Consider the following 53468-nt stretch of genomic DNA (forward strand, 5'->3'; position numbering starts at 1 on the left):
TGGGGCGCCGGGGGAGTCGGCCGCCCGCGTGCGGCCGTACGGGAGGTAGCCGATCTCGCCGGCCGCGCCCGTCGCGCCGCGGAACACCCGGCCGTCGACCATCATGCCCATGCCGACGCCGGTGCCGATCGTGATGCAGCCGAACACCGACGCGCCCCGGGCGGCGCCACTTTCCCCTTCGCCGACCGCGGTGAGGTTCGCGTCGTTCTCCACCATCAGGTCCGGGCCCAGCGCGGCCTCGAGGTCGTCGATCAGCCCGGCCCGGCCCCAGCCCGGCAGGTTCGGCGCGTGCCGGAAGCAGCGCTTGTCCGGGTCGGCGACGCCGGGGGAGCCGACCACGCGGACAACGATGTCGCCGGCCGTCAAGCCGGCCTCCGCGACGGCCGAAGCGGCGATCTTCCCGACCGCCGTCACCAGCGCCGCGCCGGAGCGCGCCGTGTTGCGCTCGTCGCGGCGCGCCACGATCGTGCGGCCGAGGTCCGACACCGCCACGCGGAGGTGCTCACGCCCGATGTCGACACCCAGCACGTAGCCCGCGGTGGGGTCCGCTTCGTACAGCACGGCCGAGCGCCCGGTGCCGGTGGACGTGTGCCCGGTCGGGCGCGCCAGCCCGGCGGCTTCGAGCGCGAGCAGGGCCTGGCTCACCGTCGGCTTCGACAACCCGGTGTCCTTCGCCACCTGCGGCCGGGTCGCCGGTCCGCTGCGGCGCAGCAGGTCGAGCACCGCCCGCTGGTTGATCTTGCGCATCCCGGCGGGGGTACCGACCGTGGGAGCTTCTACGCCGGCCACCCGTGCCTGCCTCCTGTCGACTTCGTCCTCGCTGCCACGCTAGCCGTCCGAGCCCCGGTTCCGCCGGAATACGCCGTGTTCGGGACCCGTTGACCGGAGCATGAGCACTCCGGTACGCGGGCGGGTCCGCGTGGCACAAGGCGCGAAGCGGGTACGGGTGTTCCTCGGCGGGCAGGTCGTCGCGGACACCGTGCACCCCCTCCTGGTGTGGGAAGTTCCGTACTACCCCACGTACTACTTCCCGCGCGCGGACGTCGTGAGCGGCTTGCTCACCCCCTCCGGCCGGACGTCGCACTCGCCCAGCCGGGGAGAAGGTGTTCTGTCGACGATAAAGGCTGACCGGGCCGAGGCGGTGGACGGCGCGCTGGAATACCCGGATTCGCCCATCGAGGAGCTGCGCGGCCACGTCCGCTTCGACTTCGCCGCGTTCGACTGGTTCGAAGAGGACGAACAGATCTTCACGCACCCGCGCGACCCCGGTGTCCGCGTCGACGTCCTGCCCAGCTCGCGCCACGTCCGGATCGAGGTCGACGGCGAGACCGTGGCCGACACCGTGCGGCCGCACCTGCTCTTCGAGACCGGCCTGCCGACGCGCTACTACCTGCCCCGCGTGGACGTCCGGATGGATCTGCTCGACAAGATCGACACCGTGACGCACTGCCCGTACAAGGGGGCCGCCGACCACTTCTCGGTGGCCGGGCACGAGGACCTCGCCTGGAGCTACCCGACCCCGCTGCCGGAGAGCACGCGCGTCGCGGGCCTGGTCGCGTTCCTCGACGAGAAGGTGGACGTCTACGTCGACGGGGTGCGGCAGGAACGGCCGAAGACCAAGTTCGCCTGAGGTCTCACGCGTCCGGCAGCCAGTTCCCGTGGAAGCCCGCGGGCACCCGCTGCGGCAGGTGGACGGTCGCCACCGGCGCCGCCGCGACGTTCCCGGCGTCGAGCACCACGAGGTCGCTGCGATCCTCCGCCGCGTCGTAGACGTAGGTGAGCAGCCAGCCTTCGCCGTGCTCCGCCGGGACGAACACCGCTTCGCCGGGGATGCGGCCGGGGGTGAAGACGTGCTCGGCCGCCGTGCCCGCGTGCAGGTCGTAACGGCGTAGCGCGTCGTGGCTCGTCACGTGCCCGAAGCGGGTGTCGGAGCCGGCGAGCCGGTCGTCGATGCGGGGGAACTCGCCCGGCCGGTCGTCGAGCCGGTCTTCGGTCACCGTGCCGGCGGTGAGGTCGATCGTCCAGCGCCACAGCGACGCCGGCGGGTCCTCGTGGCCCGCCCACCACTGGTGGTCGTACCGCATGACGTGCACGACGATCCGGCCGTCCGGCGCGTCGAACGCGTTGAGCGTGTGGAAGACGTAGCAGGGCTCGATCTCCAGCCAGCGGACCCCGGCCTCGGGCCGGTCGCGGCGCAGCACGCCGAGCCTCGCGCCGTAGCCGGCGTCCCAGCGGTAGGGCATGCCCCGGCCGACCGACGCCAGGTCGAACACCACGGGCAGGTCGTAGAAGACGACGTGCTCCGCGGTCATCGCGAAGTCGTGCATCATCGTCAGGCCCGGCACGTCGACGGGCTGCTTGACGACCAGCTTGCCGGCGGGGTCGGCGCGGTAGTAGCTCACGTGCGGCGCGGTGATGCTGCCGTACCCGAAGAAGTGCAGTTCCCCGGTGGTGGGGCAGATCTTCGGGTGGGCGGTCATCGAATCGGCCAGCTCGCCGTCGAAGTCGTACACGCCGACGGTGTCGAGCTCGGTGGTGATCTCGTACGGCAGCGACGATTCGACGAGCGCGAGTGTGCGGCCGGCGTGGTTGACGACGTGCGTGTTCGCGACGCTGCTGTGCAGGTTGCGAGTGCCGTCTTCGTTGTACGGCTTGAGATCCGGGTCGTCGAAGCTCTCCGTCCGCATCCAGCGGTTGCGGTACCAGGCCGCGCGGCCGCCGTCGAGGCGGACGCCGTGGACCATGCCGTCACCGGTGAACCAGTGCTTGCTGTCCGCACGCGGGTTCGGGCCGTTGCGCAGGTACCAGCCGGTCAGCTCGGGCGGGAGCGCGCCGGTCACCGGCAGGTCGAACGCGGTGAGCTCGTCGTGGACCGGGGCGTAGGCGCCGGCGAGGTGGAAGTCGGTGGTGGTCATGGTGGTCACGCGGCTTTCTGGGCGCGGGCCCGGACGGTGCGCGGGTAGCGGACGGTGAAGGCGACGGGGACGGCGAAGCCGAGGACCTTGAGCGCGATCAGCGCGGCCGTCGCGTGCGGCGCGTAGTTCAGCAGGGCGATGCCGGCGAGGCCGGTGACGGTGAAGCTCGCGGCCCACACCAGCGTGATGATCACGTTGACCCGCTTGAAGATCGGGTTGTCCCAGAACTCCGGCGGGGTCATCGTCCGCGCGATGCCGAGGGTGAACGGCCGGCGCAGGGCGAGCGAGCCCCAGGCGGTCAGCGCCAGCCAGGCGTCGGTGAGCGCGCCGGTGTAGGTCTTCAGCGGCGACGCCGGGAAGGCGAACGCGACGGCCGTGAGCAGCGCGAAGAAGGCGAGTGCGCTCCACTCGATGATCAACGTGCCCGCTTCGCGGCCTTCGCGGCGTGCCAGGGCGAGCAGGCCGGCGGCGAGGACGAGCCCGGTCAGGCCGGACCAGCGCCAGTCGGCCTGCGTCGCGACCACGGCGAAGGCGATCCACGGAAGGAAGCTCTTCAGGTAGTTCATGCCCGTCTCCCCTGACGTTCCAACTTCGACATGTCGAAACTAGAACCTGCTACTTGGACATGTCAAGAGTGGAATGTCATGATGGCGGCATGAGCCTTCGCCACGCTGTCCTCGGCCTGCTGGACGAGCACCCGATGAGCGGCTACGACCTGCTGAAACGCTTCGAGCAGGCGATGTCCAACGTCTGGGCGGCGACGCAGAGCCAGCTCTACGGCGAGCTCGGCAAGCTCGAGACGGCGGGCCTGATCCGCGTCCACGCCGAGGGCCCACGCGGGCGTAAGGAGTACGAGCTCACCGACGCCGGCCGCGAAGAGCTGCGCCACTGGCTGGTCGAGGTCGAGCCGAACCGCGTCACGCGCAACGAGTCCCTGCTGCGCGTCTACTTCCTCGGCGCGGTCGGCCCGGAGCGCGCGCGGGAGTACCTGGCGAACCTGGGGGAGACGGGCCGCCGCCGCTCCGAGCGCCTGACCGAGCTCGATGCGGCGATCGACTGGGGTGACGACGACCCTTCGCTGTACGGCCGGCTCGTCCTCGAGTGGGGCAAGCGCTTCTCGGCGATGCAGCAGGAATGGGCGGAGTGGGCGGTCAAGCAGGTCGAGTGAGCTGCGTATAACGCCCTATACCGCTGGGCCTCAGGCTGCGTGGCGGCCGTGGGCCTGGCGCCGGAAGGGGCGGGGCCGCGGCCGTTCCGCCGCCGGAGCGTCCACAGTGGACCCCGTGGTCGCCGTGCCGTCGTCGGCGGTCGCCGCCGGGAGCGGGGTGTGGCGATCGCGGTGGCCGCGGTGGACCGCGTACAGCAGCGCCAGCCCGAGCACCACCAGCAGGTGCGTCGCGAGCCGGGTGAGCGTCACCTGGCCCGCCGCGAGGTCGCCCGCCGAGAGCATCAGCAGCACCCCGACGAACCCGGTCAGCAGCGGCAGCTGGCCGCCCGCGGTCCGGGGGCGGACCACCGCGGCCAGCAGGCCGATCCCCACCGCGAGGTTCCACGCGCCGCTCTCGTGCGCGAGGTGCCCGGCGAGCGCGACGGCGTCGTGCAGCGTGTGCGCGTCGGCCGTGCCGAGCAGCTGCGCGAAGGCCAGCCCGAGCTGGGCGATCGCCACCACGGCCAGTGCGATCCGCAGCCCCCAGCCGTCGCCGGACGGCGCCGGGGTGCGCTCGAGGATCGCCGCGGTGAGGTCCGGGACCGGCGGGGCCGGGCGCAGCAGCATCGCCCGGCGCAGGCGTTCCGCGCCGGTGAACCACTCGCGGCACTCGGCGCAGCCCGTCAGGTGCCGGTCGGCCGCCCCCGGCGGACCCGGCTCGGTCTCGCCGTCGAGCCTCGCCGACAGCGCCTCACGGCATTCCTCGCACCTCATGTTCCAGTAGTCGGACGGCGGGTCCCCCCGGTTCCCGGTCACTGCTAGGTTCCGTGGCATGACCCGCGGTGAGGACGACGAACGCGTCACGGCCCTGGCGATGGCCGCCGGCCGCGGCGACCGCCGGGCTCTCGAGGAGTGGGTCCGCGCGACGCAGGCCGACGTCTGGCGCTTCCTCGCGCACCTCACCGACGCCGCCTCGGCCGACGACCTGACGCAGGAGACCTACCTCCGCGCCTTCGGCAGCCTCCGCCGGTTCGCCGGCCGGTCGTCGTCGCGGACCTGGCTGCTGTCCATCGCGCGGCGGGTGGTCGTCGACCAGATCCGGGCGGCCGGTGCGCGGCCCAAGCTCGCCGACACCGACTGGGAAGCCGCCGCCGAGCGCACCCGCGACCCCGCGGCCGGCTTCGAGGAGCTCGTCGAGCTGGGTCTGCTGCTCGACGGCCTGGAGCCGGACCGGCGCGAGGTGCTCGTGCTGACCCAGGTCCTCGGCCTGTCCTACGCCGAGGCCGCCGACGTCTGCGGCTGCCCGGTCGGCACCGTCCGCTCCCGCGTTGCCCGCGCCCGCGAAGACCTGATCCAGGCCCGGCGCGCCCGCGGCTCGGACGCCGGCTGACCCACCCGGCGCACTCGCTTGCGCCGTCCGGCACTGTGGCGGCACACACATTCGGGGCCTTCCGCTGTCATCTCGTCACAGAGATGGGCGAACTCGACTACTCCGCGTTGACGTCCTGACCATGCCTGCTTAGCGTGACCCGGGTCACGAGGTCCCCGCCTCCCCACCACGCCGCTCCGGTCCGTGCTGCCGCGCACGCGGAGCCCCCGAAGGGATTCCCGATGGCCCGTCCCACCACCGAGCCTGCCGAGCAGCAGGACGAGCCAGGGCAGGTCGGCCGCCGCCGCTTCCTGACCTACCTGGTCGCCGCGCCCACGCTGACCGTCGCCACCAAGCTGACCGCGGACGCGGTGGCCCCGGCGACCGCCGAGGCCGTCATCCCGACGCTGCCGCAGCCCGCGGAGATCCTGGACCTCGGCGACGTGCTGACGCTGTCGTGCGTGCCGACCGCCGGGATGCTCGTGCTCGAGATGACCGCCGACGGGCGGGCGCGGCTGCAGCTGCCGCGCGCCGAGGTCGGCCAGGGCATCACCACGGCGACCGCGATGCTCGTCGCCGAAGAGCTGGACCTGCCGCTCGAGCAGGTCGACGTCGTCCTCGACGATGCCCGCTCCGAGCTGCTGTTCAACCAGCTCACCGGCGGCTCCAACACGATGCGCTCGCTGTACGACCCGGTCCGCGCGACCGCGGCGACCGCGCGGGCCCGGATGGTGGCCGCGGCCGGGGCGAAGTGGGGGACCGACGCGTCCCGGCTGTCCACTCGCGACGGTGCGGTGCACGCGCCGGACGGCCGCAAGGCCGGTTACGGCACGCTCGCCGGGCCGGCGGCGCGCTCCGGCCTGAAGGTCGGCGCCATCCAGCCCAAGGCGGAGTCCGCGCACACCCTGGTCGGCACGCCGACCTCGCGCAAGGACGCCCGCGCGATGGTCACCGGCAAGCAGGTCTACACGCTCGACCTCGACGTGCCCGGTGCGAACCCGGTGATGGTGCGGCGCCCGCCGACCATCAACGGCACCGTGAAGAAGGTCAACAACGAGGCCGCCGTGCGCGCCATGCCCGGCGTCATCGACATCGCCGTCGTGAAGACCGGGGTCGCGGTGATGGCCGAAACCTTCGGGCAGGCCCTCGACGGCAAGAACGCCCTCGACGTCACCTGGGGCCCGGGCACCGTCGACGGCGAGGACAACGAGAGCATCAAGAAGAAGCTGCGCGGCGCCGCGCTGCCGTTCGTGGTGCCGCCGCTGCTGACGCAGTACGTCGACGGCGAGTTCGACTTCGCCTTCGCCAGCCACGCGCCGATGGAGTCGAACTCCGCGGTGGCCGACGTCCGCGACGGCAGCGCGACCATCTGGGCCGGGCTGAAGTCGCCGATCGTGGCGAAGCAGACCATCGCCCAGGAGCTGGGGCTGCCGGAGAACAAGGTCACCGTGCACGTCCAGCAGGGCGGCGGGTCCTTCGGACGCCGGTTGTTCTTCGACGCCGCCCTCGAAGCGGCGCACATCTCGCAGGCGATGAAGAAGCCCGTCCGGCTCATGTGGAGCCGGATCGACGACATGCGCCACGGCCGCGGGCGCGCGGCGAGCTACCACCGGATCCGCGCCACCTTCGCGCTCGGGCAGGTGCTCACCTTCGAGCACCGCGTCGCCAGTGTCGAAACCGACTGGAGCCACGGCCTCGGCGAGATCCTCACGGCGTTCGCGGCGAAGCTGCCGGTCGCCGGGAACCTGAGCTTCGCGCAGACGGTGTTCCTGCTGACGATCAAGTCGCCGTACAACTTCGGCGTCACCACGCAGCTGCTCAACGAGGTGCCGCTGAAGTTCCACACCTCGGCGTGGCGCTCGGTCTACTCGGCGAACACCCGCGGCGCCGAAGAGATCATGGTCGACGAGATCGCGAAGAAGCTCGGCAAGGACCCGCTGCAGTTCCGCCGTGAGTTCATCAAGGAGGAGCGGCAGCGCGCGGTGCTCGACAAGGTCGCCGAGCTCGGCGAGTGGGGCAAAGCGATGCCGAAGGGCTTCGCGCAGGGCATCGCGGTGCACGGCGAGTACAAGTCCTTCACCGCCTGCCTGGTCGAGCTGGACGCGCGCGACCCGAAGTACCCCCGCGTCACGAAGGCGACGATCGCGGTCGACGTCGGCAAGCCGGTGAACCCGCGCGGCATCCAGGCGCAGATGCTCGGCGGCCTGACCGACGCGATCTCGACCACGCTCACCGCGGGCCTGCACATCGACAAGGGCCTGCCGCTGGAAGGCAGCTACTCCCAGTTCCACTACGCGCGGCAGAAGAACTCGCCGACGGACGTCACCGTGCACGTGATGCCGGCGACCGGCGACACCATCGGCGGCGCGGGTGAGCTCGGCCTGCCGGCGCCGGTCGGCGCGATCGCCAACGCCTACGCCAGGGCCACCGGGATCAAGCCCCGCAGCTTCCCCATCACCTTCCCGGTCGACTTCGACCCGTTCCCGCGCTGACAGGAGTTCCCCACCATGCCGAACTACACCTTCGTGGTGAACGGGAAGACCGTCACCGTCGACGCGCCCGCCGACCTGCCGATGCTGTGGGCGCTGCGCGACAAGCTCAAGGTCCGCGGGCCGAAGTACGGCTGCGGCATCAACGTCTGCAAGGCCTGCACCAGCCACCTCGACGGCGAGGCGTTCAACCCCTGCGTCACGCCGGTTTCCGACTGCGCGGGCAAGGAGGTCACCACGATCGAGGGGCTGGCCGACGGCGAGAACCTGCACCCGGTCCAGGAAGCCTGGCTGGAGCAGGACGTCGCGCAGTGCGGGTACTGCCAGCCCGGGCAGATCATGGCCGCCGTCGCGCTGCTGAAGAAGACGAAGAACCCGACGGACGCGGAGATCGACGCGATCGAGAACGTCTGCCGGTGCGGCACGTACTTCCGGATCCGCGAGGCGATCAAGAGCGCGGCCGCCAAGATGTGACGACGCGGATGCGGAGGTTCTACAGAAGAACCTCCGCATCCGCGGTTACTGTAGAAAGTTCACCCGGTCGTGGTTGGCGCTTTCGGGTTAGATGTCGGTCTCAGGCCTCGACGAGGAGGTCGGGGACCGGAGGGCACCCATGCACTACCAGGCGCTGCTGGCCGACGGGCTGGCGCCGAAGGTCGCGGCCCTCGCCGCCGAGGTGGAACGCAAGCTGCCGGAGCTGATCGACAGCACCGTGCGGCAGATCCGCACCGAGATGCCGGTGTACCAGGACGCCCGGTTCGTCACCCACGCCGAGCTGCGGGCCTCGGTGCGCGCCAACCTCGAGCACGTCATGCGCACGCTGCGCGGGTCCGACGTCCCGGACCTGTCCCAGGCCCGCGCGACCGGCCGCGCCCGCGCGCTGCAGGGCTCGCCGCTGCCCGAGCTGCTGCGGGCCTACCGGATCGGGCTCACCGAGGTCTGGCACCGGTTCGTGGAGCTGACCGCCCGCGGCGAGCAGCAGGACCTCGCCGGGCTGGTCGCCGCGACGTCGGCGATCTGGGCCCTCATCGACGACCTCGCCGAAGCCCTCACGACGTCCTATCGCGACACGACGGCGGAAGTCCTGGTGGCGCACCAGAACCGGCGCTCGGCGCTGGTCGAGGCGCTGTTCGCCGGCGGCTCCGCGACCGAGGGCACGCTGTGGGACATCGCGCGGGTGCTCGACCTGTCGCTGGACGGCACGTTCGTCGTGGTCGCGGCGGAAACCCCGCGGCTGGGCCAGGAACCGCTGCCGCAGATCGAGGCGCGGCTGCGGGAGCTGCACCACGCGTCGGCCTGGCGGCTGACACCGGACCTGCAGGTCGGCGTGGTGTCCCTGCGCGACCCGAGCGCGTCGAAGGCGATCGTGGAGCTGGTCCGCGAGCACCCGGTGGGCCGGGTCGGGATGAGCCCGGTGTTCACCGGCCTCGGCAACACCGCCCGCGCGCTGCACCTGGCGCGGGTGGCGCTGTCCAGCCTGAGCCCCGGCACGCCGGCGATGGTGCAGTTCACCGAGTCGCCGCTGGCCGGCCTGGTGGCCAGCTCGCCGGAAGCGTCGGTGCAGCTGGCGCACCACGTCCTCCAGCCGGTGCTCGACCTGCCGGGTGACGACCGGAACGTGCTGCTGCTGACGTTGCGCGCGTGGTTCGACTGCCAGGGCTCGACGAAGCTGACGTCGGAGCGGATGTTCTGCCACCCCAACACGATCCGCCACCGTCTCAAGCGGATCACCGAGGAGCTGGGCCGGTCGCTGACGGACCCGGCGGACATCGCCGAGCTGGGCGCGGCACTGCGCGCGCTGAACCTCTTCCCCGAGGCGACACACCTCCCGGCGCCGCGCTGAGGCGTCCGGGTGCCCTCGTGTTCCTGGGGGTGACAGGACCAGGCGCGGGCCGCCGGCGCTGATTACCGTGGTTGAGGTGACCGGCGAACCGAACCTCCTGGGTGACCACCTCCGCGCCCGCCGCGAGCTGCTCACCCCCCAGCAGGCGGGCATCCCGGCCGCCGGCCTGCGGCGGGTGCCCGGCCTGCGCCGGGAAGAGGTCGCGATGCTGGCCGGCATCAGCGCCGACTACTACCTGCGGCTGGAGCAGGGACGGGACCGCAACCCGTCGAGGCAGGTCCTCGAGTCCCTGGCGCGGGTGCTGCAGCTCGACGACGACACGACGGCGTATCTGATCGGCCTCGCCGAAGCCGGGCCCGCGCGCCGGCGACGTCGCCGGCGTCGAAAGGAAACGGTCCCGCCGAGCATCGTCAAGTTCCTGGCGGCGCTGTCCCTGCCGGCGTTCGTCGAGGGCCGTTACCTCGACGTCCTGGCGGCCAACCCGCTCGCCGCGGCCCTTTCGCCACGGCTGGTGGCCGGAGCCAACCGGTTGCGAGACGTCTTCCTCGATCCGGCCGAGCGGGCCCTCTTCCCGGACTGGGACCGGGCCACGCAGGGACTGGTGGCCGGCTTCCGCCAGTCCGTCGGGACCGAGACCGACGACCCGCGGTTCATCGAGCTGGTCGGGGAGCTTTCCCTGGCCAGCCCGAGGTTTCGCGCACTGTGGGCGCGTCACGACGTCGCGAACCGGCGCGGTGCGACGGTGCGGTTCGACCACCCGCTGGTCGGCGAGCTGGTCTTGAACCGGGAGAAGCTCGTCGTCAGCGAGGCGCCGGGTCTCGTGCTCGCCGTCTACCACCCCGATCCGGGCACGGACGCCGCCGACAAGCTGGCGCTCCTCGGCTCCGCCGCGGCCACGCCCACCCGATCCGAACAGAAGGAAAACCACGCATGAGCAAGCTCGCACTGGTCACCGGCGCCACGTCCGGAATCGGCCGGGCGTTCGCCGAGCGCCTGGCCGCCGACGGCCACGACCTGGTGATCGTCGGCCGCCGGCAGGACCGCCTCGACGAGTTCGCCGCCGCCCACACCGAAGTCAAGGTGCGCGCCGTCGCCGCCGACCTCGCCACCGACGAAGGCATCAACGCCGTCGCGGAGATCTGCGCCGCCGAGCCGCTCGACCTGCTCGTGAACAACGCGGGTGTCGCGCACTACATGCCGCTGGCCGACCTGCCCGCCGACAAGGCGCGCGAACTGGTCACCGTCAAGGTGCTGGCCCCCACGCTGCTCGCGCGCGCCGCCGTCGGGGGCATGCAGGAGCGGGGCCGCGGCACCATCGTCAACGTCGCGGGCATGATCGCGTTCAGCGGGCCCGCGCCGCACTCGCAGCTGCCCCGCCGCGCCGTTTACACCGGCACCCTCGCGCACCTGGTCGCCCTGTCCCAGACGCTCGGCGCCGAGCTCGAAGGCACCGGCGTCCGGGTCCAGGTGGTGTGCCCCGGTGTGGTCGCCACGGAGTTCCACGAGCGGCAGGGCATGGACCTGAGCGCGGTACCCCGCATGAGCGCGGCCGACGTCGTCTCGGCCTCGCTGCGCGGTCTGGAGCTCGGCGAAGTGGTCTGCGCTCCCGGTGTTGAAGACGCGAGCCTGCTGGAGACGGTGTTCCGGGCCGATCTAGCCGCTTTCGGGGGCCAGAGCCCGGAACTCGCCACCCGCTACCGGACGGCCTGAGCCGCGCCGAGGTCGAGGCTCACGAGGCCAGCAGCTCGCGGGTGCGCGCCTGGTCCTCCGCCGAGCCGAACGGCATCACCAGCAGCTCGGTCGCGCCCGCGTCCTCGAGGGATTTCACCTGGCGTCGCACGGTTTCCTCGTCGCCGGCGATGACGCTGTCGGACACCTTCGCGTACCCGTCGCGGTCCAGGATCGCGCGGTACGCCGGGACCGTCGCCGCGGCGCCGTAGTTCTCCTCGACCCACGCACGGCGTTCGTCCACTTCGGACGTTACGCAGATCAGCTGCCCGGTCACCACCCGCGGGGCCGGGCGGCCGGCGGCGGCTTCGGTGATCGTCGGGACCACGAACTCGCCGAGCGCGCGCGGGCCGGCCCAGGTGGTGATCACGCCGTCGGCGAGTTCGCCGGACAGCCGCGTCGACCCCGGGCTCACCGAGCCGACCAGCACCGCGGGCCGCTCGGCGCCGGGGGTGGTCAGGCCGCCCGCCGCGGTGAGCGACTCGCCGTGGACGTCGGCCTTTTCCCCGCGCAGCAACGGGTTCAGCGCCTGGAGGTATTCGCGCAGGTGCCGGATCGGGCGGTCGTAGGAGTAGCCGAACTCGTGCTCGACGATGGACCGGTGGCTGAGCCCGACGCCGAGGTGGACCGGCACCCCGGTGGCGGCCTGGACGGTCAGCGCCTGCGCGGCCATCGTGATCGGGTGCCGCGGGTAGGTCGGCACGACGCACGTGCCCAGTTCGACGCCGGGCGCGGCGGCCCCGAGCGCCGGGAGCGCAGTGAGTGCGTCCCAGCCGCCGCGCTGCGCCAGCCAGAGTGTGCGGTAGCCGAGCTTCGCCGCTTCGCGTGCTTGGGCGGTCATCGCGTCGAAGCCGACGCCGAGTTCGTCGATCAGGATCCCGGTGCGCATGTGCTCTCCCAGTTCAGTAGGCCCGCTCGAGCCGCTTCCGGTCGAGCGCGACGGATTCGGTGAACAGCTGGATGGCGCGCGGCGCGACGGCTCGCAGCTGCGTCGTCGAGACGGCCACCGGTTCGAAGGCGTGGGCGACGGTGTCGGCGATCAACGCGGGCTCCGGCGGGGGCGTGCCGACGAGGAAGCCGTGCAGCACCGCCCGGTAGGCGACGGCGAGCTCACGCGCCGGCCGGTCGGTGCGGAGCAGGTCGTTCGCCGCCAGCAGTTCGAGGTACTCGAGGAAGGCCTCGTCGTGGCGCGGGTCGAGCTTGGCGTGCAGCTTCGGCAGCAGCTTGCCGAGGGTTTCGGCGTCGTCGGCGTGGCTGGCGCGCAGCAGGGGACGCGCCAGCACGTTGGTGTACTGGATCCGGGTCAGCGTCGCGAGCCGGGCGGCGAGCGGGTCGGCTTCCAGCGCCCGGACGAGGTCTTCGATGCTTCGCACGGACTCCCGCAGCAGGACGGCGAGGAACAGCTCCTCGCGGTTCTTCCAGTGCAGGTAGACGGTCCCCTTGCCGACGCCGGCCCGCTCGGCGACGTCCTCGACGGTCGTGCGCCGGTAGCCGGCACGCAGCAGCAGCTCGGCGGCGGCGTCGAGGATCCGCTCGGCCCGCTCGACGCGGTCTTCGGCTGGAGGCATGACGCCATCGTATGACCAAATACGAAATCTGGTCAAACGTCGGACGGAAAAACGGCGGGACGCGCCGGGCGCCCCGCCGTGAGTCCGTCGTCAGCCGTCCGAGGACCGCTTCCAGAGGTTGATGTCCGCGTCGGTGGCGTGGCCGTCGATCTCGGTCAGCTCTTCGGAGCTGAAGTCGAGGTTGCCGAGCGCGCCGACGTTGTCTTCCAGCTGTTTGACGCTGCTCGCGCCGATCAGCACCGACGTCACGCGGTGGTCGCGCAGGGCCCAGGCGAGCGCCAGCTGCGCCAGCGACTGCCCACGACGGCCGGCGATCTCGTTGAGCGCGCGGACGCGGCCCAGGCGGTTCTCGTCCAGGGTGCCCGGGTCGAGGGACTTGCCCTGCGCCGCCCGCGAGTCCTCGGGGACGCCCTTCAGGTACTTGTCGGTCAGCAGCCCCTGCGCGAGCGGGGAGAACGCGATGCAGCCCGCGCCCACCTCCTCGAGGGTGTCCAGGAGGCCGTCCTCCTCGATCCAGCGGTTCAGCATCGAGTACGACGGCTGGTGGATCAGCAACGGCGTGCCGAGCTCGCGCAGCAGCCGCGCCGCCTCGGCGGTCCGCTCCGAGTTGTAGGACGAAATCCCGACGTAAAGCGCTTTCCCGGCGCGGACGGCGGAGTCGAGCGCGCCGACCGTCTCCTCCAGCGGCGTCTCGGGGTCGAAGCGGTGCGAGTAGAAGATGTCGACGTAGTCGAGGCCCAGCCGGCCGAGCGACTGGTCCAGTGAGGACAGCAGGTACTTGCGGGAGCCCCACTCGCCGTACGGCCCGGGCCACATGTCGTAACCGGCCTTGCTGGAGATCACCAGCTCGTCGCGGTAGGGCTTGAAGTCGGTGGCCAGCAGCCGCCCGAAGTTCTCCTCGGCCGAGCCGTACGGCGGGCCGTAGTTGTTGGCCAGGTCGAAGTGCGTGATGCCGAGGTCGAAGGCGCGGCGGGTGATCTCGCGCTGGGTCTGCAGGGGCTTGTCGTGGCCGAAGTTGTGCCACAGCCCGAGCGAGATCGCGGGCAGCTTGAGCCCGGACCGCCCGGTGCGCCGGTAGGGGATCGATTCGTATCGGCCGGAAGCCGCAACGTAGGTCACGCGGCCGATGCTAGCCCGAAGGTCGGGTAGGCTCCTGGTGAGCGACCGCTTAGGAGGCACGTGGTGGGCACGGGATTCTTCACCTCCGTCGACGACGTGTCGGCGAAGCTGGCCGAGGTCGGCTACCTGGCCTCGACGGCGGTGGCGACCACGGTGTTCTTGGCCGACCGGCTCGGCAAGCCACTGCTGGTCGAAGGCCCCGCCGGCGTCGGCAAGACCGAGCTCGCCAAGGCCGTCGCCCAGGTCAGCGGCTCGCGGCTGGTGCGCCTGCAGTGCTACGAGGGCATCGACGAAGCCCGCGCGCTGTACGAGTGGAACCACGCGAAGCAGCTGCTGCGGATCACCGCCGGCCGCGACGAGACGTGGGAGGACGCCCGCACCGACATCTTCGGCGAGGAGTTCCTGCTGCGCCGTCCGCTGCTCACCGCGATCTCGTCCGACGAGCCGACCGTGCTGCTCATCGACGAGACCGACAAGGCCGACATGGAGGTCGAGGGCCTGCTGCTGGAGGTGCTCGGCGACTTCCAGGTGACCGTGCCGGAGCTGGGGACGATCACCGCCACGCGCGCGCCGTTCGCCGTGCTGACGTCGAACGCGACCCGCGAGCTGTCCGAGGCCCTGCGCCGGCGCTGCCTGTTCCTGCACATCGACTTCCCGGACGAGGAGCTCGAACGCGACATCGTCCGGCTCAAGGTCCCGGGCATCAACGCGGCCCTCGCCGATTCGGTCGTCCGGGTGATCGCCGCCCTGCGCGCGATGGACCTGCGCAAGCTGCCGTCGGTCGCCGAGACCATCGACTGGGCGCGCACACTGCTGGCCCTCGGCGCGTCGACACTGGACGAGCAGGTCGTGCGCGAGAGTCTCGGCGTCGTCCTCAAGCACCAGGACGACATCGCCAAGGCCGGGGCCGGCCTGAAGCTCGAACAGGTCCTGGACGCGTCGTGACCGGCGGTGTGCCGGAGCGGCTCGCGTCGTTCGTCAAGGCACTGCGGACCCAGGGCATCCCGGCCGGCCCCGCCGAGACCGTCGACGCCGCCGCGGCGCTGGAGGTGCTCGGTCTCGACGACCGTTCGCTGGTCCGCGAGGGCCTGGCAGCGGCGCTGGTCCGGCGCGGCGGGCAGCGCGCGGTGTTCGACGCCGCGTTCGACCTGTACTTCCCGGCCGGGATCGGCGCGCCGGAACGGGCCCGCGAAGACCAGCCGGCCACGCTGGAGGAGCTGCGTGAGGAGCTCGCCGCCGCGCTGGCGGCCGGTGACGAGCAGGCCCTCTCCCAGCTCGCCGGGCTCGCGGTGGACATGCTCGGGCAGTACGGCTCGGCGTCCGGCCCGGGCGGGGGCTTCTCGGCCCACCAGACCCTGGAGCGGCTCCAGCCGCAGACGCTGATCGCGCGGGTGCTGGCCGCGGTGCGCGGTGGTGGCGCGCGGGGCGAGTTCACCGACCGGCTCGACCGCGACGAGATCCGCCGCCGGGTTGAAGGATTCCGCGGCCGGGTCCGCACCGAGGCGCGCCGCCGGGCGGCCGAGGTCCGCGGCCGCGAGCGCGTCGCCAAGCACGCCATCGCGCCGGCGCCGGACCGCGTCGACTTCCTCATCGCCAGCCGCACGCAGCTCGCCGAGCTGCGCCGGACGATCCAGCCGCTGTCCCGCAAGCTGGCGACGCGCCTGGCCGCCCGCCGCAAGCGCACGACCCGCGGCCAGATCGACCTGCGCCGCACGCTGCGCCGGTCGCTGTCGACGGGCGGGGTGCCGCTGCGCCCGGCCTACCGCCACCGGCGGCCCGGACGCCCGGAAATCGTGCTGCTGTGCGATCTTTCCGGGTCGGTGGCCGGGTTCGCGAACTTCACCATGCTGCTGGTGCAGGCGCTGCGCGACCAGTTCAGCAAGATCCGCGTGTTCGCCTTCGTGGACAGCGCCGACGAGGTCACCCACCTGGTCACCGGCGGCGCGGCCGACCCGGAGCACCTGGGCGCGCGCATGCTGTCCGAAGCGGCGCTGGTGCGCTGGGACGGCCACAGCGACTACGGCGGCTCCCTGCGGCAGTTCACGGCGAACTGGCTCGAAGCGGTCGGCCCGCGCACGTCGGTGCTGATCCTCGGTGACGCCCGCACCAACGGCGGCGACCCGAACCTCGACGCGGTCCGCGCGATCAAGGCCCGCGCCCGGCACGTCTACTGGCTCAACCCGGAACGCCGGTCGCTGTGGTCCACGGGGGACTCGGCGGCGCTGGAGTACGCCGACGTGGTGGAGATGCACGAGTGCCGCACGGTGCAGCAGCTCTCCACGCTGGTCACCCGCCTGCTGCCGGTGTGAGCCAAGCGTTGATGTCGTGCAGCATCCGTTTCTTGGTCGCTTCGGGAGCGAAGGACGCGGTGACGCTCGCCCGTGCGAAGTCCGCCATCGTGGTGTCGTCGTAGCCGAAAGCCTCCTGGACGCGGGCGTATTCGGCGGCCAGCTCGGCGCCGGTGACCGACGGGACGTCGGTGTTGAGCGTGACCGTCAGCCCGGCGTCGAGCAGCCGGGGGAGCGGGTGTTCGGGCAGTGCCGGCACCAGTCCGAGCGTCACGTTCGAGGACGGGCAGACCTCCAGCGCCAGGCCCCGGTCGCGGACCTCGGCGACCAGCTCGGGGTCCTCGAGGACCCGGATGCCGTGCCCGAGCCGTTCGGTGCGGCCGATTTCCAGGGCCTCGCGGATGCTGTCCGGGCCGGCGTCTTCACCGGTGTGGTGCAGGAGGCGGAGCCCGCCGGCGCGGGCCTTCTCGAAGACCGTCGTGAACGGCCGCAGTGAGTGGTTTTCCTCGCCCGCCATGCCGATCGCGAAGACTTCGTCGTACTTCAACGCGAGTTCGAGGGTGCGCTCCGCGCGGTCGACCGAACGGCGGCGGGAGTGGTCCAGCAGCAGCCGCCACTCGAGCCCGGCGGTGCTCGCGTTGAGTCCTTTGAGGACGGATTCGAGCGGCATCTCCGGGTCGCCCAGGCGTTCACCGTGGGATGCAGCGGTGAACGTGACTTCGGCGTAGCGCGTGCCCTGGGCGGCTTCGTCCTCGCAGTACTCGCGGGCGATCCGCTCGAAGTCCTCGGGACGCTGGAGGCAGGCCCGGACGAGCGTGTTGTAGTCGGCGAAGGCGCGGAAGCCGTCGAACACCGGGGGCTCACCCGGGACGTCGACGCCGTTGGCTTCGCCGAGTTCACGGAGCGTGCCCGGCCGGATCGTGCTCTCCAGGTGGACGTGCAGGTGGGCCTTCGGCAGGGCGGCCAGGTCGCGCATGAGCGCGAGCCTAGGGGTGCCCGGTGCTGGTCCGCGCGGCATTTTTGCGGCCGGTGACAGTCCGTCACGCTCTGCTCGAAGGTTTGGCGGTCGTCACACGGGGAACCTTCGGGTGGTTCGTCCGCGTTGTCAGGATGACCGAAACCCGATGAGGGAGGACCACCGTGGCATTCCTGCGCAAGCTCACCGTGCTGGCCGGGGCCGCCGGCGCCGCCCGCGCCTACGCCAAGAAGAACCCCGAAAAGGTGAACCAGTACGTCGGCAAGGCGGCCAAGTTCGCCGACGACAAGACCAAGGGCAAGTACCACCAGCAGATCGCGGGTGCGGTCCGCAAGGTCAACTCCGTGACCGGGCCGAACGGGCAGCCGGGGCCGACGGGCCAGCCGGGACCGGCCGCCGGCCGCTAGGTCACTCGGCCGTCAGGGTCTCGAGGACACCCTCGCCGTACTTGGCGAGCTTGTTCTCGCCGACCCCGCTGACCGTGCCCAGGTCGGCCAACGACGACGGCCGCTGGGTGGCGATCTGGCGCAAGGTCGCGTCGTGGAAGACGACGTAGGCAGGCACGCCCTGCTCCTTCGCGACCCCGGCCCGCCAGGCACGCAGGCGTTCGAACAGCGGGGCCGCCTCCGCGGGCATGTCCACTGCCGCGGCGGCGGCCCGCTTCGGGCCGCGCACCTTCGCCGCGGCCGCACGCTCGGGCTCGCGGCGCAGCATCACCTGGCGATCACCGCCGAGCACCTCGGCGCTCGCCTCGGTGAGCACCAGCGAGCCGTAGTCACCCTCGACCGCGAGCCAGCCCTGGGCCAGCAGCTGCCGCACCACCGCGCGCCACTCCGGCTCGCGCAGCTCGGTGCCGATGCCGAACGTCTTGAGCGTGTCGTGCTGGAACTGCGTGACCTTCGGGGTGGACTTGCCGAGCAGGATGTCGATCACCTGCCCGGCGCCGAACTTCTGCCGCCGCTCGTTGCGCAGCCGGACGATGGTCGAGAGCAGCTTCTGCGCCGGGATCGTGCCGTCCCACTTCTCCGGCGGGCTCAGGCAGGTGTCGCAGTTGCCGCACGGCTCGGCCTGCTGCCCGAAGTAGTTGAGGATCTGCACACGCCGGCATTCCACCGTCTCGCACAGCGCCAGCATCGCGTTCAGGTGCGCGCCGAGGCGCCGCCGGTGGGCGTCGTCACCCTCCGACGTGTCGATCATCTTCCGCTGCTGCACCACGTCTTGCAGCCCGTAGGCGAGCCACGCGGTCGAAGGCAGCCCGTCACGGCCGGCGCGGCCGGTCTCCTGGTAGTACCCCTCGACCGACTTCGGCAGGTCGAGGTGCGCGACGAACCGGACGTCCGGTTTGTCGATGCCCATGCCGAACGCGATCGTGGCGACCACGATCAGCCCGTCCTCGCGCAGGAACCGCGACTGGTGCTTCGCTCGGGTGCGCGCGTCCAGCCCAGCGTGGTAGGGCACCGCCGGGATTCCGTTCTGCACCAGGAACTCCGCGGTCTTCTCGACCGAGTTCCGGGACAGGCAGTAGACGATCCCCGCGTCCCCCTTGTGCTCGGTCTGCAGCAGTTCCAGCAGCTGCCGCTGCGGCGAGTTCTTGCCGACGATCCGGTACTGGATGTTCGGCCGGTCGAAGCTCGCGACGAAGTGACGCGCCTCGTCCAGGTTCAGCCGCGCCGAGATCTCCTTGTGCGTGGCCTCGGTCGCCGTCGCGGTCAGCGCGATCCGCGGCACGTCCGGCCAGCGCTCGTGCAGCGCGGAGAGCTGGAGGTAGTCGGGCCGGAAGTCGTGGCCCCACTGGGCGACGCAGTGCGCCTCGTCGATCGCGAACAGGGCGATCTTCCCGCGGTCGAGCAGCCGCACGGTGGACTCGACCGAAAGCCGTTCCGGCGCCAGGTAGAGCAGGTCGAGTTCGCCGTTCAGGAACGCCGACTCGACCTCTTGCCGGGCCGCGTAGTCCTGCGTGGAGTTGAGGAAACCGGCGCGGACTCCGGCGTTGCGCAGCGCGTCGACCTGGTCCTGCATCAGCGCGATCAGCGGGGACACCACCACGCCGACACCCGGCCGCACCAGCGCGGGAATCTGGTAGCACAACGACTTCCCGCCACCGGTGGGCATCAGCACGAGCGCGTCGCCGCCCGCGACGACGTGCTCCACGATCGCCGCTTGCTCGCCGCGGAAGCTGTCGTAGCCGAACACGCGCCGGAGGATCTCCAGCGCGTCGGACACCGTGGTGGTTTCGAGGTCGGTCTCGGGTGCTGCCACGCGGCCGAGTCTAGAGCCGGGGTCCGACAACTTCCGGACGCCCTCTCCGGCGTGCCGGGGTCCGGCGGGTGACACACTGGTCGTGATGGACGAGTACTTCCCGGTGACCGACCTCGCCGCGCATTTCGCCGGCGAATGGCGGCTCGACCGCGAAATCCTCACCACCGACGGCGATCCGGCGGGGGAGGTGTCCGGCGTCGCCACCTTCACCGAGGAGGACGGTGTCCTCGTCTACCGCGAAGCCGGCGAAATGCGGCTCGGCACCTACCGCGGCCCGGTGACGCGCACGCTGCACTACCGGCCCACCGCGCCCGGCCGGGCCGACGTGCACTTCGACCACGGCGGGTTCTTCCACGACCTCGACCTGCGTGCCGGGCACTGGGACACCGACCACCCCTGCCGCGACGACCTGTACCGCGGCAGCTACCGCGTGCTCGACGCGCGGCACTGGCGGCAGGAGTGGGCGGTCCGCGGCCCGGCCAAGGACCACGTGATCGTCACCCGGTTCACGCGGACGGGCTGAGCAGGTCGCCCAGGTCGATCCGGCGCAGGAACTCGCTCCGGATCCGGTCGCCGACCTCGGCGACCAGCCAACCGCCGTCGTCCGACGGGTCGATGTGCACCCGGAACGGCCGCTCGCCCTTGGGCAGGCCGACCACGCGCGTCAGCTCCTCGGCCACCTTCGCGACGTCCGCGCCGGGCGGGGTGATCTCGGCCAGCTTCTCCGCGACGTGGTCCATCAGCCCCGCATACCGCTCCTCGTAGGCGGTCACGACGGCCTCGTCGGCCGGGTGCCCGGAGTTCGGGAAGTGGTTGGTGCCCGAGGTGAACGCGCCGGGCACGACGATCGTGGTGTCGATGCCGAACCGGGCCAGCTCGGCGGCGTAGCTGACCGCGAGGCTGTCCATGGCGGCCTTCGCGGCGAAGTACGGCGCGAGGTACGGCGGGGTGCCGCCGCGGACGCTGCTGCTCGACACCCACACCAGCAGGCCGTCGCGCTGGGCGCGCAGGTGCGGCAGGGCGGCGCGGTTGACCCGCTGGGCGCCGATCACGTTCGTGTCGTAGAGCTGGGCCAGCTGGTCGGGGGTGAACGCCTCGGCCGGGCCGAGCACCATGTGCCCGGCGTTGTGCACCACGGTGTCCAGCCGCCCGTGCTCGGCGACGATCGAAGCGATCGCGGCGTCCGCGGAGTCCTGGCTGGAGACGTCCAGCTCGACCGAGCGCAGGTCCACGCCGTGTTCACGGGCGTACGCGGCGGCGGCCTCGACCTGCGGGGCGTTGCGGCCGGTGGTGGCGCGCATGCCCGCGTAGACGGTGTGCCCGGCGCGGGCCAGCGCCCGGGCGGAGAGGGCGCCGATCCCGCTGGAGGCGCCGGTGACGACGATGATCATGGCTCTTCTCCTTGTGTTCGAAGGGGGCTCAGACGATGCCGCCGTTGGCGCGCAGCACCTGGCCGTTGACCCAGCGGGCCGGACCGGCGAGGAACGCGACGACCTCGGCGATGTCCTCGGGCTTGCCGAGCCGCTCGAGCGGCGGCTGCTTCGCCATCCGGGCGACGGTCTCCTCGTCCTTGCCGTCGAGGAACAGCGCGGTCGCGGTCGGCCCGGGGGCGACGGTGTTCACGGTGATGTCGCGGCCACGCAGCTCGCGCGCCAGGATCATGGTGATCGCCTCGACCGCGCCCTTGGTGGCGTTGTAGATGCCGTAGCCGGGCAGGTTCAGGCCCAGCACCGACGTCGAGGTGGTGATCACGGCGCCGCCGTCACGCACGCGCTTCGCGGCCTGCTGGGCCACCGCGAAGGTGCCGCGGATGTTGGTGCGGTGCACCCGGTCGAGGACGTCGAAGTCGGTGTCCGCGATCGGCGTGGGTGCGTTCATCACGCCGGCCAGGTGGGCGACGACGTCCACCCCGCCGAAGGTGGCCTCGGTGGTGTCGAACAGCTCCGCGACCGCGGCCGGGTCGCCCACGTCGGCGCGGACGGCGATCGCCCGGCCGCCGCGCCCGGTGATGGCCTCGACGGTGGCCTCGGCTTCCTTCTTGTTGCCGGCGTAGTTGACGACGACGGCCATGCCGTCGGCGGCCAGGCGCTCGGCGACCTGGCGGCCGATGCCGCGGGAGCCGCCGGTGACGATCGCGACGCGGGTCTCTGTGGTGCTCATCGGTTCCTTCTCTCCGGTCGGGCGGCGGTGGTATCGCCGCTTCCGTCGTTCTGTTATCGACGATAGCACTCGGCTGGTAACAGCGCTAGTCTTTCCTTGTTATCGTCGTTACACCCGATCGGGGTCCGGGGCATCCGGCGGTACCGACGCCGCCGGTCGGCCGAATCGCGAGGTCGAGGGTGGGTGGCGGGGTTTCGGAACCGGGCGGCCGGGAACACCTGAGTCATCGGGGGGCTCGACATCCTTGAAGGAGTTTGTGCGATGCCCACATGGCTGATCGTTGTGATCGTCGTCGTGGCCGTCGCGGTGCTGGGCGCCGTGATCTGGCTGGTGACACAGGAAATGCAGCGAAAACGGCTGCGGCAGCGGTTCGGTCCGGAGTACGACCGGGCCGTCGAAGAAAGCGACAACCCGCGTGCCGCGCAACGGGAACTCGCCGAGCGGGAGCGTCGCCACAAGGAGCTCGACATCCGTCCGCTCTCGGCGCAGGCGCGTGAGCGCTACACCCAGAAGTGGGCGCTGGTGCAGGAAAAGTTCGTCGACCACCCGGCCACCGCGGTCGAGGAGGCCGACCAGGTCCTCGTTGCGCTGATGGCCGAACGCGGTTACCCGACCGAGGGTTACGAGCAGCAGGTGCAGGACCTTTCGGTGCAGCACGCCAAGACCCTGACGGACTACCGGACCGCGCACGCCACGCAGCAGAAGCGTGACGGAGCGTCCACTGAGGACCTCCGGGACGCGATGGTCCGCTACCGCACCGTGTTCGAGGACCTGCTGACCGACGGCAGCGACGAGCGGCGGCACGACGACGACCGGCACGACGACGACCGGCACGCCGATGACCGGCACGCCGACGACCACGAGCGGCGGAACGGCCACGACCACAGTGGCCGCGACCGTGCCGACCGGCACGACGCCGACCGCGGTGACACCGAAAAGCCCGAGCGACAGGCATCCGCGCAGCCGCGGACCGAATGGAACGGAGGACGCTGACATGACCGACCACCTGACGAGGCACAGCGCCGACCACGACGAGGACTTCACCGGCCGCGACGACGTCCGTGAACCGGGCGATCTCCGCGACGGTGACACCGATCTCCGCGACGGCGACACCGAAGTCCCCGGCCAGGAGCAGGCCGACTTCCGCGAGCCCGGCACCGACGAGAACCGCGGCAGCGACCAGAACCTGAGCACCGCCGACCTGGCGTCGGCGTCGGCCCAGCCGGAGACCACGACCGCGACCACAACCACGGACGCGCGTCCGGACAACGGTCGCCACGGGGCCGGCGACGAAGCGCCGCCGCTGATCGACGAGGAGAAGGTCACCGGTTTCCGCGACCGCTGGCAGAACGTCCAGACCGGCTTCGTCGACGACCCGCAGCAGGCGGTCCGCGAGGCCGACGAGCTGGTCGCGGCCGTGATCAGCGCGCTGGCCACCACGTTCGCCGAGCACAAGAGCGAGCTGGAAGGCCAGTGGCAGCACGGCGAACCGGCCACCGAGGACCTGCGCGTCGCGCTGCGGCGGTACCGCTCGTTCTTCGACCAGCTGCTGCCGCGCTAGCGGGAACCGTTTGCCGGCGGGCATGATCGGGTAGCACGCCGGTGAACGGGTCCAGCAACGGGAGGCAGCCGATGAACGTGGCCGAACTGCTCGTCGACGGGTTCAGCCGGGTCCGGGAGAACGTGCACGCGGCGGTGGAGGGGCTCACCGCCGAGCAGCTCCGGACCCGGCTGGACGACGAGGCCAACTCGATCGCCTGGCTGGTGTGGCACCTGACCCGGGTCCAGGACGACCACGTCGCCGACGTGGCCGGGACCGAGCAGGTGTGGACCGGTCAGGACTGGCTTTCGCGGTTCGGCCTGCCGTTCCCGGCGGGCGACACCGGCTACGGCCACCGCCCGGCCGACGTCGAAGCGGTCCGGGTGGACAAGCCCGGCCTGCTCACCGGCTACTACGACGCCGTGCACGACCAGACCGTGCAGTTCCTCGAAGGTCTCGACGGCACGAAGCTGGACCGCGTGGTCGACGAGGCTTGGGACCCGCCGGTGACCCTGGGCGTCCGGCTGGTCAGCGTCCTCGACGACGACATCCAGCACGCCGGGCAGGCGATGTTCGTCCGCGGCCTGCTGGAACGCCGGTAACTTTCAATCTTCGTAACCGTCACCGCGGTGGTCGGCGAGCCGCTGCGGGCCCGGGCCGTCGGCGCCGAGCCGGTCGCCCGGGTTGGCGAGCCGGCACTTCGCCAGTGACATGCAGCCGCAGCCGATGCAGTCGCCGAGCTGGTCGCGCAGTTGCTCCATCTGCCGGATCCGCGCGTTGAGGTCGTCCTGCCAGCACCGCGAGATCCGCGCCCAGTCGGCGCGGGTCGGAGTGCGATCGTCCGGCAGCAGGGCCAGCACCTCCCGGATCGTCGACAGCGGCATGCCGACCCGCTGGGACATCCGGATGAACGTCACCCGCCGCAGCGCGTCGCGACAGTAGCGGCGCTGGTTGCCGGCGGTGCGCCGGCTGCGGATGAGCCCTTCGTCTTCGTAGAACCGCAAGGCCGAAGCGGGCACTCCGCTGCGGCGGGCGAGTTCGCCGACCGTCAGGTCCGGCAGCGTCCGGGCTGTGGCGTTCACCATGGTCCCAGCCAACCACAGCCCCGCGCTTGACTTCAAGCGAGCTTGAGGTCTCATCCTGACCCGGACGGCAACAATGCCGCTGTGTCAAGGAGGAAGCGTGTCCGAAGCTCCCGTACGGGTCGCGGTGATCGTGGGAAGTGTCCGGGAAGGACGGTTCGGCCCGGTGGTGGCGGACTGGCTGGCCGGCGTCGCGGGTGACCACGGCGGGTTCGAGGTCGACGTCGTCGACCTCGCCGAGCCCGACCTGCCGCTGGTGATGCCCGCCTTCGGCGCCACCCCGTCCGCGGCCGTCGTCGCCGAAGTCGCGAAGGTGACGCCGCGGCTCGAAGCCGCCGACGCCTTCGTCGTGGTCACGCCGGAGTACAACCACAGTTACCCGGCCTCGCTCAAGAACGCCATCGACTGGCACCGCGCCGAATGGACGGCCAAACCGGTCGCCTTCGTCTCCTACGGCGGGATTTCGGGCGGCCTGCGGGCGGTCGAGCACCTGAGGGCGGTGTTCGCCGAGCTCCACGCGGCCACCATCCGCGAGACGGTGAGCTTCCACGGCGCCCACACGCGCTTCGGAGCCGACGGTGTGCCGAAGGACGACGGCGCCGCCGTCGCGGCGAAGGCGATGCTCGACCAGCTGGGCTGGTGGGCCCGGGCACTCGCCGAGGCCCGGGCGGTCCGGCCCTACCCCGGCTGAGGATTTTCCTTGACTTCAGGTCGGCATGAAGTCGCAGGATGGCAGGTATGACGGCCGAACACCCGCTGCTGGCCCGGCTCGACCGGGCCGACGCGCTGCCCGGCGCCACCGAGCTGCGCGAGGTGACGTACGAGCTGTTGCGCTGCCGGCCCGGTGACCGGGTGCTGGACGTCGGCTGCGGCGGCGGCCGGGCGGTCGCGGAGCTCGGCGCCCGCGGGATCCACGCGGTCGGCGCCGACCGCGACCCGCGGATGCTGGCGGCGGCCCGCACCCGCGCCTTCGAGTTCGTCGAGGCCGACGTGCTCCGGCTGCCGTTCGCCGACGGCGAGTTCCGCGGCTACCGGGCCGACAAGGTGCTGCACGAGCTCACCGACCCGGCGGCGGCGATCGTGGAAGCCCGGCGGGTGCTGGCGCCGGGCGGCCGGGTGGTGCTGTGCGGCCAGGACTGGGACACGCTGGTCCTCGACTCGGACCGCCCGTCGCTGACCCGGGTGATCGTCCACGCCCGCGCGGACACGATCGCCGGCCCCCGCGCGGCAAGGCAGTACCGGGCGCTGCTGGTCGACGCCGGGTTCGCCGAGATCGCGGTCGAAGTCAGGACGATGGTCGACACCGACGGGAGCCTGCTGCCGCTGCTCGACGGGCTCGCGGCGGCCGCCCGCTCGTCCGGGGTCGTGGCGGCGGCCCAGGTCGAGGGATGGCTGGCCGAGCAGTCGGCGCGGGTCGCGGCGGGACGGTTCTTCCTGGCCATCCCGATCTTCGTCGCCTCGGCCACGGCGCCGGAGCGTCCATAGTGGACGAACTGGGCTCCCCTCAGAACGCCTGGCACGCCCGCGACGGCAGCTGGCCGTCCGGCCCGCTGAGCGTGACGGTGCCGTCCACGGCGTAGCTGCCTTCGGCGGCCAGCGCCGCGAACGCGGTGCAGACCAGCTGGTTGATCGCGATCGACGTGAGCCGGTTGATCGGGAACGGCAAGGTGATCACCACCGGCGGGCCGGGAGCCAGGGCGACCGGCCCGCTCTGGGGCGGCAGCCTCGTCACGTAACCCTCGGCCGCCTCGGTGTCGGACGGCCCGTTCAGCAGGATCGACAACGCCGTGCTGACCCCGGCCGTGCCGCTCGCCGGCCGGGTCACCGGGGCCACCCGGCCGTCGATGACGAAGTAGAGGGTCAGGTCCGTGCCGCGGCCGCCGGGCTCGGGGTTCGGCAGGGTGGGCGCCGGCCCGGCCGGGACCGCCCCGGTCGGCTTGATCCCGCACGCGCCGGCCAGCAGCAGCACCGCCAGGACGACGAAGAGCTTCTTCACGGCGCCTCCCGGGGCAGGCGCAGCTCGAACCGGGCGCCGGCGCCGGTGTTGGCCGCGACGATGTCACCACCGTGCAGCCGCGCGTTCTCCCGCGCGATGGACAGCCCGAGCCCGCTGCCCTCGGACCGCGCGCGTGCCGTGTCGGCCTTGGCGAAACGGTCGAAGACCCGGGGCAGCACCGCGTCGGGGATGCCCGGCCCGTGGTCGGTGACGGTGAGCACGACGTCCCAGTGCTCATTCCGCAGCACCACCTCGACCGGCGGCGCACCGTGGCGCATCGCGTTGCCGACGAGGTTCGCCACGACGATGTCCAGCCGCCGCCGGTCGAGCCGGGCGGTGATCCCGGGCGGCAGCTCGGCGACCAGGTCGCCGCCGGGTTCCCAGCCCCGCGCGGCGAGGCTGTCGGTGACCGCCGCGGCGACGTCCAGCTCCTCCCGGCGCAGCTCGGCGCGCCCGGCGTCGAACCGGGAGATTTCGATCAGGTCCTGCACCAGCCGGGTCAGCCGCCGCGTCTCGGCCGACACCAGCCGCGCCGCGACCGCGGTGTCCGGCGGCAGCTGCTCGGCGTCCTCGTCGAGCACGTCGGTGACCGCGTTCATCGCCGCCAGCGGGGTGCGCAGCTCGTGCGAAACGTCGGCGACGAACCGCCGCGCGTCGGCCTCCATCGCGCGCAGCGTGCCGACGGTGCGTTCCAGCTCGGCAGCGGTGTGGTTGAACGTCGTGACCAGCTGCGCCAGCTCGTCGGACCCCTTCACCCGCAGCCGCACGTCCAGCCGTCCCCGGCCGAGCTGGTTCGCCGCGGTGTTCAGCGCGCGGACCGGCCGCAGCACCTGCCGCGCCGCCAGCAGGGCCACCACCACCGCGAACGGGAGGACGAGTGCGGAGTACAGCCACGCCTGGCGGGCGAGGTCGTCGATCGCGGCCTGCTGCTGGCTCAGCGACACCGCCGCGTAGACCTCGAGACCGCTGGGCGTGGTGCCCGTCCCGGTCTGCACCGGGATCCCGACGAGGAACCACGGGTACCCCTGCGCGTCGACCCGCTGGAACTCGATGGTCGTGCCGCGGGCCACGGCCCGGCGCAGCTCGGCGGGCACGCTCTCCGGCGTCATGCCCGACGACGAGTGCAGATCGCGGTACACGACGAGCGCGTCGCTGGACTTGAGCGCCGCCGCGAACGCGTCGAGGGTGGCCTGCGAGGGCGGCAGCGACACGGTCGGCAGGTACGCGACGATCTGGTCGCGCAGCTTCAGCATCGTCTGGTCCTGAATGCCCTCGAGGATGGCGTTGCGGGCGTTGACGTAGCTCGCGCCGGCCCCGGTCGTGGCGCCGAGGATCATGATCACCGCGAAGGCGGCGACCAGGCGCGGTCTCAGCCCGGCGAGCCAGGAGCGGAGCCGCTTCACGACCGGCCGAACCGGTAGCCGAACCCCCGGACGGTCTGCACGTGGTCCGGCTTCGCGGGCACGTCCTCGATCTTCGCGCGCAGCCGCTGCACGCAGGCGTCGACCAGCCGGGAGTCCCCGAGGTAGTCGTGGTCCCACACGGCGGCGAGGATCTGCTGGCGGCTGTACACCTGCCCGGGTGTCCGCGAGAGTTCCAGCAGCAGCTTGAGCTCGGTCGGGGTCAGCGACACCGGGACGCCGCGCTTGGTGACCTCGAGCCCCGCCCGGTCGATCACCAGGTCGCCGTGCCGTTCCTCGGGCTGCGCCGGCTCACTCGGCCGCTCGGCGATCGCGCGGCGCAGCACGGCCCGGATCCGCGCGTCCAGCACCCGCGGTTCGACCGGCTTGGCCACGTAGTCGTCCGCCCCTGCTTCGAGCCCGGCCACGACGTCGAAGTCGTCGCTGCGCGCGGTGAGCATGATGATCGGGACCGGCCCCGACGCCCGCATCCGGCGGCAGGTCTCGAAGCCGTCCATGCCGGGCAGCATCAGGTCGAGCACGACGATGTCGGGCCGGTGGTGCACGAGCACCTCGATGCCGAGCTCACCCGATTCCGCGGTGTGCACCACGTGCCCCTGCCGGCGCAGGGCCAGCTGCAGTCCTTCCCGCACCGCCGCGTCGTCTTCTACCACCAGTACCTCGGCCACGGCGCCATTATTCGGAAAAGCGCACGTCATGGCGACCCGGGCGGATCTTGTAGCAAAACCATGACATCGCTCTGACGGGATCTCGAAATGCCGCGCCCAGACTCGGGGACATGGCAGTGATCCTTTTCGAGACGCGACCCGTGACCCCTCCGCCCGCTCGCCACGCGCTCGTGACCCGGGCCGTGTCCCGAACCGCGGTGCTCGCCGCGAGCGCGGCCGGGTTCGCCCTCGCCTTCGTTGCGGCCTACCTGCTCTTCGTGCGTACGGAAGCCGGGCGCGGCGTCGAGAACGGGGTCGTCCGCAGTGCCCAGGCCGCGGGCGCCACCGTGAGCTGGGCGGTCCCGCTGCAGGAGGCCGACCTGGTGGTCGTGCTCGGCGCCGTCGCGGTGCTGCTGGTGGTGATCTCCCTGGTCCGGCGGCGGTTCGCCCTCGGCGTCACGGCGTTGCTCCTGCTGGCCGCGCCGCTGGTGGTGGCGCAGCTGCTCAAGCTGTACGTCCTGGACCGCCCGAGCACCGGCGACCGCTTCGGCGTCGCGGACCACAACAGTTTCCCGAGCGGGCACGTCAGCGCGGCGATGGCCGTGCTGGTGGCGCTCGCGATCGTCCTGCCCCGCCGCTTCCGCCTGCCGGCCCTGGTCGCGGGCGGGGTCGTCGTCGCCTGGGTCGCGGCCGCGGCCGTGGCACTGGGCTGGCACCGGTTGAGCGACACCGTCGGCGGCTGCCTCCTGGTCGCCGCGGTCACCTGCGCCGGGGCGGCGGTGGTGTCCGCCCGCCGCCCCGACGGTGACCGGGTGCCGCCGATCCCGATGCTGTGCGGCCTGCTCGCCCCGCCGGCGCTGGTGCTCGCCGGGTTCGCGGTCCTCGGCACGGCAACGTCCGGGGCCGCCCAGTTCGTCGCCGCGATGGTGCTCGCCGCGCTGTCGGCACTGACGGTCGTGCTGCTGCTCGCCGGGCCGCTGCGCCGGGTCACGTTCGACCCGGCCGAGGGACGCGTCCGGCGGCTCCGGCGGCACTGACCGGTGGACTTTCGGGGATCTCGCGCACCCGGAGGGTCGGCTCGCGCACCTGGACGGTCGGCTCGCGTGCCTGGACGGTCGGTTCGCGTGCCTAGAGGGTCGGTTCGCGTGCCTGGAGGGTCGGTTCGCGTGATCGGGCGGGCTTTACCCGTGATTGGGCGGGTATCTCGCGTGATTGAAGGGGCATCACGCGTGATCGGCGGGGCGACACGGTGGTCCGGGCCTGGTGAGCGGGCCAGTTTCGGGGGATTGGCCCGCGACAGCCGCGGGAGTGCCGCCTACCGTCGGGGAGATGCACCCGAGGCTGGCCGAAGACCTGAACTCCCTGCCCGATCTTCTCGACGCGGCAAGGAAACTCGCCGGCGAAGCACTCGCCGGGCTGCCTGACCGGGCGGCCGCCGTCTCGCCGGTCGCCGTGGCACGGGCGCCTCTGCCGCTCCGGGGTGTCGGAGGCCGGGGAGCGCTGGAGGAGTTCTCGCAGCACTGGGAGCCCGGTTTTGCGGCCAGCGCGGGTCCCCGCTACCTCGGGTTCGTGACCGGCGGCGCAACACCGGCGTCGTTGGCCGGGGACTGGCTGACCGCGGCCTACGACCAGAACCCCGCCAGCGGGATGGACTCCTCGGCCCAGGAGCTGGAACGCGAGACCGTCGGCTGGCTGGCCGAGCTGTTCGGGCTGGGCGCGGAGTTCTCCGGCGCGTTTGTCACCGGCGCCACGATGTCCACGGTGACCGGCCTGGCCCTCGCGCGCGAATGGCTCGGCGAGCGGGCCGGGGTGTCGATCTCGGAAGCCGGCCTCGCCGCGCTCGGCCCGGTCACCGTCCTGTCCGGTTCACCGCATTCGAGCATCCTGAAGGCGTTGTCGTTCCTCGGAATGGGCCGGACGGCGCTGCGGAAGATTCCGGTGCTCCCGGACCGAGAAGCCGTCGACGTCGCGAAGCTCGCCGAGGCGCTCGAGTCCCTCGACGGCCCGGCGATCGTCGTCGCGAACGCGGGCACGGTGAACACCGTCGACTTCGACGACCTGCGCGCGATCGCCGAGCTCAAGCAGCACCACGACTTCTGGCTGCACGTCGACGGCGCGTTCGGCGCGTTCGCGGCGCTGACCCCGGAGCACGCGGAGCTGGTCGCGGGCCTCGACCAAGCCGACTCGGTCGTCGTCGACCTGCACAAGTGGCTCAACGTGCCCTACGACTCGGCCGTCCAGTTCACCCGGCGCCGCGACCTGCAGCTGCGGGTGTTCAGCAACAACGCGGCCTACCTCGGCGAAATCGGTGAGACGCCGGACTTCCTGCACCTCACCCCGGAGAACTCGCGGCGGCTGCGCGCCCTCCCGGCCTGGTTCTCGCTCGTGGCCTACAGCCGGGACGGGCACCGCGAGATCGTCGAACGCTGCGTCTCGCTGGCCCGGGACCTCGGCGCGCGGATCGACGCCTCACCACACTGGCGGCTCCTCGCGCCGGTGCGGCTCAACGTCGTCTGCTTCAGCCCGGCCGCCGAGGTCGGCCAGGACGGGATCGACGCCCTCGTCCGCGCCATCACCGAGGACGGGACCACGTTCCTGACCCCGACCGTCTACGACGGCCGGCCCGCGCTGCGTGCCGCCTTCAGCAACTGGCGGACGACCCCGGCCGACGTCGAGCGGGTGTTCGCCGCGCTGGAGCGGGTGCGCGCCGGCTAGCTGCGGTCCGACTTCGGCATCAAGTACTTCCACGGTGACGCGCCGGCGCCCAGTTCGCACGGCACGTGCACCAGCGCCGGCCGCCCCGCGGCGAACGCCTTGTCCAGCGCGCCCCGCAGGTCGTCCGGGGTGCGCGCGGTCAGGCCGAGCGCGCCGAACGTCTCGGCCAGCCGGGCGAAGTCCGGGTTCCGCAGCCGCCCGCCCAGCGCCCGGCCCTCGAACAGCCGCTCCTGGTCGAGGTGGACGTTGCCGTAGTAACCGTTGTCGAACACGACCGCCACCACGTTCAGTCCGTATTGGACGGCTGTCGCCAGCTCCTGCGCGGCGAACATGAAGCCGCCGTCACCGGCCACCGAAACCACCGGCCGGCCGGGATGGGCCGCCTGCACACCGAGCGCGGTCGGGTAACCGAAGCCGAGCGTGCCCTGGTGGCCGCAGGTGATGAAGGTGCGAGGGGAGTAGACCTCGAACCCGAAGTAGGACGCGAAGCCGACCTGGCAGATCTCCTCGACGAAGAAGCCGTCGCGCGGCAGCACGTCCCGGATCGCCCGCAGGTACTCCAGTTCCGGCCCGACGTCGGCGAAGCGCTCGGCCACGGTGGCCTTCAGCGTGGTGAACTCCGCCGTCCGATCCGTCCTTTGTGGACCGACGGCTCCGGTGAGCGCGGCCGTGGCGTCGGCGGCGTCGGCGACGATCGCGACGTCCGCTTCGAGCCGGGTCGCCTGCCGCGGGTCGATGTCGAGCAGGATCGTCTTCAGGCCCGCGGGCTTGTCCGGCCAGCGGAACCAGGACAGCTCCATCCGCGACCCGATGCCGACGACGACGTCGGTCTCCGCCCACCGCTCGAAGCCGGAGACGCAGGTGAAGCCGAGCGGGTGGTCGTCACCCACGATGCCGCGCCCGCCGCGGAACGGCACCACCGGCGCCTGCAGCCGCTCGGCCAGCGCCCGGACCTCGGCGGACGCGTGCCGGGCGCCGCCGCCCACCATGATCATCGGGTGCTTCGCGCCGTCCAGCAGCTCCGCGGCTTTCTCCACCGCGACCGGGTCGACGACCGGCCGGGGCAGCGGCAGCGGGCCCACCGCGTCGGCCGGGCCGCGCAGCCCCAGCACGTCCCACGGCACCGCCAGCGAAACCGGCCGCGGCCGCCCGCCCGCCGCCTCCCGGAAGGCGGTCGCCAGCGCGTCCGGGATTCCGGCCGGGTGCTCGACCAGCGCCGACCACTTGGTGAGCGTCCGCAGGGTGGCCAGCTGGTCGGGCATCTCGTGCAGGTGCCCGAGCCCGCGGCCGAGGTACGCGCGCGGGATTTCGCTCGTCAGGCACAGGACGGGCGCGCTCGCCCCGTGCGCCGAGAGGAGCGCGGCCGACGAATTGAGGACACCGGGGCCGGGCACCACGCTGTAAACGCCGGTGCGGCCGGTCGCCTGGGCGTACCCGAAGGCCATGTACGCCACGGTCTGCTCGTGCCGGGCGCCGATCACCCGGATCTCGCCGCCGGCGCGGGCGAGGCTGTCGAACAGGTCGTAGGTCTGCACACCCGGCAGGCCGAAGACGGTGTCCACGCCGTGTGCCCGCAGCCCGTCGACGATCAGATCGGCCGCGGTGGGAGCGGGCTGGGACAGCGGCATCGGCACGGCCTCCTGGGCGTCGTCCGTCGGCGAGACAATATATGGTTTCCTACATGATCAGCGCGTCCTCCGGAAGACCGGCCGTGACCAAGTCCCAGCTGGCCTACGACACGATCAAGGCGAGGATCCTCGACGGCCGCTACGGGCCGGGGTACCGGCTGGTGCTCGACCAGATCGGCCGCGAGCTCGACGTCAGCGCGGTGCCGGTCCGCGAGGCCCTGCGCCGGCTCGAGGCCGAAGAGCTGATCCAGTTCGAGCGGAACGTCGGCGCCCGGGTGATCGCCATCGACCCCACCGCCTACCGGCACGCGATGGAAACCGTGGCGATCGTCGAGGGCGCGGCGACCGGCCTGGCCGCGCCGCTGCTCACGCTGGACGCGCTGGCCCGGGCCCGCTCGTTGAACGAGCGGATGCGCCGAAGCCTCGCCGAGTTCGACCCGCTCGCGTTCACCGCGCTGAACGCCGAGTTCCACGAGGTGCTGTTCAGCGCCTGCCCGAACCCGAACCTGGTCGACCTGGTGCAGCGCTGCTGGACCCGGCTGGCCGCGGTCCGCGACAGCACGTTTTCGTCGGTGCCGGGCCGGGCGCCGGCTTCGGTCGAGGAGCACGAGCGGTTGCTCGCGCTGATCGAGGGCGGAGGTGATCCGGCGGAGGTCGAGCGGTTTGCGCGAGGGCATCGGCTGGCGACGCTGGAGGCCTACCTCGCGCGGGAGCGGTGACGGTCGCGGTGCCGGGAAGGTGCCGGCGAGGTGGCAGGTAGGGCCAAGGGCCGAGTCACCCGGCCGGCGCGAGTTGGGCGGCTTGACCCGGTCGCGAAGTGCCGGGGGCGCGAGTTGTGCCGCTGGTGTGAACACTGGGGCTGGTCGGGGTGAGGGCCGAGTCACCCGGCCGGCGCGAGCGGGGCGGCTTGACTCGGTCGCGCAGTGCCGGGGCGCGAGTTGTGCCGCTGGTGTGTGCACACTGGGGCTGGTCGGGGTGAGGGTCGCCGCGCCGGTGCCGGTGGGACCTGACCTGGTCGCGAAATGCCGGGGCGGGATGACGAGTCTTGCTGCCGATGTGGTTGAGGCTGGGCGCCGCGCCGGTGCGGGTGAGGGTTGCCCGGGTGGCCGGGAGGTGCCAGGGTCGGGAATGCCGATCTTCTCCGCGCCGGACGGGACCGGGCTCGCTTATCGCCTCGCCGGCTCCGGTGCCGAACCTCCGGTTGTGTGCCTGCCCGGGGGGCCGATGCGGGCCGGGGCGTATCTCGGGGATCTGGGTGGGCTGGGCGCTCGTCGCCGGCTTGCCGTGCTGGACCTGCGGGGGACCGGTGACTCCGAGGTGCCAGCCGATCCGGCCAGCTATCGGTGTGATCGCCAGGTCGAGGATGTCGAAGCGTTGCGCAAACACCTCGGTCTTGAGCGGCTCGACCTGCTGGGGCACTCGGCCGGGGCGAGCCTGGCCGTCCGGTATGCGGCTCGATATCCCGACCGGCTGCGCAGGCTTGCGCTGATCACCCCGAGCCCGCGGACGGTCGGCTTGGAGCTGCCGGTCGCCGAGCGGCGGCGGATCATGGCGCGGCGTGCCGGCGCGCCCTGGTTCGACGGCGCGGCCGCCGCCTACGAGTCGATCGCCGCGCGGACCGCGACCAGCGCCGACTGGGCTGCCGTGGCGCCGATGTACTACGGCCGCTGGGATGCCGCGGCCCACCAGCATCAAGCCGCCGAGCCCGGCCAGCGCAACGGCACGGCCGCGCGGATCTACAACTCCGCCGGCGCCTTCGAGCCCGAGGTCACCCGGGCTGCGCTCGGCGCCGTTGCCGCTCCGGTGCTGGTGCTGGCCGGCGAACTGGACTTCATCCTCAGCCCGGCGGTGGCGGAGGACTTCGCCCAGCTCTTCCCGGACGGCCGTGCGGTCGCCATGTCCGGCGTTGCGCACTATCCCTGGCTGGACGACGCGACCGGGTTCGTCTCAGCCGTGGCGGGGTTCCTGGCCTGAACCCGGGTTGTGGCGCGGCTTGATGCGGACCGCGGGCAACGCCGGCGCCGGCAGCCGTTGCGGGGTGCCCGTGTAACCGGTGACCGCGCCGAACTGGTCGGACTCCGCCTGCCAGGCTTCGCGGAAGGCCGCGATCTCCTCGTGGGTCCGGCCGACGAAGTTCCACCACATCAGGATCTCTTCGTCGAACGGGGTCCCGCCCAGCAGCAGGAACCGCGCCGGCTCGGAACCGCGGTTGCTCAGCGTCAGGGAACGCAAGCCGGTGCCGACGTAGCCGAGCTCGGCCGCGCGGACGCGGGTGCCGGCGACGACCACATCGCCGGTGTCGACCAGGACGCCGTGCTCGAAACGGGGATCGATGCCCAGGGACATGTGGGCGTCCGGGCCGAGCACGAGCTCCGCGCCCAGCAGCGGGGTGAACGTCGGGATCGGTGACGTCCGCCCGGCCAGCGAGCCGAGGAACACGCGGATCTCGGCGCCGTCGATCCGGTTGACCGACGGCACGTAGTGGTCGAAGGCGCGTGCCGTGTGCCGGTGCCGCTCCGGCAGGGCCACCCAGAGCTGGACGCCGTGGAGGGTCTTCGCCGCCGCGGTCGAGACTTCCGAGTGGCAGATGCCGTTGCCGCCGGTCATCAGGTTCAGCTCGCCGGGCCGGACCGTCGCGTGCGTGCCCAGGCTGTCGCGGTGCTCGATCTCGCCGGCGAACAGCCAGCTCACCGTCTGCAGACCGGTGTGCGGGTGCGGGGCGACGTCCATCGCGCCCGGCGCGGTGACCTCGTGCGGGCCGTAGTGGTCGGCGAAGCACCAGGCGCCGATCAGCGACCGGGCCCGCTGGGGGAGGGTCCGGCGGACCCGCATCGCGCGCGGGCCGCCCAGCGGGACGTCGCGCGGGGTGAGGATCTCGACGTCCGGACGGTCCGGGTCGGCGGCCGCGGGCCGGTCGCCACAGGCGAGCGCGGCGGGGTCGGCCTCGGTGTTGCTCATGTCCGCCACGGTAGTCGCGGTCCGCGGCGGGCCGCGTTCGACGGTCCGGGCCGGGGGTCGGCGCCCCAGCCCGAGGTCGGTTCGCCATGGTGCGCAAGCGGAGTGGTGGCCGCGCAACCAGCCCGTGGCCGGGCGGTGCGTGCGGCGGTGTGGCCGGGCGCCGTTGCTTTCTGGAGTTGTCAAAGGTCGGGCCGCCGGGTCAGGCGGCCTGCTGCTGCTCCGCGTTGACGATCGCCTCGCCGGCCGCCGTCAGCTTCGCCGGGACCCGCTCGCCCGGCCGCCCCGGGTGGGCCGCGCGGACCAGGCCCTGGTGGGCGAGAGCGTGCGCGGCGAACTGGTCGCCGCACGAGAGGCCGTCGATGAAGAGGTCGGGTTCGCTGCTGCAGGAGACGCAGCCGCGACCGGCGCCGACCGCTCGCAGCATCGACAGCATCCGGTGGTTCACGATGGTCCGCACGGCCGCTGGTCCGGTCTGCTCGTTCCTGGTCATTTCGGTCCCTCCCGCTCGTGGCTCGGCATCGTCCTGCTCATGCGTCGAACCGGCTGACGGGATTTCGACAGTTCATCCGGAAACGGTCCGGCCACGGCGTCCCTCCGATGGTCGCCGCCGGCAGTCCAGGCCGGGTCGACTCTCCGTCGACGGTCATTCGGACGCCGGACGCGAACGGATGGGGCTCAGAACGGAGGAGCGCCCGCGACCACCGGTTCCGGCGTCCACGAAGAGCTGCCCTCACCGACGCTCGCGCGGCTCACCTTGGTCACCTTCGCGGTCGCGTAGCGCAGCGACGGGCCGATCTCGTCGACCTCCAGCTCCGTCACGGTGCGCTTCTCGCCCTCCTTCGTGTCGTACGACCGCTGTCTCAGCCGGCCGTGCACGACGACGCGCGCGCCGCGGCCGAGCGACTCCGCTACGTTTTCCGCGTACTGCCGCCACAGGCTGCAGCGCAGGAACATCGGCTCGCCGTCGCGCCAGGCGCCGGACTCCCGGTCGAACGTCCTCGGCGTGGACGCGACCGTGAAGTTCGCGACCGCGGCGCCGGCCGGGGTGAACCGCAGTTCGGGGTCGGTCGTCAGGTTGCCGACCACGGTGACCGTCGTTTCGCCTGCCATCGGGCTCCTCCTTCTCCTCCGGGTGCGGGGTGCACCGCTCTTGCCGATGAGGAGAGCACGGGGGTCCGACAATTCCGGGCCGGGCGACAAGATGCCGAAGCGCGGCCGGGCTGGTTTCCTGCCGCCATGCCGACGGCGTTTCAGAAGGAGCTCGTCACCCTCGCCCACCGCCTGGCGGACCTGTGCGCGCTCGTTGCGATCGTGCTCGAAGAGGCCACGCGCTCGGCGCTCGAAAGTGACCACACGCTGGGCGGACGGGTGCGGGAAGACGCTGCCGCGGTCGCCGCGCTCGGCGCCGCGTGCGAGGACCAGGCGTGTGCGCTGCTGGCCCTGCACGCGCCTCGGGAGGGGGAGGTGAAGGCGGTGGTCGCGGCCATCCACACCGCTGCGGATCTCACTCGGATGGGTGGTCTTGCGCGGGAGGTCGCGGAGCCGCGGGGGCCCGTTCCGGCGGCGGCCCGGCCGGCGCTCGCCGGGCTGGGTTCGCATGCGGTGGATGTGGCCCGGGCTTTGCAGGAGCACCTTGCCGGTGGGGACGGCGCGGGGTTCGACGAAGCGGTCGCGCTCGTTGCCGTGGCGGAGGGGGAGTTGCGCGAGTGGGCCGGCGGCGGTGACGGGCCGCGTGGGGCGCGGGCGGCGGTGGACGTCGCGCTGGTCGCTGCGGTCTACGGCCGGTTCGCCGCGACGGCGGTCCGGGTTGCTCGGCGGACGGCTGTGTTCGCGCCGGTGGGTGCCTGACGCGCGGCGGGCCGTGATCGGGCCGGTGGGCGCATCTGTGGTCGGGCGGTTCGCCGCGACGGCGGTCCGGGTTGCTCGGCGGACGGCTGTGTTTGCGCCGGTGGGTGCCTGACGCGGCGGGCCGTGATCGGGCCGGTGGGCGCTTGTGGAGGTCGATCGGGTGCCACAACGACGGTCCGGACCGCCGTGTTCGCTCCGTGAGTTAAATCAGCGGCGGCCGGGAGAACCGGCCGCCGCGTTCACGACGGTGAACGGTCAGTGACCCTGTTGCGGGAACTGGCCCTGCTGGCCCTGGCCCTGCTGCGGGTACGGCTGCGGGAAGCCCTGGGGCTGCGAAGGGTGCTGCTGCTGCGGGAACCCCTGTGACTGCGAAGGGTGCTGGGCCTGCTGGAACCCTTGCGGCTGCTGAAATCCCTGCGACGGATGCTGCGGCTGGTCGAAGCCCTGCGGCTGCTGCGGGTACCCGGGCGCGGCCTGCTGCTGCGCCGCCTGGCCCTGCTCCTCCTGCGCCTGCAGGCGGACCGCGTCTTCCTTCGGGATCCGGTTTTCGATGCCGCAGAACGTGCACTGCGCGGTGTACTTGACGCCGATCGGGAAGAGCGGGATGAAGAACAGCGTGAACTTCGTGACCGCCTTGCGCACCGCGTGCGAAGCGGGGTTGCCGCACCGGCCGCACAGGAAGGTCGTCATCGCCAGCACGTAGATCCGCGTACGCCAGCCCCAGATCAGCATTGGTCTTCTCTCTTTCGATCCTGCGTTCGCCGCGCAGCGTCGCACACCGCCGCCGCGTTCCGTGGCGCTTTTGTAGAACCGGTCAGGACAAGTACCGGGCAAAGGGGACATACGGGCCGAACGGTGAGCGCCGCCGGCCGGGACTAGATTGTGATCATGCCAAGCGATCGCGCCTTGAAGACGATGAACGCCGTCCACCGCGGCCTGATCAAGCTCACCGGCGGCCGGGTCGGCTGGCAGGCCGCCATGCCGGTGCTGGAGCTCACCACGATCGGCCGCAAGAGCGGGCAGCCGCGGACGGTGCTGCTGACCTCGCCGCACCAGGAAGGTGACGCGCTGGTCGTCGTGGCCTCGCGGGGCGGCGACGACACGCACCCCGCGTGGTTCCTGAACCTGCGGGACAACCCGGAGGTCGACGTGTCGCTCAAGGGCGCGCCGAAGCGTCCGATGCGCGCGCGGATCGCCGACGCCGGCGAGCGGGCGCGGCTGTGGCCGAAGATCGCCGCCGAGTTCAAGAACTACGCGCAGTACCAGACCAAGACCGAGCGCGAGATCCCGCTCGTGTTCCTCGAGCCGCGCTAGGCCGCGTCAGCTCCGGGCGGTCAGGTACGCCGGATCGGGCCCGGGGATCGGCCGGTCCGGCACACCCGCCAGCAGCTCGCTCATCGCGTGGAAGTACGGCGGCGCGGCGACCGTGCCGCCGAACGCGCCGTGGCCGCAGTTCCCCAGGTGCACCGGCGTGCCCGGGCAGATCTCCCGCGGGTGCGAGCCGTCCGCGAAGACCATGGACGACACCGCGTAGTCGTCGACGCCGCCGACAAACGCGACGGACTCGCTCTGCTGGGTCGTGCCGGTCTTGCCGATGTCGGGGCGGGTCCAGCCGGCCGCGTGGGCGGCCTGGGCCGACGTGCCGTCCGTCGTGTCCTTGCTCAGCCCCGCCTCGAGCGTGTTCGCGACGCCGGTCGGGATGACCTGCTCGCACGCCTGCTGCGGCACCGGCACGGCGTTCCCGTTGCGATCCGTGACCGACAGGATCGGGTTCGGTGGGCACCAGACGCCGCCGCTCATCAGCGTCGCCGAGACGTTCGCCATCTCCAGCGGGCTGACCGGGCTGTTGCCCAGGGTGAACGACAGCAGGTTCTGGAAGTACTTCGACTGCGGCTCGTTGTACTGCGGATTGCCCGAAGCGGGGTTGGGCGCCGCACCCGCGTCGTTGGTCGCGAGGGTGTTCCGCAGTCCCAGCTTCTGCGCCATGTCGAGCACGGCGGGCATCCCGACCTGGTTCTCGAGGCCGACGAACGCGACGTTCGGTGACGTCGCCAGCCCGTCGGCGAGCGAGATCGGGTCCGCGTAGTGGCCGTCGTTGTGGACGGTGTAACACGCGGTGTGGCTGTCGGCGTTCGGCGGGGTGAAGCACTGGCTGTCCGGGTTGGGCAGCGGTGTCTCCAAGCCCGCCTTGCCGCTGACGAGCGCCGCGGCCGAGGTGAAGATCTTGAACGACGAGCCCGCGCCGAACTCGTTGCTCGCGTCGGCGACGATGTCCGTGGACGTCTCACCACGAGCGGGGTCGGTGCCGAAGTTGCGGTTGGCGACCATGGCGAGCACCTGGTGGCCGCTCGAACCCGGCTGCACGACGGCGAAGGTGTTGGCCACGCCGTCCTGGGTGGTCGGTACGTTCGCATCGACGGCGTCCTTGGTCACCTGGGAGACACGCGGGTCGAGGGTGGTCTTGATCGTGTACCCACCGGTGGCCAGCTGGTCTGCAGTGAGACCGGCGTGCACCAGGTAGTTCTCCGCGTAGGCGCAGAAGAACCCGGCGTCCGGCGCCGCGCCCATGCAGGTGCCGGACGGCGTGACGGGGCCGTCCGGCAGCAGCCCGAGCGGCGCCGCCTTCGCCGTCGGGGCGTAGGACGCCGGGAGGGAGCCGTTGGAGACCATGGCGTCGATGACGAGGTTCCGCCGCTGCAGCGCCCGGTCGGCGTGCGTGTACGGGTTGTAGACGCTGGGATTGTTCACCATTCCGGCGAGCAACGCCGCCTGCGGCACGGTCAGTTTGTCCGCCGTCGTCCCGAAATAGGCTTTCGCCGCGGCGCCGACCCCGTACACGGTTCCGCTGAATTCGACCACGTTGAGGTAATTCGCCAGAATGTCGTCCTTGCTCGTGGTGTTGTTGAGCTGGACGGCCATTTTCGCTTCACGCAGCTTGCGCGCCAGCGAGTCTTCGCGGTCTTCCTCCTGCGCGATCGAGTTGGTCCGGTCGACGACGTTCACGAGGTAGTTCTTGACGTACTGCTGGGTGATCGTCGACGCGCCCTGCAGCGCGCCGCCGGCGGTGTCGTTCACCGCTGCGCGGAGCATGCCCTGCACGTCGACGCCGCCTTCGGTGTAGAACCGGCGGTCCTCGATCCCGATGATGGCGGCCTTCATCGTCGTCGCGATCCCGGCCGCGGCGACCGGGAGCCGGTACTGCGCCCACAGCGTCGCGATCGGCGTGCCGTCCCGGTCGGTCACCGTGGTCGTCAGCGGCGGATCGGCGGCGGCCAGCTGGGCGGAAATGGCGTCCACCGAATCACTGACCTGATTCGACAACAGGCCCGCCCCGATGGCGGCGGGCGCCACCGTTCCGGCCACCAGAATTCCGGCGAGCAGGCACAATCCGACAAAGGGGACCACGCCCCGGCCACGATTCACGGAATCGACATTAGGCATTCCGCGATGAAGCTTCCGTTCGGTGAGACATGTGCCTCATCGGGCCAACCTGCCGAGCAGTGCCGAAGCGACCGCGATCGCGGCGACGGTCGCGGCGGCCAGCACGGCGAAGTCGAGCCCGAGGTGCGAGGGTGTGCCGATCAGCAGCCCGCGCAGCGCGTCGACCTGGTAGCTCAGCGGGTTGACGTGGCTGAGCACCTTCAGCCACGGCGGCATCAGGTCCACCGGGTACAGCGCGTTCGAGCCGAAGAACAGCGGCATCGTGATCGCCTGCCCGATGCCCATCAGCCGTTCCCGCGACAGCACGATCCCGGCGATCACGATGGACAGGCAGCAGAAGAACGCCGACCCGAGCACCAGGATCACGGCCATCGCCAGCAGCTTCAGCGGGTTCGCGGTCAGCCCGACCCCGAGGAGCGCGGCCAGGATCAGCACCATCAGCGCCTGGACGAGCGCGCGGACCCCGGCGGCGAACGCCTTGCCCGCAACGAGCGCCGCACGGGGTGTGGGTGTCACGAGGAGCTTGGCGAGCACTCCCGCGTCGCGTTCCCAGATGATCTGGATGCCGTAGAAGATCGCGATGAACAGGGCCGACTGCGCGAGGATGCCCGGCGCCAGGTAGTCGAGGTACGGCGTCGAGCCGGTCGGGATCGCCTTGATCCGGGTGAACGTCTCCCCGAAGATGAGCAGCCACAGCGCGGGCTGGATCGCCCGGGTGACCAGCTCGGTCTGGTCGCGGCGCAGCTTCTGCAGCTCCACCAGGCACATCGCGCCGACGCGGGCGAAAAGCACGCGCAGCCGGCCCAGCGGGCCGGGGTCAGCCGAGACGGCGGGCGGTGCGGCGAGTGGCACGGACACTGCGGATCCCTCCTTCGTCGCTTTCGAGCCGGTTCCCGGTGACCTCGCGGAACACGTCGTCCAAAGTGGACTCCGGACCGAGGCCGGCCTCCAGCTCGGCCGGGGTGCCCAGCGCGCGGATCCGGCCGGCGTGCATCAGGGCGACGCGGTCGCAGTACTGCTCGGCCTCGTCCATGTAGTGCGTCGTGACGAGCACGGTCATGCCGGTCGCGGCCCGGATCTCCGCGATGCGCTCCCACACCGACGAACGCGCGACCGGGTCGAGCCCGATCGTCGGCTCGTCGAGGATGAGCAGCCGCGGCGAGCTGACCAGGGCCTGGGCGAGCTCGAGCCGGCGGATCATGCCCCCGGAGTACGTCTTCGCGGTGCGGTCGGCGTCGCCTTCCAGCCCGACCAGCTCCAGCGCATTGCGCACTTGTTCGGCGCGCCGGGCGCGCGGCACGTCGAAGAGCCGCGCGAACAACGAGACGTTCTCGCGGCCGGTCAGCGCGCCGTCGGCCGACAGCTGCTGCGGGACGTAGCCGATCAGCCGCCGCACGGCCATCCGGCGGCGCGCGACGTCGACACCGAAGACCGTGATCCGGCCCGCCGCGGTGGGCAGCAACGTGGTGATCATGCGCAGCGTGGTGGTCTTGCCCGCGCCGTTCGGGCCGAGCAGGCCGAACACCTCGCCGGCCGGGATCTCCAGGTCGACGCCGTCGACCGCGCGGGTGGTGCCGAAGGAATGGCTCAGTTCGGTGCACCGCACCGCGGGTTCGGTCATGGCTGCTCCTTCAGGATGCCCATGAGTTTCTCCAGGGCCGGCAAGGCCCGTTCGATCGCCTCGGTGTCCTCTTCGGACAGTCCGGTGAGTGCTTCGGCGACGAGCTCGATCCGGGCGCCGCGCCAGGCCGCCATCCGGCCGGTGGCCGCGGCGGTGAGCTCCAGCCGGGTCGCGCGCCGGTCGTCCGGGTCGGGTTCGCGGTGCAGCAGCCCGGCTTCGACGAGCTGGTTCACCAGGGTGCTGACCGAGTTGGTCGCCAGGTGCAGCTCGCGGGCGGCCGCCGCGACGCCGACGCCGGGGTGATCGGCGACCACGCGCAGGACCTCGACCTGCGCGCCGGGCAGGGGGAAGCCGGGCACGTCGGCGCGCACCCGGCGGCGCACCACGCGGCGGATGCCCTGGACGGTGCCCAGCAGCCGTTCGGCGAGTTCGGTCATGGCGCCAAGGTAGCTCTGACTCAGAACTATTAGCAAGGCTAAATGTCTGGTTGGCGAAGAAGGGACGCCAAGGTCGGGATCAGTCCCGCAGGTGCGCGGCTTCGGTGAGGGCCAGGTCGAGCAGGCCGGGGAAGCGGGCGTCGAACTCCTCGCGCCGCAGCGCGTTCAGCCGTTGGGTGCCGCTGTCCCACTGCTTCAGCAGGCCGGCCGCGCGGAGGATCTTGAAGTGCCGCGACGCCGCGGGTTTGCTGACCGGCGGCATGATCGCGCCGCACGACTGGCCGGGTTCGCCGGCGAGCGCGGCGATCATGGCCAGCCGGTAGGGGTCGCGCAGCGCCTCCAGCGCCTCGGGGAACGAGACGTCTTCGAGGGCCGGGTGGTCCAAGGGGGTCGACGTGCGGCTGGCCATGCTCCGAGTATCCCTGGTTGCCGGGGAGTGAGCCGTTGTGCCATGGTCGATGTTAGCCAATTGGTTAACATGAAGGAGCTGCCCGGTGCGTGTCTACCGTCCCGAAGCCGGTCGCCTGGTCCAGCGGGAAGAGCCGCCGCCCGAGCCGCAGCGCGGGGAGGTGCTCGTCCGGGTCCGGGCGACGTCGCTGAACTACCGCGACCTGCTCATCCTCAACGGTGACCACTTCGTCAACGGGCCCGGGAGCTTGATCCCGGTGTCCGACGCCGCCGGTGAGATCGCGGCGGTGGGCGACGGTGTCACGCGGTTCGAGGTGGGCGACCGCGTGATCAACAGCTTCCATTCGAACTGGATCGCCGGTCGCCTGCCGGACCACCTGGTCGGGTACGGCAACGGCCAGGACGGCTGGCTCGCCGAATATCGCGCGGTCCCGGAGCACGCGCTGGTCCGGCTGCCGGACTCGGTGGGCTTCGAACAGGGCGCGACGCTGCCGTGCGCGGCCGTTACCGCGTGGACGTCGCTCAACGGCGGCACGCCGCTCAGGCCGGGCGACGTGGTGCTCACGCTCGGCACGGGCGGTGTCTCGCTGTTCGCCCTGCAGCTGGCGAAAGCGCAGGGGGCACGTGTCGTCGCGACGACGTCGAGTGCGGCGAAGGCGGCCAGGCTGACCGAACTCGGCGCGGACGTCGTCATCGACTACGTCGCGACGCCGGACTGGGGCAAGGCGGTGCTCGAGGCCACCGGCGGCCGCGGCGCGGACCGGATCGTCGAGGTCGGCGGGCCCGGCACCTTCGCGCAGTCGCTCGTCGCCGCCGGGACGCACCACGCCGAGATCGCGGTGGTCGGCTTCGTCGGCGCCGGCGGTGCGCCGATCGACTTCATGGACCTGTTCCGCAGCGGCGCGACCGTGCGCAAGATCTGGGTCGGCAGCCGTGAGGACACCGAGGACCTCCTCCGGTGGCTCGCGGTGCGGCCGATCGAGCCGGTTGTTGACCGCGTTCACCCGTTCGAGGAGGCCGTGGAAGCCTTCCGGCACTTCGAGAGCCGGAAGAACTTCGGGAAGGTCGTGATTTCGGCCGGGTGAGGTGAAAGGGATACCGCTGATCGGCCGAACCTGCGCCGGACGGACCGTTCGGCGGCGCGCCGGTGCCGTTCGCCGCGTGATCGTCCGATTCCGCTCCGGAAGCGGGGACGGCGGGGGCATGCTGTCCTTTCCGACCCCGCGTCCCCGCGCCTGACGTCCACTGTGGACATTGCCAGTGCGCCCGGTCCGGCGGTCTTTTCGACCGGAGATAGGACACAACGCCCGTGACCCTGCTGGACAGCAAGCTCGTCCGCTGCTGGACGTCCCGTCCGGACCTGCAGTCCCTCTACAGCCTCGCCGCGGCCGCCCCGCGGATGCGCGCCGCGCTCGGCCTCACGCCCACCGGCGGCGGCACGGTCGGCTTCAAGGTGGACGGCGACGCGCTGGCCCGCACCGAGGCGGAGCTGATCGCCGCGACGTCGGCGCGGCTTCCGGTGCACCCGCTGGTGACCCTGGACCTCGACGGCCGCTCGACGGTCCGGTGCTGGCGCCGCAACCACGACCTGCGCGTGCTGACCGGTGACCTGGTGGACGTCGCGAACCGGCTGGCCCGGGCGGGGTACGGCGGCTGCCTGCGGTCCGCGACCGTGGAGTTCGCCGAGCCGACCGGGCGCCGCGACCGGAAGCTCGCGCTGGTGTACCTGTTCGACCGCGGCACGTTCCACCCCGCGCCGGCGGCCGGCGGCCGGCCCCTGGACGGCACGCTGGAGGTGCGCGCCCGCGCCGCGCTGCACGGCGCGCTCCCGTTGGAACCGGCCGCGAACCGCCGGTTCGTGGTCTGAAATTTCCGCGTTTGGCGTGGTCGGAGGCTTCTGCGAGGATGCTGCTCTCTTCGACCGAAGGAGTCTGCAGTGGCTTCCGTCTTGAATCCGTACCTGAGCTTCCGCGACGACGCGCGCCAGGCCATGGAGTTCTACCAGAGCGTCTTCGGCGGCACCCTCAAGGTGAACACGTTCGGGGAGTTCGGTTCACCCGATGGAGCGGACGCGAAAAAGATCATGCACGCCCAGCTGGAGGCGGAAAACGGCTTCACGCTGATGGCGTCCGACACCCCGGCCGGGATGGAGCACAACCCGGGCACGAACATTTCGGTGAGCCTCAGCGGCGACGACGCCGAAGACCTCCGCGGCTACTGGGAAAAGCTGAGTGCGGGCGGCACCGTTTCGGTTCCGTTCGAAAAGCAGATGTGGGGCGACGAATTCGGTGCCTGCGTCGACAAGTTCGGCATCCCGTGGATGGTCAACGTCGTCCAGCCGGCGTAACGAGCCGTTGCAGCGAGCGCCCTCGTCGGTGACGATGAGGTGCCGGCGTGGCGTGGCGCCGGGCCGAAGGAGGCCCGATGGCGGGTTCCCCCTGGACCTGTGCGCAGTGCGGCGCGGTCAACGACCCCGCCGCCCGGCGGTGCGGCACCTGCGCGAGCCTGGCCCCGGGCCGGGCTCGCGTGCGGGCGCTGTGGGTGCTGCTCACCCTGATGCTGGTCGCCGGGGTCGCGGTGGCCGGGGTCCTGCTGTTCGCCGGGCGCTCGAAGCCGGCGCCGGCCGCGTCCGGGCCGTTCCCGGAGTACACGACCCCCGCGCTGCCGACGACCAAGACCGTCGTCACGACCGCGAACGCCCTGACGCCGCCGGCCACGCCGTCGACGTCGACCTCGGCCGCCCCGGCCGAGAAGCCCTGCCCCGGTGACGCCGCCCGATACCTGCCAGGCGGCGCTGGGACGGCGTTGCTGGTGGCGCAGACGGCGAAGTCCCTCATCACGGTCTGCAAGACGCCCGACGGCCGCGTCTTCTACGACGGCCAGGCCCGCGGGCAGGCGGCCTCGGACGACACCCACATCCTCCTGCCGGCCGAAGCCGCGGGTGACGGCTTCGTCGCGGTGAACGGCGACTACCGCTACACGATCTCCGGGGGCCGGCTGGTCGTCTCGGCCGGCTCCGAGGTGCTCTCGGACGACGCGCTGACCCCGGTCGGCTGAGCGCCGAACAGCTCTTCCACCGGCTCCGCGTCGAACCCGAGGTCCTGCCGCATCCGGGCGCGCATGACGCGGTAACCGCGCTGGCCCGCGTCCCAGGCGGCACGGGTCTTCGTGGTGTCGCCGTCGGCGTCGAGCAGCATCGTGGTGAGCCGCATCCGCGGCAGCGCGGCGTCGCTGACCAGCCGACGGACCGCCTCCGGGGCGTGCAGGGCAACCGGGCCGAGCGCGTGCTGGGTCTCGCTGCGGACCCCCCGCAGCTCGGTCACCTGGTGCTCGTCGAGCCGATCGCCCGCCTCGCGGACGGCGCGGGCCTGGAACAGCACCCCGTCGAACGCCTCCAGCGCGCCGAGCAGCAAGGCGTAGGCCTCAGCGCGCGTCTCGTGCGTCCGGGCCTCCCGCTCGCGCTGCCAGCGGCGCTCCTCGCGGGCCGTCTCTTCGGTCATCCGCCGGGCTTCGCGCCGGCCCGAGAGGACCTGCGTGAGGAGCACCCCGGCCAGGCCGAGCAGCGCGACGACGATCGGTATCCACACCGGCACCTGGGAACCCACGAGCGCACCCTATCGACGACGCTCAGGATGTGGGAGCAGCGCCGCCGGCCCGGCTGTTTTCCGCATGCTGGCGGCATGGCTTCTCCACTCGACAACCCGGCGTGGGCGTCGCTGACCGGTCCGCACGCCCGCTTCGCGGAACGACGGGGGCGCGTGCTGCGCTACCAGGAGGACGTCGCGCCGTTCCTCGCCCTCCCGGACGATCCCGGCGCGCAGGACTGGCGGGACGTCGCCGCGCTGGCCGGCCCGGGGGCGGTCGTCGTGCTCGCGGCCACCGCCGAGCGGCCGCCGCCCGGGTGGGAGGTGCTCGACGAGATCCCCGGTGTGCAGCTCGTCGACGAAGGCATCGCGGCCGCGCCGGAGCCGGAAGCCGTCCGGCTGGGCCCCGCGGACGTGCCGGAGATGCTCGACCTCGTCGCGCGGACGCAGCCGGGGCCGTTCCGGAAGCGGACCGTCGAGCTCGGCACCTACCTCGGGATCCGGCGCGGCGGCGCGCTGGTCGCGATGGCGGGAGAGCGGCTGCACCCGCCTGGCTTCACCGAGATCAGCGCGGTCTGCACCGACCCGGCGCATCGGGGGCAGGGCCTGGCGACGCGGCTCGTGCTCGCCGTGGCCGCGGGCATCCGCGAGCGGGGCGAGACGCCGATGATGCACGCGGCCGCGAGCAACACCGGCGCGATCCGCCTCTACCTCTCCCTGGGCTTCGGCCTGCGCCGGCGGCCGGACTTCGTGGCGGTCCGCGTGCCGGCGACGGTGGCGGTCTAGGCCCCGGTCGACGAGCCGGGCCGCACGATCATCAGCACCGTCACCACCGCCCACAGCAGGTTGAACACGCCGGTGACCATGGCCAGCCGCGCGGCGCGCCGGCCCAGGGTGTCCGATGTGGACTCCCCGGTGAGCTCGGCGAGCAGGCGCTTCTGGCGTGGCAGCACGAGCAGCGCCAGCACCGCGGCCGCGACGGCGGTGAGGCCGATCGACACGATCAGCCACGGGTCGCCCATGACGTGCATGGTGCCGGCGACGCCGAACCCGAACACCGGCACCGCGACGGCGGCGTAGGCGTACACGCGGCAGATGCGGTGCAGCAGGGTCACGGACTTGAGATCACCTCGCCGGACCGCGGCGGGGAACATGCTGGCCGCGACGGCGACCGGGCCGACGGCGAGGATCGCCGCGAGGACGTGGACCGAGAGCAGGAACTTCGACACGAGCCGAAGTTAGTGGTCCGGGCGGGTGCCGAGGAGTGGCAGGAATGCCAGGAACCGCCGGGTTCCGGCCAATCCCGTCCGGATGTCGATTCCGGCGGCTCCGGTTCGACGTCCGGGTAGCACCGGAAAGGGGACCACGATGACCGCCTCGATCACCACCGCCACGCCGGCCCGGGTCCGGAGCCTGCCGGTCCTGCTCGCCACCGAAGACGACGCCGAGGACATGGGCCTGCTGGCGCCGGACGACCGCCTGACCTGCCACGTGCACGGCCGGTGGATCCACCAGTGTGTCGCCTCGCCGCTGCACGTCAGCCCGGTCACCCGGCACCGCTGGTGCCGCGACTGCAGGACCGAACTGGCCGTGGCCGTCGACGAACTCTCGCTGACCGTCTTGATGTCGTGCCCGCGGTGCGGACACGGCGGCAGCGCCGCCACCACCCAGCTGACCACGGCTTGCCGGGCCAGCCTGGCCGCCGAGCGCGAAGCCCGGCAGGCGGCCTGAGCTACCGGGGGACGGGTTCGGCGTCGACGCCGAGCGCCTCCAGGCCCGCGTAGACGTCCGGCCGGCGGCGCCGCAGCCAGGCCGCGAGGCCGAGCCCGGCGGCCACGGCCACCACCAGCAGCGCGATCGCGGGCGCGGCGGAGCCGGCGAGGGTGGGGAAGTTGACGATCGCCAGCACCGTCACGGCGACCAAGCCGAGCCCGCCGAGGCCGGGCGCCACCGCGGTGCGCCAGAGCCGCGGGTCGCGCCGCTTGCGGAAGTACGCGACGACGGCGACCCCGGCCAGGGCCTGCAGCGCGATCACGCCGAGCGTGCCGATGCCGGTCATGCTGGCCGTGAGGTCGGCGAGCGGGTCCAGCCCGGCCAGCGCGTAGACCGCGGCGATCAGCGCCGCGAACCCGATCTGCGTCCCGCTGGCGAGGTACGGCGCGCCGTTCGAAGCGTTCGTCCGGCCGAGGACCGCGGGCAGCACCCGGGCCCGGCCGAGCGCGAACAGGTACCGCGTCGCCGAGTTGTGCAGCGCCAGCAGCGCCGCGAACAGGCTCACGACCAGCAGCAGCATCATCACGTCGGTGAGGAACGACCCCAGGTAGGTCCGGCTGATCGAGAAGACGAGATCCCCGGCGGCGAGGTGGTCCTGGCCGGCCTGCCCGGCCTGGGCGACGCCGGTCGCGCTGACCACCGCCCACGTCGTGAACGCGGCGAAGACGCCGATCAGCGTGATCGCCGTGTAGGTCGCGCGGGAGATCGTCCGGTGCGGGTTCCGCGCCTCTTCGCTGAACAAGCCGGTCGCTTCGAAGCCGACAAAGGCGTTGAAGGCGAACAGGAAGGCGATCCCGACCGACCCGGAGAACACCACGCCGGGTGCGAACGCGTGCCCGTCGAGTCCGGTGCGGACGGCCACCGCGACGTCCAGCACGAGCAGGATCGACACCTCGAGGACCAGCGAAACCCCGAGCACCTTCGCGCTGACGTCGACGCCGCGCCGGCCGAGCGCGAACACCGCGACGGCCGACAGCAGGCTCCAGAGCTGCCACGGCGTGTGCCACCCGAAAACCTGCTCGACGACGTTCGCGGTGAAGAACCCGCTCGTCCCGACCGCCCCGGCGACGAAGCAGTTGTAGCCCAGCAACGCGATCAGCGCCGCGACCAGGCCGAGCGGACGGCCCAGTCCTTTGGTGACGTAGACGTAGAACCCGCCCGCGCCGGTGACGACCTTGCTCATCTGCGCGTAGCCGACGCCGAAGAGCACGAGGATCACGGCCGAGAGCAGGAAGGCGCCCGGCATGCCGCCGCCGTTCCCGAGCGCGATGCCCAGCGACGCGATGACGACGATGCCGGTCAACGGCGCGACGGCGGCCAGGACGAGGAAGACGACACCCGGGGTGCCCAGTGCGTCTCGGCGCAGCGAACCCGGTTCGGCCATGGGGTTTCTCCTCACCTGGTGACTGTCCGGCCATGGTGCGCCCCGAACCGGCGGTGGTCTTGTGCCGCAGCGCAGGCCCGTTGTCACCGGACGCGGGATACGGTTGCGCCATGCGGCGGAGCACGGTGCACCACGACGGCGTCACGATCCCGGTGTCCCGCGGCGGCCGGGGCCGGCCGCTGGTCCTGTGCCCGGGGCTGAACTCGACCCAGGCCGACCTGCACGAGCTGATCGAGCTGCTGCGGCGCGACCACGACGTGGTGACCTTCGACCTCCGCGGCCACGGCTCGGCTTCAGCGGCCGGGCGGTACTCCTTCGACGCGTTCCTCGGCGATCTCACCGCGGTGCTGGCGAGTCTCCCCCTGCGCGAACCACCGGTGCTCGTGGGTTATTCGCTGGGGGCGGACCTGGTGCTGCAGCACGCCGCCGGGCACCCGGGCACCTTCGCCCGGCTCGTGCTCGTCGACGGGGCGATCCCGGTGCCCGAACCGTTCCTCACCGAGGCCGACCTGCCGGTGTTCCGCGCGATGTGGGACGACATGGCGAAGGAGCAGGCGGCGCGCCAGGACCCCGCGCGCCGGGTGCTGCTCAGCGGACCGGAAATCCTCGACCTGAACGTCGAAATCGACGACGTCCGTGCGAAGATCCTCGGCCGGTACCGGGAGATCGACCGCCCGATCAGCCTGATCGTGTCGACGTCGATGGCCGGTGACGGCGGCGAAGAGCTCGTGGAACGGTGCAACCGGAACTGGCGGGCCGGTGTCGACCGGCTCGTCCGCGAACGCCCGGACGTCACCACGTCCTGGCTGGACGCCGATCACGGGCTGGTCTTCACCCACGCACCGCAGGTCGCCCGGCTGATCACTAGCCCGGCACCCACATCGTGACGCGGGTGCCGCGCCCCGGCTGCGAATCCACCGTGCCGTGCCCGCCGACCTCGGCCAGCCGCGCCACGATGGACTGGCTGATGCCGAAGCCCGGCGGCCGGTCCTGGACGTCGAAGCCCTGACCCTGGTCACGGGCCACCACCGCGATCCCGCCGTCACGCTTCTCCACGCGCAGCACGACCTGCTTCGTCCCGGAGTGCTTCACGGTGTTGCGCAACGCTTCCCGGACGGCTTCGCACAGGGCGGCACGCCGGTCGTGGGAGACCTTGTTGTCGTCGGCGAAGTCCGCGGCGACGAGCTGGGTGCGCAGGCCGTCGCGCGCCATTTCGGTGGCGACGTCGGCGAGCTCGACGGCGAAGCCGCGGGACGGCCCGGTGGGCACCGGCTCGGTGATCCGGCGGCGCAGCTCGGCCGCTTCGGCCTTGGCCACCGAACGCAGCTCCGAGAGCCGGGTGACGGCTTGCGCGTCGTCCCCCGGCGCCGAAATGGCCAGCGCTTCGAGGGTCTGCAGCACGCTGTCGTGCATGATGCGCCGGGTGCGGCGGCGTTCGGCCTCGCGGCCGCGCCGGAGCCCGATGTCGAGGGCGAACCGGGTGCCGACACCGAGCAGGACGAGGATGGCCACCGCGAGCACGATCGCCACGGCCAGCGCGACCAGGCAGCCGATCGAGCGGGTCATCGCCAGCGGGTCGCCCAGCGGGAGGCCGCCGGCCAGGGTCAGCGCCGCCCGCAGCGGGACGGCCGCCGCGAACAGCCACAGCGCCGCGGGCAGCCCGGAGGTCCCCGCCCACATGGCGACCGCGCCGACCAGCCACGTCCAGGACACGTCGATGGCGAACGGCTGCACCGCGGCCGGGGCCGTCACCGCCACGGTGAAGTTGAGCAGCACCCCGATCGCGAGGTCGAAGCCGAGTGCGCGGCCGGTGGCGCGGGCCCGCAACCCGCCGTTGCGCAGCACCCACACCATCGCGACGGTGTTGGCCGCGACGGCGAACACGGTGGCGCCCAGCGCCGGTCCGAGCCCGACGGCGCCGTTCGCCGCGGCGAAGCCGATGAACACCTTGACGAACGCGGCGATGCGGTAGGCGAGCGGCACGACGATCCAGTAGCGCGACGCACGGGCGAGCGTCGCGTCGCCGACCGCGGTGAGGTCCGCGGTGTCGTCGACCGGTCCGGTGGGTTCCGCCGGTGTGCCGCTGCGCAAGAGCGTGCGGACGAACGCGCGCGGCGGTGCGGCAGAGCCCGCCTCGGGCATCGGTGGTCCCCGTTCATCCGGCCGTCCGGGCGGCCTGAGCCTGGCAGCGGAACCGGGGGATAGTCAACCGTCCGGCGGCGGAGTCCAGCCCGGTGGAGCAAGCGGCGACGGCGGCCGGGAGCCGATCAGTACGCGTGGTAGAGCGACTCGTCGTCCGTGTACTCCGCCCAGCCGGGCGCGCCGGTGGCGGCGAAGCGGTGCCAGGCGCTGTTGAGGTCCCTCGCGAGCTCCCGCGGCGCGTGCTCGCCGAGCAGGCTCCGCGGCCCGGACAGCGCGCCCAGCGCGTCGAACACGAACGGCAGTTCGAGCCCGTGGCACGCGCCCAGCCTGCCCTCGAGCAGGGGAGAGCCCCACTCGAACTCGTACCGGTAGGTCCGGCCGGTGTGGTTGGCCGCGAGGTCGCGCACCCCGTCGCGGAAGACCAGGTCGGTCAGGGCCTCGACGAGGACCTCACCCGCGGTGCGGTCGGTGCCGAGGCCGTAGGCGTGCAGGATGCCGGCGGGGTCGGGGTGTGACACCGCCAGTGACGCGATCGCCTGGTCGTCGGTGACGGCTTCGAGCGCGCCGGAGGGCACCAGGAACAGGCGCATCTCTTCGCTGCAGCTGCCCGCGATCAGGTCGACGTCGGCGCCCGCGCCCGCCCGGATCGCCTTGCCCGGGTGCTGCGGCAGAACGTCGTCGCCGACCACCGGGAGGAACGGGCTGAGCCCGTAACCGCGGTCGTAGCCCAGCGCGTCCCGCAGGTCCGGCGCCCCGCCCGGCCGCAGGACGGCGTCCTGCGCGTCGAGCAGCTGCTCGGTAGACACCTTCCGGAACGCTTCGGCGGTCGGTTCCGCCTTCAGCTCGTCGGCGACGACCTTGGCCAGCCGCCGCGCCTGGACACCGTCGCGCACCATGTCCGGGTGTCCGCTTTGGACGATGGCGCGGTGGAAGAGCCCCGGGGAGAGCGGCGAGCCGAGCAGGCACGCCACGCTGACCGCGC

Annotated in this window: 60 protein-coding genes (2 of these 60 cut by a window edge); 30 read left to right on the forward strand and 30 right to left on the reverse strand. The window is 72.1% G+C overall.

The window, feature by feature from the left end; all coding sequences use genetic code 11:
* Positions 1–789, reverse strand: the 5' portion of a protein-coding gene (locus ACIA5G_RS26735) for an ROK family protein (RefSeq protein WP_395927797.1). It extends 411 nt beyond the left edge of the window; 789 of the gene's 1200 nt are visible here — the first part of the coding sequence; it begins with the start codon at positions 787–789; its stop codon lies beyond the left edge, outside the window.
* A 100-nt stretch (positions 790–889) separates the two neighbouring features.
* On the opposite strand from ACIA5G_RS26735, the gene ACIA5G_RS26740 reads away from it, so the two are divergent.
* Complete coding sequence (locus ACIA5G_RS26740; protein WP_395927799.1) at positions 890–1630, forward strand: DUF427 domain-containing protein; 741 nt, start codon at positions 890–892, stop codon at positions 1628–1630.
* A gap of 4 nt (positions 1631–1634) precedes the next feature.
* Here the strand turns inward: ACIA5G_RS26740 and ACIA5G_RS26745 are convergent, their stop codons facing one another.
* A complete protein-coding gene (locus tag ACIA5G_RS26745) occupies positions 1635–2915 on the reverse strand; it encodes a carotenoid oxygenase family protein (protein WP_395928037.1) in 1281 nt (426 codons plus the stop codon).
* A gap of 5 nt (positions 2916–2920) precedes the next feature.
* Positions 2921–3481 carry a hypothetical protein gene (locus ACIA5G_RS26750; RefSeq protein WP_395927801.1) on the reverse strand — a complete coding sequence of 187 codons (561 nt, stop codon included), beginning with the start codon at positions 3479–3481 and terminating at the stop codon, positions 2921–2923.
* Positions 3482–3570: 89 nt separating this feature from the next.
* Here ACIA5G_RS26750 and ACIA5G_RS26755 point away from each other — a divergent pair, with 89 nt between their 5' ends.
* Positions 3571–4083 carry a PadR family transcriptional regulator gene (locus ACIA5G_RS26755; RefSeq protein ID WP_395927804.1) on the forward strand — a complete coding sequence of 171 codons (513 nt, stop codon included), beginning with the start codon at positions 3571–3573 and terminating at the stop codon, positions 4081–4083.
* A gap of 30 nt (positions 4084–4113) precedes the next feature.
* Here ACIA5G_RS26755 and ACIA5G_RS26760 read toward each other — a convergent pair whose 3' ends face one another.
* Positions 4114–4878 carry a zf-HC2 domain-containing protein gene (locus tag ACIA5G_RS26760; RefSeq protein ID WP_395927806.1) on the reverse strand — a complete coding sequence of 255 codons (765 nt, stop codon included), beginning with the start codon at positions 4876–4878 and terminating at the stop codon, positions 4114–4116.
* A gap of 16 nt (positions 4879–4894) precedes the next feature.
* Between ACIA5G_RS26760 and sigC the strand changes: the two genes are divergently transcribed.
* The 6 genes from sigC (at position 4895) to ACIA5G_RS26790 (ending at position 11473) form a co-directional block, all read left to right on the forward strand.
* Entirely contained in the window at positions 4895–5452 is a 558-nt protein-coding gene (gene sigC, locus ACIA5G_RS26765; RefSeq protein ID WP_395927807.1) for an RNA polymerase sigma factor SigC, read from the forward strand.
* A 221-nt stretch (positions 5453–5673) separates the two neighbouring features.
* The gene (locus ACIA5G_RS26770) at positions 5674–7923 is read left to right on the forward strand and encodes a molybdopterin cofactor-binding domain-containing protein (RefSeq protein WP_395927808.1); all 2250 of its coding nucleotides are present in this window, start codon (positions 5674–5676) and stop codon (positions 7921–7923) included.
* Positions 7924–7938: 15 nt separating this feature from the next.
* Positions 7939–8394 (forward strand): (2Fe-2S)-binding protein, encoded by a 456-nt coding sequence (locus ACIA5G_RS26775; protein ID WP_247054477.1) that lies wholly within the window; start codon positions 7939–7941, stop codon positions 8392–8394.
* A gap of 139 nt (positions 8395–8533) precedes the next feature.
* Positions 8534–9763, forward strand: coding sequence for a PucR family transcriptional regulator (locus ACIA5G_RS26780; protein WP_395927809.1), 1230 nt, complete (start codon positions 8534–8536; stop codon positions 9761–9763).
* Positions 9764–9839: 76 nt separating this feature from the next.
* Complete coding sequence (locus ACIA5G_RS26785) at positions 9840–10697, forward strand: helix-turn-helix domain-containing protein (protein ID WP_395927810.1); 858 nt, start codon at positions 9840–9842, stop codon at positions 10695–10697.
* Entirely contained in the window at positions 10694–11473 is a 780-nt protein-coding gene (locus tag ACIA5G_RS26790) for an SDR family NAD(P)-dependent oxidoreductase (RefSeq protein WP_395927811.1), read from the forward strand. The genes ACIA5G_RS26785 and ACIA5G_RS26790 overlap by 4 nt, the downstream gene beginning before the upstream one ends.
* A 19-nt stretch (positions 11474–11492) precedes the next feature.
* Here ACIA5G_RS26790 and ACIA5G_RS26795 read toward each other — a convergent pair whose 3' ends face one another.
* The 3 genes from ACIA5G_RS26795 to mgrA all read right to left on the reverse strand — a co-directional run bounded on the left by ACIA5G_RS26795 (position 11493) and on the right by mgrA (position 14178).
* Positions 11493–12380: a TIGR03564 family F420-dependent LLM class oxidoreductase gene (locus ACIA5G_RS26795; RefSeq protein WP_395927812.1), complete on the reverse strand. Its 888-nt coding sequence runs from the start codon at positions 12378–12380 to the stop codon at positions 11493–11495.
* Between the two features lie 13 nt (positions 12381–12393).
* Entirely contained in the window at positions 12394–13059 is a 666-nt protein-coding gene (locus tag ACIA5G_RS26800; protein ID WP_395927813.1) for a TetR/AcrR family transcriptional regulator, read from the reverse strand.
* A 90-nt stretch (positions 13060–13149) separates the two neighbouring features.
* Positions 13150–14178 carry an L-glyceraldehyde 3-phosphate reductase gene (mgrA, locus tag ACIA5G_RS26805; protein WP_395927814.1) on the reverse strand — a complete coding sequence of 343 codons (1029 nt, stop codon included), beginning with the start codon at positions 14176–14178 and terminating at the stop codon, positions 13150–13152.
* 63 nt (positions 14179–14241) lie between these two features.
* Here mgrA and ACIA5G_RS26810 point away from each other — a divergent pair, with 63 nt between their 5' ends.
* Positions 14242–15123, forward strand: coding sequence for an AAA family ATPase (locus ACIA5G_RS26810; protein ID WP_395927815.1), 882 nt, complete (start codon positions 14242–14244; stop codon positions 15121–15123).
* The gene (locus tag ACIA5G_RS26815; protein ID WP_395927816.1) at positions 15120–16487 is read left to right on the forward strand and encodes a VWA domain-containing protein; all 1368 of its coding nucleotides are present in this window, start codon (positions 15120–15122) and stop codon (positions 16485–16487) included. The genes ACIA5G_RS26810 and ACIA5G_RS26815 overlap by 4 nt, the downstream gene beginning before the upstream one ends.
* On the opposite strand, the gene add is transcribed toward ACIA5G_RS26815, so the two are convergent.
* Positions 16465–17442 (reverse strand): adenosine deaminase, encoded by a 978-nt coding sequence (gene add / locus ACIA5G_RS26820; RefSeq protein ID WP_395927817.1) that lies wholly within the window; start codon positions 17440–17442, stop codon positions 16465–16467. The genes ACIA5G_RS26815 and add overlap by 23 nt on opposite strands.
* 164 nt (positions 17443–17606) lie before the next feature.
* Between add and ACIA5G_RS26825 the strand changes: the two genes are divergently transcribed.
* Entirely contained in the window at positions 17607–17849 is a 243-nt protein-coding gene (locus ACIA5G_RS26825) for an antitoxin (protein WP_395927819.1), read from the forward strand.
* Position 17850: 1 nt separating this feature from the next.
* On the opposite strand, the gene recQ is transcribed toward ACIA5G_RS26825, so the two are convergent.
* Positions 17851–19701, reverse strand: a complete 1851-nt coding sequence (gene recQ / locus ACIA5G_RS26830) for a DNA helicase RecQ (protein ID WP_395927821.1) — start codon at positions 19699–19701, stop codon at positions 17851–17853.
* An 85-nt stretch (positions 19702–19786) separates the two neighbouring features.
* Between recQ and ACIA5G_RS26835 the strand changes: the two genes are divergently transcribed.
* Positions 19787–20224, forward strand: a complete 438-nt coding sequence (locus ACIA5G_RS26835; RefSeq protein ID WP_395927823.1) for a DUF6314 family protein — start codon at positions 19787–19789, stop codon at positions 20222–20224.
* Here ACIA5G_RS26835 and ACIA5G_RS26840 read toward each other — a convergent pair.
* Together ACIA5G_RS26840 and ACIA5G_RS26845 are read right to left on the reverse strand one after the other, a co-directional pair.
* Positions 20208–21092: an SDR family oxidoreductase gene (locus ACIA5G_RS26840; RefSeq protein WP_395927825.1), complete on the reverse strand. Its 885-nt coding sequence runs from the start codon at positions 21090–21092 to the stop codon at positions 20208–20210. The genes ACIA5G_RS26835 and ACIA5G_RS26840 overlap by 17 nt on opposite strands.
* A 28-nt stretch (positions 21093–21120) precedes the next feature.
* Entirely contained in the window at positions 21121–21861 is a 741-nt protein-coding gene (locus ACIA5G_RS26845) for an SDR family oxidoreductase (protein ID WP_395927827.1), read from the reverse strand.
* A 261-nt stretch (positions 21862–22122) separates the two neighbouring features.
* On the opposite strand from ACIA5G_RS26845, the gene ACIA5G_RS26850 reads away from it, so the two are divergent.
* From ACIA5G_RS26850 to ACIA5G_RS26860, 3 genes are all read left to right on the forward strand, one after another.
* A complete protein-coding gene (locus ACIA5G_RS26850) occupies positions 22123–22854 on the forward strand; it encodes a hypothetical protein (RefSeq protein ID WP_395927829.1) in 732 nt (243 codons plus the stop codon).
* Position 22855: 1 nt separating this feature from the next.
* Entirely contained in the window at positions 22856–23422 is a 567-nt protein-coding gene (locus tag ACIA5G_RS26855) for a hypothetical protein (protein ID WP_395927831.1), read from the forward strand.
* A gap of 71 nt (positions 23423–23493) precedes the next feature.
* Entirely contained in the window at positions 23494–24003 is a 510-nt protein-coding gene (locus ACIA5G_RS26860; protein WP_395927833.1) for a DUF664 domain-containing protein, read from the forward strand.
* A 3-nt stretch (positions 24004–24006) separates the two neighbouring features.
* Here the strand turns inward: ACIA5G_RS26860 and soxR are convergent, their stop codons facing one another.
* Positions 24007–24486, reverse strand: a complete 480-nt coding sequence (gene soxR, locus ACIA5G_RS26865; protein ID WP_395927835.1) for a redox-sensitive transcriptional activator SoxR — start codon at positions 24484–24486, stop codon at positions 24007–24009.
* Positions 24487–24583: 97 nt separating this feature from the next.
* Between soxR and ACIA5G_RS26870 the strand changes: the two genes are divergently transcribed.
* Both ACIA5G_RS26870 and ACIA5G_RS26875 read left to right on the forward strand, forming a co-directional pair.
* Positions 24584–25174, forward strand: coding sequence for an NADPH-dependent FMN reductase (locus tag ACIA5G_RS26870; protein WP_395927837.1), 591 nt, complete (start codon positions 24584–24586; stop codon positions 25172–25174).
* A gap of 47 nt (positions 25175–25221) precedes the next feature.
* Entirely contained in the window at positions 25222–25968 is a 747-nt protein-coding gene (locus ACIA5G_RS26875) for a methyltransferase domain-containing protein (RefSeq protein ID WP_395927838.1), read from the forward strand.
* A 19-nt stretch (positions 25969–25987) separates the two neighbouring features.
* Here ACIA5G_RS26875 and ACIA5G_RS26880 read toward each other — a convergent pair whose 3' ends face one another.
* The 3 genes from ACIA5G_RS26880 to ACIA5G_RS26890 form a co-directional block, all read right to left on the reverse strand.
* Positions 25988–26479 (reverse strand): hypothetical protein, encoded by a 492-nt coding sequence (locus tag ACIA5G_RS26880; RefSeq protein WP_395927840.1) that lies wholly within the window; start codon positions 26477–26479, stop codon positions 25988–25990.
* Entirely contained in the window at positions 26476–27816 is a 1341-nt protein-coding gene (locus ACIA5G_RS26885; protein WP_395928039.1) for an ATP-binding protein, read from the reverse strand. The genes ACIA5G_RS26880 and ACIA5G_RS26885 overlap by 4 nt, the downstream gene beginning before the upstream one ends.
* Positions 27817–27878: 62 nt before the next feature.
* Entirely contained in the window at positions 27879–28568 is a 690-nt protein-coding gene (locus tag ACIA5G_RS26890) for a response regulator (RefSeq protein WP_395927842.1), read from the reverse strand.
* Positions 28569–28678: 110 nt separating this feature from the next.
* On the opposite strand from ACIA5G_RS26890, the gene ACIA5G_RS26895 reads away from it, so the two are divergent.
* On the forward strand, positions 28679–29584 hold the full coding sequence (locus tag ACIA5G_RS26895) for a phosphatase PAP2 family protein (RefSeq protein WP_395927844.1): 906 nt from the start codon (positions 28679–28681) through the stop codon (positions 29582–29584).
* A gap of 292 nt (positions 29585–29876) precedes the next feature.
* Complete coding sequence (locus ACIA5G_RS26900) at positions 29877–31262, forward strand: pyridoxal phosphate-dependent decarboxylase family protein (RefSeq protein ID WP_395927846.1); 1386 nt, start codon at positions 29877–29879, stop codon at positions 31260–31262.
* On the opposite strand, the gene ACIA5G_RS26905 is transcribed toward ACIA5G_RS26900, so the two are convergent.
* On the reverse strand, positions 31259–32890 hold the full coding sequence (locus tag ACIA5G_RS26905) for a thiamine pyrophosphate-dependent enzyme (protein WP_395927848.1): 1632 nt from the start codon (positions 32888–32890) through the stop codon (positions 31259–31261). The genes ACIA5G_RS26900 and ACIA5G_RS26905 overlap by 4 nt on opposite strands.
* 41 nt (positions 32891–32931) lie before the next feature.
* Here ACIA5G_RS26905 and ACIA5G_RS26910 point away from each other — a divergent pair, with 41 nt between their 5' ends.
* The gene (locus tag ACIA5G_RS26910) at positions 32932–33609 is read left to right on the forward strand and encodes a GntR family transcriptional regulator (protein WP_395927850.1); all 678 of its coding nucleotides are present in this window, start codon (positions 32932–32934) and stop codon (positions 33607–33609) included.
* Between the two features lie 409 nt (positions 33610–34018).
* The gene (locus tag ACIA5G_RS26915; protein ID WP_395927852.1) at positions 34019–34864 is read left to right on the forward strand and encodes an alpha/beta fold hydrolase; all 846 of its coding nucleotides are present in this window, start codon (positions 34019–34021) and stop codon (positions 34862–34864) included.
* Here ACIA5G_RS26915 and ACIA5G_RS26920 read toward each other — a convergent pair.
* The 3 genes from ACIA5G_RS26920 to ACIA5G_RS26930 form a co-directional block, all read right to left on the reverse strand.
* Positions 34838–35848: a pirin family protein gene (locus ACIA5G_RS26920; protein WP_395927854.1), complete on the reverse strand. Its 1011-nt coding sequence runs from the start codon at positions 35846–35848 to the stop codon at positions 34838–34840. The genes ACIA5G_RS26915 and ACIA5G_RS26920 overlap by 27 nt on opposite strands.
* A 199-nt stretch (positions 35849–36047) precedes the next feature.
* The gene (locus tag ACIA5G_RS26925; RefSeq protein ID WP_395927856.1) at positions 36048–36338 is read right to left on the reverse strand and encodes a hypothetical protein; all 291 of its coding nucleotides are present in this window, start codon (positions 36336–36338) and stop codon (positions 36048–36050) included.
* A 185-nt stretch (positions 36339–36523) separates the two neighbouring features.
* A complete protein-coding gene (locus ACIA5G_RS26930) occupies positions 36524–36958 on the reverse strand; it encodes a single-stranded DNA-binding protein (RefSeq protein WP_395927858.1) in 435 nt (144 codons plus the stop codon).
* Positions 36959–37084: 126 nt separating this feature from the next.
* Between ACIA5G_RS26930 and ACIA5G_RS26935 the strand changes: the two genes are divergently transcribed.
* A complete protein-coding gene (locus ACIA5G_RS26935) occupies positions 37085–37696 on the forward strand; it encodes a PhoU domain-containing protein (RefSeq protein ID WP_395927860.1) in 612 nt (203 codons plus the stop codon).
* Between the two features lie 255 nt (positions 37697–37951).
* Here the strand turns inward: ACIA5G_RS26935 and ACIA5G_RS26940 are convergent, their stop codons facing one another.
* Complete coding sequence (locus tag ACIA5G_RS26940) at positions 37952–38428, reverse strand: zinc-ribbon domain-containing protein (protein ID WP_395927862.1); 477 nt, start codon at positions 38426–38428, stop codon at positions 37952–37954.
* Between the two features lie 156 nt (positions 38429–38584).
* On the opposite strand from ACIA5G_RS26940, the gene ACIA5G_RS26945 reads away from it, so the two are divergent.
* Complete coding sequence (locus ACIA5G_RS26945; protein ID WP_395927864.1) at positions 38585–39010, forward strand: nitroreductase/quinone reductase family protein; 426 nt, start codon at positions 38585–38587, stop codon at positions 39008–39010.
* 6 nt (positions 39011–39016) lie between these two features.
* On the opposite strand, the gene ACIA5G_RS26950 is transcribed toward ACIA5G_RS26945, so the two are convergent.
* From ACIA5G_RS26950 to ACIA5G_RS26970, 5 genes are all read right to left on the reverse strand, one after another.
* Positions 39017–41137: a transglycosylase domain-containing protein gene (locus tag ACIA5G_RS26950; protein ID WP_395927866.1), complete on the reverse strand. Its 2121-nt coding sequence runs from the start codon at positions 41135–41137 to the stop codon at positions 39017–39019.
* A 36-nt stretch (positions 41138–41173) separates the two neighbouring features.
* The gene (locus tag ACIA5G_RS26955; protein WP_395927868.1) at positions 41174–41995 is read right to left on the reverse strand and encodes an ABC transporter permease; all 822 of its coding nucleotides are present in this window, start codon (positions 41993–41995) and stop codon (positions 41174–41176) included.
* Positions 41955–42758, reverse strand: a complete 804-nt coding sequence (locus ACIA5G_RS26960; protein ID WP_395927870.1) for an ABC transporter ATP-binding protein — start codon at positions 42756–42758, stop codon at positions 41955–41957. Before ACIA5G_RS26960 ends, ACIA5G_RS26955 begins: the two co-directional genes overlap by 41 nt.
* Positions 42755–43195, reverse strand: coding sequence for a MarR family winged helix-turn-helix transcriptional regulator (locus ACIA5G_RS26965; protein WP_395927872.1), 441 nt, complete (start codon positions 43193–43195; stop codon positions 42755–42757). The genes ACIA5G_RS26960 and ACIA5G_RS26965 overlap by 4 nt, the downstream gene beginning before the upstream one ends.
* 79 nt (positions 43196–43274) lie before the next feature.
* A complete protein-coding gene (locus ACIA5G_RS26970) occupies positions 43275–43604 on the reverse strand; it encodes an ArsR/SmtB family transcription factor (protein WP_395927874.1) in 330 nt (109 codons plus the stop codon).
* A gap of 85 nt (positions 43605–43689) precedes the next feature.
* Here ACIA5G_RS26970 and ACIA5G_RS26975 point away from each other — a divergent pair, with 85 nt between their 5' ends.
* The 4 genes from ACIA5G_RS26975 to ACIA5G_RS26990 all read left to right on the forward strand — a co-directional run bounded on the left by ACIA5G_RS26975 (position 43690) and on the right by ACIA5G_RS26990 (position 46660).
* The gene (locus ACIA5G_RS26975) at positions 43690–44688 is read left to right on the forward strand and encodes an NAD(P)-dependent alcohol dehydrogenase (protein WP_395927876.1); all 999 of its coding nucleotides are present in this window, start codon (positions 43690–43692) and stop codon (positions 44686–44688) included.
* 224 nt (positions 44689–44912) lie between these two features.
* Positions 44913–45470, forward strand: a complete 558-nt coding sequence (locus tag ACIA5G_RS26980; protein ID WP_395927878.1) for a hypothetical protein — start codon at positions 44913–44915, stop codon at positions 45468–45470.
* Between the two features lie 69 nt (positions 45471–45539).
* Positions 45540–45950 carry a VOC family protein gene (locus ACIA5G_RS26985; protein ID WP_395927880.1) on the forward strand — a complete coding sequence of 137 codons (411 nt, stop codon included), beginning with the start codon at positions 45540–45542 and terminating at the stop codon, positions 45948–45950.
* A gap of 77 nt (positions 45951–46027) precedes the next feature.
* Positions 46028–46660, forward strand: a complete 633-nt coding sequence (locus ACIA5G_RS26990) for a hypothetical protein (protein WP_395927882.1) — start codon at positions 46028–46030, stop codon at positions 46658–46660.
* Here ACIA5G_RS26990 and ACIA5G_RS26995 read toward each other — a convergent pair.
* Positions 46579–47208 (reverse strand): hypothetical protein, encoded by a 630-nt coding sequence (locus ACIA5G_RS26995; protein ID WP_395927884.1) that lies wholly within the window; start codon positions 47206–47208, stop codon positions 46579–46581. The genes ACIA5G_RS26990 and ACIA5G_RS26995 overlap by 82 nt on opposite strands.
* Positions 47209–47283: 75 nt before the next feature.
* Here ACIA5G_RS26995 and ACIA5G_RS27000 point away from each other — a divergent pair, with 75 nt between their 5' ends.
* Positions 47284–47973: a GNAT family N-acetyltransferase gene (locus tag ACIA5G_RS27000; protein WP_395927886.1), complete on the forward strand. Its 690-nt coding sequence runs from the start codon at positions 47284–47286 to the stop codon at positions 47971–47973.
* Here ACIA5G_RS27000 and ACIA5G_RS27005 read toward each other — a convergent pair.
* Positions 47970–48416, reverse strand: a complete 447-nt coding sequence (locus tag ACIA5G_RS27005) for a DUF2269 family protein (protein WP_395927889.1) — start codon at positions 48414–48416, stop codon at positions 47970–47972. The two genes, ACIA5G_RS27000 and ACIA5G_RS27005, sit on opposite strands and share 4 nt — an antisense overlap.
* A 139-nt stretch (positions 48417–48555) precedes the next feature.
* Between ACIA5G_RS27005 and ACIA5G_RS27010 the strand changes: the two genes are divergently transcribed.
* Entirely contained in the window at positions 48556–48918 is a 363-nt protein-coding gene (locus ACIA5G_RS27010; RefSeq protein WP_395927891.1) for a hypothetical protein, read from the forward strand.
* Between the two features lies 1 nt (position 48919).
* Here ACIA5G_RS27010 and ACIA5G_RS27015 read toward each other — a convergent pair whose 3' ends face one another.
* Positions 48920–50344, reverse strand: coding sequence for an APC family permease (locus ACIA5G_RS27015; protein WP_395927893.1), 1425 nt, complete (start codon positions 50342–50344; stop codon positions 48920–48922).
* Between the two features lie 110 nt (positions 50345–50454).
* On the opposite strand from ACIA5G_RS27015, the gene ACIA5G_RS27020 reads away from it, so the two are divergent.
* Entirely contained in the window at positions 50455–51231 is a 777-nt protein-coding gene (locus ACIA5G_RS27020) for an alpha/beta fold hydrolase (protein ID WP_395927895.1), read from the forward strand.
* On the opposite strand, the gene ACIA5G_RS27025 is transcribed toward ACIA5G_RS27020, so the two are convergent.
* Positions 51209–52486: a sensor histidine kinase gene (locus ACIA5G_RS27025; protein ID WP_395927897.1), complete on the reverse strand. Its 1278-nt coding sequence runs from the start codon at positions 52484–52486 to the stop codon at positions 51209–51211. The genes ACIA5G_RS27020 and ACIA5G_RS27025 overlap by 23 nt on opposite strands.
* Before the next feature lie 125 nt (positions 52487–52611).
* Positions 52612–53468, reverse strand: partial view of a carboxylesterase/lipase family protein gene (locus ACIA5G_RS27030; protein ID WP_395927899.1) — the 3' portion only. 574 nt of this gene lie beyond the right edge of the window; the window shows 857 of its 1431 coding nt (coding positions 575–1431); its start codon lies beyond the right edge, outside the window; it ends in the stop codon at positions 52612–52614.

It is taken from the genome of Amycolatopsis sp. NPDC051758 (assembly GCF_044453095.1).
Taxonomy (GTDB): Bacteria; Actinomycetota; Actinomycetes; order Mycobacteriales; family Pseudonocardiaceae; genus Amycolatopsis.

Coding starts and splice junctions, on each gene's coding strand:
- ACIA5G_RS26740 (WP_395927799.1), top strand. CDS start 890: ATGAGCACTCCGGTACGCGGGCGGGTCCGCGTGGCACAAGGCGCGAAG.
- ACIA5G_RS26745 (WP_395928037.1), bottom strand. CDS start 2,915: ATGACCACCACCGACTTCCACCTCGCCGGCGCCTACGCCCCGGTCCAC.
- ACIA5G_RS26750 (WP_395927801.1), bottom strand. CDS start 3,481: ATGAACTACCTGAAGAGCTTCCTTCCGTGGATCGCCTTCGCCGTGGTC.
- ACIA5G_RS26755 (WP_395927804.1), top strand. CDS start 3,571: ATGAGCCTTCGCCACGCTGTCCTCGGCCTGCTGGACGAGCACCCGATG.
- sigC (WP_395927807.1), top strand. CDS start 4,895: ATGACCCGCGGTGAGGACGACGAACGCGTCACGGCCCTGGCGATGGCC.
- ACIA5G_RS26770 (WP_395927808.1), top strand. CDS start 5,674: ATGGCCCGTCCCACCACCGAGCCTGCCGAGCAGCAGGACGAGCCAGGG.
- ACIA5G_RS26775 (WP_247054477.1), top strand. CDS start 7,939: ATGCCGAACTACACCTTCGTGGTGAACGGGAAGACCGTCACCGTCGAC.
- ACIA5G_RS26780 (WP_395927809.1), top strand. CDS start 8,534: ATGCACTACCAGGCGCTGCTGGCCGACGGGCTGGCGCCGAAGGTCGCG.
- ACIA5G_RS26790 (WP_395927811.1), top strand. CDS start 10,694: ATGAGCAAGCTCGCACTGGTCACCGGCGCCACGTCCGGAATCGGCCGG.
- ACIA5G_RS26795 (WP_395927812.1), bottom strand. CDS start 12,380: ATGCGCACCGGGATCCTGATCGACGAACTCGGCGTCGGCTTCGACGCG.
- ACIA5G_RS26800 (WP_395927813.1), bottom strand. CDS start 13,059: ATGCCTCCAGCCGAAGACCGCGTCGAGCGGGCCGAGCGGATCCTCGAC.
- add (WP_395927817.1), bottom strand. CDS start 17,442: ATGCGCGACCTGGCCGCCCTGCCGAAGGCCCACCTGCACGTCCACCTG.
- ACIA5G_RS26835 (WP_395927823.1), top strand. CDS start 19,787: ATGGACGAGTACTTCCCGGTGACCGACCTCGCCGCGCATTTCGCCGGC.
- ACIA5G_RS26840 (WP_395927825.1), bottom strand. CDS start 21,092: ATGATCATCGTCGTCACCGGCGCCTCCAGCGGGATCGGCGCCCTCTCC.
- ACIA5G_RS26845 (WP_395927827.1), bottom strand. CDS start 21,861: ATGAGCACCACAGAGACCCGCGTCGCGATCGTCACCGGCGGCTCCCGC.
- ACIA5G_RS26850 (WP_395927829.1), top strand. CDS start 22,123: ATGCCCACATGGCTGATCGTTGTGATCGTCGTCGTGGCCGTCGCGGTG.
- ACIA5G_RS26855 (WP_395927831.1), top strand. CDS start 22,856: ATGACCGACCACCTGACGAGGCACAGCGCCGACCACGACGAGGACTTC.
- ACIA5G_RS26860 (WP_395927833.1), top strand. CDS start 23,494: ATGAACGTGGCCGAACTGCTCGTCGACGGGTTCAGCCGGGTCCGGGAG.
- soxR (WP_395927835.1), bottom strand. CDS start 24,486: ATGGTGAACGCCACAGCCCGGACGCTGCCGGACCTGACGGTCGGCGAA.
- ACIA5G_RS26875 (WP_395927838.1), top strand. CDS start 25,222: ATGACGGCCGAACACCCGCTGCTGGCCCGGCTCGACCGGGCCGACGCG.
- ACIA5G_RS26885 (WP_395928039.1), bottom strand. CDS start 27,816: ATGATCCTCGGCGCCACGACCGGGGCCGGCGCGAGCTACGTCAACGCC.
- ACIA5G_RS26895 (WP_395927844.1), top strand. CDS start 28,679: ATGGCAGTGATCCTTTTCGAGACGCGACCCGTGACCCCTCCGCCCGCT.
- ACIA5G_RS26900 (WP_395927846.1), top strand. CDS start 29,877: ATGCACCCGAGGCTGGCCGAAGACCTGAACTCCCTGCCCGATCTTCTC.
- ACIA5G_RS26905 (WP_395927848.1), bottom strand. CDS start 32,890: ATGCCGCTGTCCCAGCCCGCTCCCACCGCGGCCGATCTGATCGTCGAC.
- ACIA5G_RS26910 (WP_395927850.1), top strand. CDS start 32,932: ATGGTTTCCTACATGATCAGCGCGTCCTCCGGAAGACCGGCCGTGACC.
- ACIA5G_RS26915 (WP_395927852.1), top strand. CDS start 34,019: ATGCCGATCTTCTCCGCGCCGGACGGGACCGGGCTCGCTTATCGCCTC.
- ACIA5G_RS26920 (WP_395927854.1), bottom strand. CDS start 35,848: ATGAGCAACACCGAGGCCGACCCCGCCGCGCTCGCCTGTGGCGACCGG.
- ACIA5G_RS26925 (WP_395927856.1), bottom strand. CDS start 36,338: ATGACCAGGAACGAGCAGACCGGACCAGCGGCCGTGCGGACCATCGTG.
- ACIA5G_RS26930 (WP_395927858.1), bottom strand. CDS start 36,958: ATGGCAGGCGAAACGACGGTCACCGTGGTCGGCAACCTGACGACCGAC.
- ACIA5G_RS26935 (WP_395927860.1), top strand. CDS start 37,085: ATGCCGACGGCGTTTCAGAAGGAGCTCGTCACCCTCGCCCACCGCCTG.
- ACIA5G_RS26940 (WP_395927862.1), bottom strand. CDS start 38,428: ATGCTGATCTGGGGCTGGCGTACGCGGATCTACGTGCTGGCGATGACG.
- ACIA5G_RS26945 (WP_395927864.1), top strand. CDS start 38,585: ATGCCAAGCGATCGCGCCTTGAAGACGATGAACGCCGTCCACCGCGGC.
- ACIA5G_RS26950 (WP_395927866.1), bottom strand. CDS start 41,137: ATGCCTAATGTCGATTCCGTGAATCGTGGCCGGGGCGTGGTCCCCTTT.
- ACIA5G_RS26960 (WP_395927870.1), bottom strand. CDS start 42,758: ATGACCGAACCCGCGGTGCGGTGCACCGAACTGAGCCATTCCTTCGGC.
- ACIA5G_RS26965 (WP_395927872.1), bottom strand. CDS start 43,195: ATGACCGAACTCGCCGAACGGCTGCTGGGCACCGTCCAGGGCATCCGC.
- ACIA5G_RS26970 (WP_395927874.1), bottom strand. CDS start 43,604: ATGGCCAGCCGCACGTCGACCCCCTTGGACCACCCGGCCCTCGAAGAC.
- ACIA5G_RS26990 (WP_395927882.1), top strand. CDS start 46,028: ATGGCGGGTTCCCCCTGGACCTGTGCGCAGTGCGGCGCGGTCAACGAC.
- ACIA5G_RS27000 (WP_395927886.1), top strand. CDS start 47,284: ATGGCTTCTCCACTCGACAACCCGGCGTGGGCGTCGCTGACCGGTCCG.
- ACIA5G_RS27010 (WP_395927891.1), top strand. CDS start 48,556: ATGACCGCCTCGATCACCACCGCCACGCCGGCCCGGGTCCGGAGCCTG.
- ACIA5G_RS27015 (WP_395927893.1), bottom strand. CDS start 50,344: ATGGCCGAACCGGGTTCGCTGCGCCGAGACGCACTGGGCACCCCGGGT.
- ACIA5G_RS27020 (WP_395927895.1), top strand. CDS start 50,455: ATGCGGCGGAGCACGGTGCACCACGACGGCGTCACGATCCCGGTGTCC.
- ACIA5G_RS27025 (WP_395927897.1), bottom strand. CDS start 52,486: ATGCCCGAGGCGGGCTCTGCCGCACCGCCGCGCGCGTTCGTCCGCACG.